Source organism: Leucobacter ruminantium (genome assembly GCF_017565705.1).
Lineage (GTDB): Bacteria > Actinomycetota > Actinomycetes > Actinomycetales > Microbacteriaceae > Leucobacter > Leucobacter ruminantium.
Genome location: NZ_JAGDYL010000012.1, coordinates 1 through 51205, shown reverse-complemented (window position 1 = coordinate 51205; position 51205 = coordinate 1). Strand labels below are relative to the sequence as shown.

Annotated in this window: 40 protein-coding genes, 1 tRNA gene and 1 pseudogene; 32 read left to right on the top strand and 10 right to left on the bottom strand. The window is 70.6% G+C overall.

All coding sequences use genetic code 11. The annotated features are described in order from the left end of the window. Positions 1–231 precede the first annotated feature (231 nt). Together galE and J4H91_RS08485 are read left to right on the top strand one after the other, a co-directional pair. Positions 232–1251, top strand: coding sequence for a UDP-glucose 4-epimerase GalE (galE, locus tag J4H91_RS08490; protein WP_208045829.1), 1020 nt, complete (start codon positions 232–234; stop codon positions 1249–1251). A 9-nt stretch (positions 1252–1260) separates the two neighbouring features. Beyond that, positions 1261–2049 (top strand): NAD-dependent epimerase/dehydratase family protein, encoded by a 789-nt coding sequence (locus J4H91_RS08485; RefSeq protein WP_208045828.1) that lies wholly within the window; start codon positions 1261–1263, stop codon positions 2047–2049. A 43-nt stretch (positions 2050–2092) separates the two neighbouring features. Here the strand turns inward: J4H91_RS08485 and J4H91_RS08480 are convergent, their stop codons facing one another. Further along, positions 2093–2440 carry a hypothetical protein gene (locus tag J4H91_RS08480; protein ID WP_208045835.1) on the bottom strand — a complete coding sequence of 116 codons (348 nt, stop codon included), beginning with the start codon at positions 2438–2440 and terminating at the stop codon, positions 2093–2095. Between the two features lie 58 nt (positions 2441–2498). Continuing rightward, the gene (locus tag J4H91_RS08475; RefSeq protein ID WP_208045827.1) at positions 2499–3863 is read right to left on the bottom strand and encodes an O-antigen ligase family protein; all 1365 of its coding nucleotides are present in this window, start codon (positions 3861–3863) and stop codon (positions 2499–2501) included. Between the two features lie 45 nt (positions 3864–3908). On the opposite strand from J4H91_RS08475, the gene manA reads away from it, so the two are divergent. From manA to J4H91_RS08450, 5 genes are all read left to right on the top strand, one after another. Continuing rightward, on the top strand, positions 3909–5180 hold the full coding sequence (gene manA / locus J4H91_RS08470) for a mannose-6-phosphate isomerase, class I (RefSeq protein WP_208045826.1): 1272 nt from the start codon (positions 3909–3911) through the stop codon (positions 5178–5180). 177 nt (positions 5181–5357) lie between these two features. After that, positions 5358–5642 (top strand): WhiB family transcriptional regulator, encoded by a 285-nt coding sequence (locus J4H91_RS15545; RefSeq protein WP_424960833.1) that lies wholly within the window; start codon positions 5358–5360, stop codon positions 5640–5642. A 177-nt stretch (positions 5643–5819) separates the two neighbouring features. Next, entirely contained in the window at positions 5820–8819 is a 3000-nt protein-coding gene (locus tag J4H91_RS08460) for a glycosyltransferase family 2 protein (RefSeq protein WP_208045824.1), read from the top strand. Continuing rightward, entirely contained in the window at positions 8816–10210 is a 1395-nt protein-coding gene (locus tag J4H91_RS08455; RefSeq protein ID WP_208045823.1) for a DUF5719 family protein, read from the top strand. Before J4H91_RS08460 ends, J4H91_RS08455 begins: the two co-directional genes overlap by 4 nt. 32 nt (positions 10211–10242) lie before the next feature. After that, complete coding sequence (locus J4H91_RS08450) at positions 10243–10686, top strand: metallopeptidase family protein (protein WP_243752807.1); 444 nt, start codon at positions 10243–10245, stop codon at positions 10684–10686. Between the two features lie 13 nt (positions 10687–10699). Here the strand turns inward: J4H91_RS08450 and J4H91_RS08445 are convergent, their stop codons facing one another. Next, on the bottom strand, positions 10700–11890 hold the full coding sequence (locus J4H91_RS08445; RefSeq protein ID WP_243752806.1) for a low temperature requirement protein A: 1191 nt from the start codon (positions 11888–11890) through the stop codon (positions 10700–10702). A gap of 150 nt (positions 11891–12040) precedes the next feature. Next, on the bottom strand, positions 12041–12802 hold the full coding sequence (gene aqpZ / locus J4H91_RS08440) for an aquaporin Z (protein ID WP_208045822.1): 762 nt from the start codon (positions 12800–12802) through the stop codon (positions 12041–12043). A 111-nt stretch (positions 12803–12913) separates the two neighbouring features. Here aqpZ and mtrA point away from each other — a divergent pair, with 111 nt between their 5' ends. The 3 genes from mtrA to J4H91_RS08425 are packed head-to-tail and all read left to right on the top strand — an operon-like array spanning position 12914 to position 17010. Next, positions 12914–13597, top strand: a complete 684-nt coding sequence (gene mtrA, locus J4H91_RS08435; protein ID WP_208045821.1) for an MtrAB system response regulator MtrA — start codon at positions 12914–12916, stop codon at positions 13595–13597. A gap of 12 nt (positions 13598–13609) precedes the next feature. Next, positions 13610–15343 carry an MtrAB system histidine kinase MtrB gene (gene mtrB, locus J4H91_RS08430; RefSeq protein ID WP_208045820.1) on the top strand — a complete coding sequence of 578 codons (1734 nt, stop codon included), beginning with the start codon at positions 13610–13612 and terminating at the stop codon, positions 15341–15343. Continuing rightward, positions 15340–17010: an LpqB family beta-propeller domain-containing protein gene (locus tag J4H91_RS08425; protein WP_208045819.1), complete on the top strand. Its 1671-nt coding sequence runs from the start codon at positions 15340–15342 to the stop codon at positions 17008–17010. Before mtrB ends, J4H91_RS08425 begins: the two co-directional genes overlap by 4 nt. A gap of 164 nt (positions 17011–17174) precedes the next feature. On the opposite strand, the gene J4H91_RS15540 is transcribed toward J4H91_RS08425, so the two are convergent. Further along, the gene (locus tag J4H91_RS15540) at positions 17175–17423 is read right to left on the bottom strand and encodes a hypothetical protein (RefSeq protein WP_243752805.1); all 249 of its coding nucleotides are present in this window, start codon (positions 17421–17423) and stop codon (positions 17175–17177) included. Between the two features lie 156 nt (positions 17424–17579). Between J4H91_RS15540 and J4H91_RS15975 the strand changes: the two are divergent. Then, positions 17580–17804, top strand: a pseudogene (locus tag J4H91_RS15975) (hypothetical protein); the annotation flags it as partial. On the opposite strand, the gene J4H91_RS15535 reads toward J4H91_RS15975, so the two are convergent. Beyond that, on the bottom strand, positions 17724–17993 hold the full coding sequence (locus J4H91_RS15535; RefSeq protein WP_243752804.1) for a hypothetical protein: 270 nt from the start codon (positions 17991–17993) through the stop codon (positions 17724–17726). The pseudogene J4H91_RS15975 and the gene J4H91_RS15535 sit on opposite strands and share 81 nt — an antisense overlap. Between J4H91_RS15535 and hpf the strand changes: the two genes are divergently transcribed. Next, a complete protein-coding gene (gene hpf, locus J4H91_RS08415) occupies positions 17992–18621 on the top strand; it encodes a ribosome hibernation-promoting factor, HPF/YfiA family (protein WP_208045818.1) in 630 nt (209 codons plus the stop codon). The genes J4H91_RS15535 and hpf overlap by 2 nt on opposite strands. A 134-nt stretch (positions 18622–18755) precedes the next feature. Here hpf and J4H91_RS08410 read toward each other — a convergent pair whose 3' ends face one another. Continuing rightward, positions 18756–19580: a polyprenol monophosphomannose synthase gene (locus J4H91_RS08410; protein WP_208045817.1), complete on the bottom strand. Its 825-nt coding sequence runs from the start codon at positions 19578–19580 to the stop codon at positions 18756–18758. Between the two features lie 192 nt (positions 19581–19772). Between J4H91_RS08410 and J4H91_RS08405 the strand changes: the two genes are divergently transcribed. The 6 genes from J4H91_RS08405 to J4H91_RS08380 all read left to right on the top strand — a co-directional run bounded on the left by J4H91_RS08405 (position 19773) and on the right by J4H91_RS08380 (position 27877). Then, on the top strand, positions 19773–20288 hold the full coding sequence (locus J4H91_RS08405; RefSeq protein ID WP_341783487.1) for a Fur family transcriptional regulator: 516 nt from the start codon (positions 19773–19775) through the stop codon (positions 20286–20288). Between the two features lie 84 nt (positions 20289–20372). Then, positions 20373–22598 carry a catalase/peroxidase HPI gene (gene katG, locus J4H91_RS08400; protein WP_208045831.1) on the top strand — a complete coding sequence of 742 codons (2226 nt, stop codon included), beginning with the start codon at positions 20373–20375 and terminating at the stop codon, positions 22596–22598. Between the two features lie 238 nt (positions 22599–22836). Beyond that, positions 22837–25560, top strand: coding sequence for a preprotein translocase subunit SecA (gene secA, locus J4H91_RS08395; RefSeq protein ID WP_208045816.1), 2724 nt, complete (start codon positions 22837–22839; stop codon positions 25558–25560). A gap of 48 nt (positions 25561–25608) precedes the next feature. Further along, entirely contained in the window at positions 25609–26646 is a 1038-nt protein-coding gene (locus J4H91_RS08390; RefSeq protein WP_208045815.1) for a DsbA family protein, read from the top strand. 77 nt (positions 26647–26723) lie between these two features. Beyond that, positions 26724–26796: transfer RNA gene (locus J4H91_RS08385), tRNA-Thr, on the top strand. 127 nt (positions 26797–26923) lie between these two features. Beyond that, positions 26924–27877, top strand: a complete 954-nt coding sequence (locus J4H91_RS08380) for a DMT family transporter (RefSeq protein WP_341783486.1) — start codon at positions 26924–26926, stop codon at positions 27875–27877. A gap of 7 nt (positions 27878–27884) precedes the next feature. On the opposite strand, the gene J4H91_RS08375 is transcribed toward J4H91_RS08380, so the two are convergent. After that, positions 27885–28478 (bottom strand): nitroreductase family protein, encoded by a 594-nt coding sequence (locus J4H91_RS08375; protein ID WP_279543786.1) that lies wholly within the window; start codon positions 28476–28478, stop codon positions 27885–27887. 434 nt (positions 28479–28912) lie between these two features. Between J4H91_RS08375 and J4H91_RS08370 the strand changes: the two genes are divergently transcribed. The 3 genes from J4H91_RS08370 to J4H91_RS08360 all read left to right on the top strand — a co-directional run bounded on the left by J4H91_RS08370 (position 28913) and on the right by J4H91_RS08360 (position 34614). Further along, a complete protein-coding gene (locus J4H91_RS08370) occupies positions 28913–32998 on the top strand; it encodes an HtaA domain-containing protein (RefSeq protein ID WP_208045813.1) in 4086 nt (1361 codons plus the stop codon). A 135-nt stretch (positions 32999–33133) separates the two neighbouring features. After that, complete coding sequence (locus J4H91_RS08365) at positions 33134–34057, top strand: HtaA domain-containing protein (protein ID WP_208045812.1); 924 nt, start codon at positions 33134–33136, stop codon at positions 34055–34057. 245 nt (positions 34058–34302) lie between these two features. Beyond that, positions 34303–34614, top strand: a complete 312-nt coding sequence (locus J4H91_RS08360; protein ID WP_208045811.1) for a hypothetical protein — start codon at positions 34303–34305, stop codon at positions 34612–34614. Between the two features lie 125 nt (positions 34615–34739). On the opposite strand, the gene J4H91_RS08355 is transcribed toward J4H91_RS08360, so the two are convergent. Next, positions 34740–35561, bottom strand: a complete 822-nt coding sequence (locus tag J4H91_RS08355; protein WP_208045810.1) for a heme ABC transporter ATP-binding protein — start codon at positions 35559–35561, stop codon at positions 34740–34742. Next, positions 35561–36628 (bottom strand): FecCD family ABC transporter permease, encoded by a 1068-nt coding sequence (locus J4H91_RS08350; RefSeq protein WP_208045809.1) that lies wholly within the window; start codon positions 36626–36628, stop codon positions 35561–35563. The genes J4H91_RS08355 and J4H91_RS08350 overlap by 1 nt, the downstream gene beginning before the upstream one ends. 145 nt (positions 36629–36773) lie before the next feature. On the opposite strand from J4H91_RS08350, the gene J4H91_RS08345 reads away from it, so the two are divergent. The 11 genes from J4H91_RS08345 to J4H91_RS08295 all read left to right on the top strand — a co-directional run bounded on the left by J4H91_RS08345 (position 36774) and on the right by J4H91_RS08295 (position 51118). Beyond that, positions 36774–37910 carry a heme/hemin ABC transporter substrate-binding protein gene (locus tag J4H91_RS08345; RefSeq protein WP_208045808.1) on the top strand — a complete coding sequence of 379 codons (1137 nt, stop codon included), beginning with the start codon at positions 36774–36776 and terminating at the stop codon, positions 37908–37910. 103 nt (positions 37911–38013) lie between these two features. Beyond that, the gene (locus J4H91_RS08340; protein WP_341783485.1) at positions 38014–38688 is read left to right on the top strand and encodes a LytR C-terminal domain-containing protein; all 675 of its coding nucleotides are present in this window, start codon (positions 38014–38016) and stop codon (positions 38686–38688) included. Positions 38689–38859: 171 nt separating this feature from the next. After that, positions 38860–40479, top strand: coding sequence for a chaperonin GroEL (gene groL / locus J4H91_RS08335; RefSeq protein WP_208045806.1), 1620 nt, complete (start codon positions 38860–38862; stop codon positions 40477–40479). Between the two features lie 155 nt (positions 40480–40634). After that, complete coding sequence (pta, locus tag J4H91_RS08330) at positions 40635–42788, top strand: phosphate acetyltransferase (protein ID WP_208045805.1); 2154 nt, start codon at positions 40635–40637, stop codon at positions 42786–42788. A gap of 8 nt (positions 42789–42796) precedes the next feature. Next, positions 42797–44002: an acetate/propionate family kinase gene (locus tag J4H91_RS08325; protein WP_208045804.1), complete on the top strand. Its 1206-nt coding sequence runs from the start codon at positions 42797–42799 to the stop codon at positions 44000–44002. A gap of 114 nt (positions 44003–44116) precedes the next feature. Further along, positions 44117–47242 carry a DNA polymerase III subunit gamma and tau gene (locus tag J4H91_RS08320; RefSeq protein ID WP_424960834.1) on the top strand — a complete coding sequence of 1042 codons (3126 nt, stop codon included), beginning with the start codon at positions 44117–44119 and terminating at the stop codon, positions 47240–47242. A gap of 3 nt (positions 47243–47245) precedes the next feature. Further along, positions 47246–47854, top strand: coding sequence for a recombination mediator RecR (gene recR / locus J4H91_RS08315; RefSeq protein ID WP_208045802.1), 609 nt, complete (start codon positions 47246–47248; stop codon positions 47852–47854). A 131-nt stretch (positions 47855–47985) separates the two neighbouring features. Beyond that, positions 47986–48231, top strand: coding sequence for a hypothetical protein (locus tag J4H91_RS08310; protein WP_208045801.1), 246 nt, complete (start codon positions 47986–47988; stop codon positions 48229–48231). A gap of 24 nt (positions 48232–48255) precedes the next feature. Further along, a complete protein-coding gene (locus tag J4H91_RS08305) occupies positions 48256–48654 on the top strand; it encodes a hypothetical protein (protein WP_208045800.1) in 399 nt (132 codons plus the stop codon). Positions 48655–48736: 82 nt separating this feature from the next. Next, positions 48737–50014, top strand: a complete 1278-nt coding sequence (locus tag J4H91_RS08300) for an aspartate kinase (protein WP_208045799.1) — start codon at positions 48737–48739, stop codon at positions 50012–50014. 36 nt (positions 50015–50050) lie between these two features. Continuing rightward, the gene (locus tag J4H91_RS08295; RefSeq protein WP_208045798.1) at positions 50051–51118 is read left to right on the top strand and encodes an aspartate-semialdehyde dehydrogenase; all 1068 of its coding nucleotides are present in this window, start codon (positions 50051–50053) and stop codon (positions 51116–51118) included. Positions 51119–51205: the final 87 nt, after the last annotated feature.

The following is a 51205-nucleotide window of genomic DNA, read 5'->3' as shown; positions in this document are numbered from 1 at the left end:
GGCCCGCGGACCCGCCCGCCCGGAACCGATTCCCGGCGCCGCCCGCCGCGCGGCCGCCGCGCCGCCCGTCGCCGCGGGCCGCCCGTCGCCGCGCGGCCCGCGGCCCGGCGCCGGCGTGCGCCTCGCAAGGGGTCGCGTATGGGGGTTCCGAGGCCGCCGAAACCCCCATACGCGACTCCTCGCGCGCCGATGCGCGACCGCCCGCGCGAGCCGACCACTACGATTGACCGCATGCGTGCATTGCTGACCGGTGGCGCCGGGTACATCGGAAGCCATACGGCGCTCGTGCTGCTCGAGCAGGGGCACGAGGTGCTGGTGCTCGACGATCTCTCGAACGGCAGCCGCGAGGCGCTGCGGCGGGTCGAGGAGCTCACCGGCGGGCGCATCGACTTCGTGCGCGCCGACCTCGCCGACGCCGCGGCGACGCGCGCCGCCCTGGCCGACCGGAGCTTCGACGCCGCGATCCACTTCGCCGGGCTGAAGTCGGTGGGGGAGTCCGTCGAGCAGCCCGTCCGCTATTACCGCGTCAACCTCGATTCGACGCTGACCTTGCTCGACGTGATGGGGGAGCGCGGCGTCGATCGGCTCGTCTTCAGCTCCTCCGCGACCGTCTACGGGGAGCCGCGGACCGAGCTCATCGCGGAGGATCACCCCACCGGGGCGGGGCTCAGCAACCCCTACGGCTGGACGAAGGCGATGAACGAGCGGATCATCGCCGACGCCGCGGCCGTCCGGCCCGAGCTGCGCGCGGTGCACCTGCGCTACTTCAACCCCGTGGGAGCGCACCCCTCGGGCCGCATCGGGGAGGACCCGCGCGGCCTTCCGAACAACCTGATGCCCTTCATCGCCCAGGTCGCGGTCGGGCGCCGCGAGCGGCTCTCGGTGTTCGGGGACGACTACCCGACCCCCGACGGCACGGGCGTGCGCGACTACATCCACGTCATGGATCTCGCGGAGGGCCACGTCGCGGCGCTCGTCCGCGCGGAGCCCGGCGTGCAGGCCTACAACCTCGGCTCGGGGCGCGGCACGAGCGTGCTCGAGGCGGTGCGCGCGTTCGAGGCGGTGTCGGGACGGCCGGTGCCCTACGCGATCGAGCCGCGCCGCGCGGGCGACCTCGCGACCGTGGTCGCCGATCCCTCGCTCGCGCTCGATCGGCTCGGCTGGCGCACCCGCCGCGACTTCGCCGAGGCCTGTCGCGACGCCTGGGCCTGGCAGTCGGCGAACCCCGACGGGTATCTCGATTCGCCCTAGGATCGGCACATGGACGTCGCGAGGAGCCACTGGGCGATCACGGGCGCCGCAGGCGGCATCGGCCGGGCGCTGCGGGCGGCGCTGCACGATCGCGGCGTGCGGCTGACGTCGACCGACGCGCGCCGGTTCTCCCCGCTGGGCCCCGACGAGTCGGTCGCGCTCGCCGATCTCGACGATCTCGACGCCCTGACGGAGCTGTTCGCGGGGGCCGACGGGGTCATCCATCTGGGGGCGATCCCCGACGAGGCGGATTTCCACGACCTCGCGACGGTGAACGTCGTCGGCACCTATCACGTGCTGGAGGCGGCGCGGCGCGCCGGCGTGCCGCGCGTGGTGTATGCGAGCAGCAATCGCGTCACCGGCATGTACCCGGCGAGCACCGCCGTCTCGCCCGAGCAGCCGCCCCGACCCGACGGCTTCTACGGCGTCTCGAAGGTCGCCGGCGAGGCCCTGTGCCGGCTCTACTCCGACAAGTTCGGGATCGCGACGGTCGTCGTGCGCATCGGCAGCTACGAGGAAAGGCCCGGTTCGGCCCGCGACCAGCGCACCTGGCTGAGCCCCGGCGACGCCGTCCGGGCCTTCCTCGCCGCCATGACGACGCCGGAGCGCTGGGCGGCGTTCTACGCCGTGTCCCGGAACGAAGGCGGCTGGTGGGATCTCGACCCGGGCGCCGCCATCGGGTTCGAGCCCGAGGACGACGCGGCCTCGCACGGGCCGCCCGAGCCGTTTCCTGCCGAACAGCCGCAGGGCGGTCCGTACGCCGCCGCGTCGTACTCGATCGAGCGCATGCGCCGGTAGACGCGGCCGGTCGCCCGGCCTCGGGTTCGCCCCCGCCTTCGCGTCAGACCTCGAGGCGGGCGGCCGCGGCCCACACGCCGCGCGTGAGCTCCGGCACCTGAGCCGCGATCTCCCGCAGCAGCTCGAACTCGGCGCGGTCGGCGTTGCGGCGGTGCTCGTCGGCGTCGGGGCCGGCCGAGCGCGCCGCGAGGCGGGCGAGCGAGAACTCCGCGAGCTGGCCGCGATCCTCGAGCATCTCGTCGCGCAGCGACAGCACCACCAGCTCGTCGACGTCGGGCACCTCCGAGATCGCGATCGCCGGATCCTGACCGTCCCGCATGCGGTGCTCGAGCAGCACGTCTCGCTCGAGCCTCGCGTTCGCGCGGAGCTGCTGCAGCCGGGCGGTGGTCATCGTGCTCACCGCTTCACCGTACCAGCCGGACCCGGGGGCATCGGCGTCGCGGGCCGGGCTACGCGGCCTGCTCGCGAGGGATCGGCACCCGCCGCCAGGGCTCCTTGCGCGGCTCGGCCTCGAGCGACGGCAGCTCGAAGTCGAACCGCGACTTCACCGCGAGCAGCACGAGCAGCAGCCAGCCCCCCTCGATGAGGATGCGGCTCTCGGTCAGCGACTGGACGATCAGCGCGATCATGACGAGGAGCGGCCACAGCGCGCTCGTCGCGTAGGGGAGCGGGGGCCCGTGGCCGCGCCGCGGCGGGTCGACCGCCCGGAACCACACCCGCCACAGCGTGAGCACCACGAGCGGCGCGAAGACGAGCACGCCGACGATGCCGAGCTGCAGCCAGACGTCGAGCCAGGCGTTGTGCGCGCTCATCACGGGGATGCCGGCCTTCACGTCGAGCGACTTGAACGGTTCGGCCCACGGCGCCCAGTAGCTGACCCAGCCCCAGCCGAACCAGGGCCGCTGCTCGGCGAGGTCGATGACCTTCTGCCAGGTCTCGAGGCGGCCCGTCATGTCGCCGCTCTTGCCGAGCAGGCCGAACACGAAGTCGCGGGCGAAGAGCACGGAGGCGAGCGCGGCGGTGACGAGCGCGACCGCGGTGATGTAGAGGGGTGCGCGTCGCTCGGGGCCGAGTCGGCGCGCGGAGAGGGCGAGCGCGAGGCCGACGATCACGGCGATGAGCGCGACCGTGTTGCCCGCCCCGCGGGTGAGCAGGATGGTCGCCACCGCGACCAGCACCCAGAACCATCCCGTGAAGCGGCGCACGAGGCCGGCCCGCAGCTGGATGCCGAACACGATGAGTCCGAGCAGGCCGAGGAAGCCCAGCAGGATGGAATTGCCCAGAAGCCCCTGGATCGGGCCGCCCGAGAGCAGTTGGTCGCGGCTCCAGAGCAGCAGCTTGGAGTCGTTGCTCGAGAGGTCGTCGGGGAGGAAGTTCTGCGTGACGGGCTGCCGTACGACGAGCGCGACCCACAGCTCGAACACGAACGACAGGCCGATGAGGTAGCGCAGCGCGGTTCCGAGGGTGCGCAGCACCTCGTGCCAGGTGAGCACGAAGGCGAGCACCACGGCGAGCACGGTCGTGGCGAGCTGGGCGAGCACGCCGAGCACGCTCTCGACCCGGTACTGCGACCAGGCGATCGAGAGCACGGCGAGCCCGAGGAACCAGTAGAGGGGAGACGGCAGGCGGTACCAGCGGAAGCGCGCCGGTTTCAGCCGCACGAACAGGACGATGCCGAGCGCGGTCATGCCGACGGCGAGCGCCAGGAAGCCCGGCCAGCCGACGGTGTTGCGCAGTCCGTTGCTGCCGAGGGTGAGGATGAAGACGCAGATCGCATACGCGCTCACACCCAGTCGGGTCCTGCTCTCGGCCATAGTCGGTATGGTAGAGCATCGCATATCCGGGCGAGGCGGGAGACCATGCTGATCTTCATCGAAAACACCCCGCGCGCCTACGCGTGGGGCTCGAGGCGGGCGCTCCCCGAGATGCTGGGCACGCAGCCGACGGGCGAGCCGCAGGCCGAGCTGTGGCTGGGGGCGCACCCGGGAAGCCCGGCCTCGGTCGCGAAGGCGACCCCGCAGAAGCACACGCTCATCGATCTCATCGAGAGTGACCCCGAACTCTACGGCGTGAACGGCGGGCAGCTGCCGTTTCTCCTGAAAGTGCTGGCGATCGGGGCGCCGCTCTCGCTGCAGGTGCATCCCGATCTCGAGCAGGCGCGCGCCGGCTTCGAACGCGAGGAGGTCGCGGGGGTGCCGAGGGATGCGAGGGATCGCAACTACGGCGACCCGAACCACAAGCCCGAGCTGTTGGTGGCGCTCAGCGAGGTCACCGCGCTGAGCGGCTTCCGTCCGCTCGCCGAGGCGCGGGCCGATCTCGCCGGCCTGGCGCGCCTGGCGCGCATGGCGGGTCTCGCGGACGGCGCGGGCGCCCTCGAACGGGTGGCCGAGCGGCTGCAGGGGAGGGATCCCTCATCGCTGCGACCCGACTTCCTGGTGTGGGCGTTCAGCGCCGATCCCGTGGTCGAGGCGGCGGTCGCGGCCATCGCGGGAATCCCGGACGAGCTCGTCGACGAGGGAACGGAACCCGGCCCGCATCGGCGAGCCGCGCTCCGGGAGCTCGTCTCCACCCACCCGGGAGATCCGGGCGTGCTGGTGTCGCTGCTGCTGCACCTCGTGCGCCTCGATCCGGGTGAGGCGATCTACCTGGAGGCTCGGCATCTGCACGCCTATCTGGGCGGCATCGGCGTCGAGGTGATGGCGGCGTCCGACAACGTGCTGCGAGCCGGCCTCACCGAGAAGCACGTCGACATCGGCGAGCTCTGCCGCATCCTCGAACCCGACGAGCTCGCCGAGCCGCGCTTCCCGTGCGCCGAGCTCGCTCCGGGGCTCGTGGCCTGGCGTCCAGACGTGCCCGACTTCCAGCTGCTGCGCGCGCGGCTGCGCGATCCCGAGGCCACGCGCCCGGCGCGCGCGCTGCCGGGCAGCGCCGAGGCGGTCTCGGTTCGCGCCGAGCACCCGCTGGTGCTCATCGTCACCGCGGGGAGGGTGCGGGTCGAGCGGCCCGACGCGGAGTTCGACGAGGTCGCCACCCCGCGGAGAGGGCAGTCGCTCTACGTGTCGGCGGGTTCGCCGATCCGGATCACGGGGGAGGGCGAGGCCTTCATCGCGACCGTCGGCGCGGGCGCCTGATGCGTCGATTGCGACACGCAGGCGTGTCAACGAACTTCAAGCGGGCATTGAGGGTTTAAACTCTCCCGGCTTGACTTGGGCGAATCACACCGGTGTAATTGTCTGTGACGTCCGGCGGCCGCCTGGCGTTTCGGCCAGGAGGGGAGCGCACGAGTGGACGACGCCTCGAACTCCCCGGTGCCTGGCAATTGGTTCGTCGATCCGGTCTTCCTCGGCATTCCGGTCCGCCGCCCAGAAGAAGAGGCCCTCTCGTGGCAGGCCGACGCGCTCTGCGCGCAGACCGACCCCGAGGCCTTCTTCCCCGAGAAGGGCGGCTCGACGCGCGAGGCGAAGCGCATCTGCGAGAGCTGCGAGGTGCGCTCCGAGTGCCTCGACTACGCGCTCGAGAACGATGAGCGCTTCGGCATCTGGGGCGGGCTCTCCGAGCGCGAGCGCCGCAAGCTGCGCCGCGAGGCCGGCTGATCCTTCGCTCCTCCGCCGCTGGTTGAGCGAGGAGCTTGCGACGAGTCGAAACCGTCGGGTCGAATCCGAGGATCGTGATTTCGACTCGGCTGCGCCTCGCCCGCTCGCGACGCAATTGCGGCTTGCCGGGCATGGCTCCAGTGCACACGCATCTTCCGCACCTAGACTGAGCCCGATATGCGCACGAGAGTAACCGCCGTTCTCGTCGCCCAGAGGGGCGGCGACTGGCTCGACGAGACGATAGCGGGGATCGCTGCTCAGACGCACGCTCCCGACACGATCGTGGCCGTGAACAACGGCGGCGGCTCGCGGGTCGGTGACCAGCTGATCGGCAGCGGCGCCGCTCACGTCGTCGGCCTGCCGTCGCGTCTGCCGTTCGGGCAGGCCGTGCAGCACGCGCTCCACGTCGACGCGGTCGCGGGCCGCGACCCCGAGCAGGAGTGGATCTGGCTGCTGACCGAGGATTCGTGCCCCGAGCCCGAGGCGCTCGATCACATCATCAGCAGCGTGCAGCGCGCCCCATCGGTGGTCGTCGCCGGCCCCAAGCTCGTCGACTGGGATCGTCCCGACCGCATCATCGAGCTCGGACAGAGCCTCACTCGCTACGGCTCGCGCTGGCTGCTGCGCAGGCAGGAGCTCGACCAGCAGCAGTACGACCACATGCAGGACGTGCTCGGGGTCGGGCCGGTCGGCATGCTCGTGCGACGCGACATCTGGGAGCAGCTCGGCGGCTTCGATCCCGCGTTCCCCGTCTACGACGACGGACTCGACTTCTGCGTGCGCGCCCGCCTCGCCGGGTACCGCGTCGAGGTCTCGCCGGCCTCCCGCATCCGCTTCGCGCGCAGCGGCGTCGCGGGCCCGCACATCGACCGTCGCCGCTCGCTCATGCGGGTGGCGCACCGGCAGGCGCGCACCGCTCAGCTGCACCGGCGCATCGCCTACGCGCCCGCCGTCGTGGCGTTCTTCGAGTGGCTGGGCCTGCCGCTCTACGGCCTGCTCCGCATGCTGTGGTCGCTCATCCGCGAGCAGCCGGGTCAGATGCTCGGCGAGCTCGCCGCGGCGTTCGCCGTCTTCTTCCGCCCCGACCGGATCCTCGCATCGCGCCGCCGCATCAAGGCGCACTCCTCCGCCGGATGGGCCGCGATCCGACCGCTCCGCATGGATCCGAAGAGCGTGCGCACCGCGCGCATGATCGACCGCGAGGCCATCCTCGCCTCGACGGGACGGCAGAGGCGCGAGCTGCATTTCGTGTCGTCCGGCGGACTCGCCGTGCTCTCCTTCGCCGTGGTCGCCGCCGCTGCGTGCACCTGGTGGGCGCTCGCGGAGACGAGCCTCACGGGAGGCGGCATCGCGCCGCTCAGCCCGCTCGGCGAGCTCTGGCGCAACACGCGGCCCCTCGACGGCGTGCCGGCCGATCCCTTCACCTGGGTGCTCGCGCTGCTGGGATCCCTCACCTTCTGGAACCCCTCGCACGCCCTCGTGCTGCTGCTCGTCGTCGCCATCCCGCTGACGGCGCTCGGCGGCTGGATCTGGGCCGCGCAGATCACCGAGTCGAAGGCGGGCCGCGCACTCGTCGGCGTCGGCTTCGCGCTCAGCCCCATGCTGCTCGACTCGCTCAGCGGGGGCAGGCTGCCCACCCTCATCCTCACGATCGTGCTGCCCTGGCTGCTGCTCGCCGCCACCCGCTGCCGAGAGTCGTGGAGCTGGGCGGGCACGGCGTCGCTGCTCGCCGCTGTCGCCCTCGCGTGCGCTCCCGTGCTGATCCCGGCGGCTCTCGTGCTGCTCGTGGCCGGGCTGTTCACCACCCTGCGAGGCGCAGCCAAGGTGCTCACGACGGCCCTCGCGACGGCGGTGCTCTTCGCGCCCAAGATCGTGACTGCGCTGCTGCAGGGCCGACCGCTCGACATCATCCTCGACCCGGGCCTCACCTCCGCATACGAGCCCGGCAGCATCCGGCACATGCTGCTCGGCTTCCCCGAGTTCGGGCTCGAAGGCTGGGGCGGCATCTTCGACGGGATCGGCCTCGGCGCCCCGCCGGCCACCCTGCTCGTCGGCGCCCTGATGCTGCTGATCGCCCTGCTCGCGCTCGTCGGCCTCTTCACCGGGCGCGTCGCCGTGACCCTGTTCAGCTCGCTGCTCGGTGGCCTCGGCATGCTCACCGCTCTGGTCTCCTCGCAGCTGCACATCGGGCTGCAGGGCAACGAAGCGGTCGCGATCTGGACCGGCTCGGGCCTCGCCGTCTACTGGCTGGCCGTGCTCACCCTGGGGGCGGTTGGCGCAGAAGCCCTCGGCCGCGCCTCGACGCCGGTCGTGGGCGTCGCGCTGCTGACCGCGATGATCGCGGTGGCGCCGATGATCGTGCAGCTGGCGCTCGCTCAGACCCCCTTCGAACCCGGCCGATCGCAGATGCCCGCGCTCGTGCAGGCGGCGGGCGAGACCGACCCGGGCGTGCGCACCCTGATCGTCACGGCCGAGGGATCGCACTCCGTGCGGGTGCGGAGCGTCGTCGGCACCGGGGCGCGCCTCGATCAGGTGCGCACCGCCGACGAGCCGCCGGTGGTGACCGCGGACGATCGCGATCTCGCCGAACTCGTCGGCGGGCTCGCGAGCACGGGCGGCCGCGATATGAGCGAGCAGTTGCGATCGGAACGGATCGCCTTCGTGCTGCTCAGCCCCGACGGCGACGAAACCGAGCGCGCCGAGCTGCAGCGCGTCTTCGACCAGCACGCCTCGCTCTCGAGCGCGGGTGTCACTCAGCGCGGTCTGCTGTGGCGCGTCGCCGACGCACAGCCGGGCTCGGTCGAGCACGGCGACGCCGAGACGCGGCTGCGGGGCACCTCGATCACCGGGCACACCATCTGGACGGTGCAGCTCGTCGTGCTGCTCGGTCTCGTGCTGCTCGCGCTGCCGACCGGCGAGGTCGTGGAGCGCCCGGCGCGCCGCAAGCGCCCCTCGAGGCGCAGGCGGGCGAAGGCCGCTGCCGGTGCGGGACCCGCCGCGGTCGCGGGTGAGGGATCGCCTTCCGCGGCCGTGGTCGATGCCCCGGAGCCCGAGACCTCTGACACCCCGGAAGCCCCCGGCACCTCGGAAGACCCCGGCGTCCCCGATGATCCGGGCTCCCCGGATTCGCCCCCGGCGTCGACGGGCCCCGAGAGCGATGAGGAGGTCGGACGATGAGCGGCACGTCACGCATCCTGCGCGGTACCGGGCGCGCTGCGATCGGCGTCGTCGTGGTCGCCGTCGCGGCGACGGCGGTCGTCGTGCTCGGCGGCGTTCCGCTGCCGGCCGTCGAGCGCACCCCGCCGTCGGTCGAGGTCGACACCATGCAGGACAGCACGCAGCGCCTCGTGTGCGCGGGCGCCTTCTCGGTGCTCGGCGCCGATCCCGCGCGCCCCGAAGCCGCCATCCCGGTCGGCGCCCCCGTCGTCTCGGTCGCGGGCGAAGCCTCCGAGACCGCGTCGCTCGCGCGGCCCGAGGGCGGCGACGGCCCTCCCGAGGTGCTCGCGGCGCCTTCGGGGACCCCGCTCGCCGCGGCCCAGGTCCAGTCCGTGGACGCCGACACCGCGCGCGGTGTCGCCGCGAGCAGCTGTGCCACGCCCCTGAACGAGCAGTGGTTGCTGGGCGGCGACACCATGACCGGTGTCACCACGACCCTCAGTCTCGGCAACCCCGGCGCCGTGCCCGCGACCGTGCAACTGTCGCTCTACGACGAGAACGGGCCCGTGGTCGGCGGCCAGACCGCGGCCGTGCTGGTGCCGCCCGGCTCCGAGCAGACGGTCGCGCTCAACGGCTACGCCCCCGAACGCGGGCGTATCGCGGTGCGAGTGGTCAGCACGGGCGCCCCGGTCACTGCGAGTCTCGGCATCGTGCAGTCGCTCGCCATCGAGCCCTTCGCGCTCGACACGGTCACGCGGCAGAGCGCGCCCGCGGAACGGCTCGTGGTTCCCGGCGTGACGAACATCCACCGCGCGAGCGACCGCGGCCCGAACGATCTCGAGGACACCGAGCCGTTCAAGGTGACCGTTCGGGTGCTCGCCCCCGGCGACGGCGACGGTAAGGCGCGCGTCACGGCGCTCGACGACGGCAAGACGATCGACCTCGGCGAGATCGGCCTGGTCGGCGGGCAGATCTCCGAACTGCAGGTGCCGAGCTGGCCGAAGCAGGCGAACGCCGTGGTGATCGAGGCCGACGTGCCGGTCGTGGGCGGCGTCATGGGTTCGGTCGACACCGACAAGGCGCACGACTTCGCGTGGTTCGCTCCCGCCCCCGAACTCGCAGCCGAGACTCCCGTGGCGGTTCCCGTGGTGAGCGGCGGCAAGCTGGTGCTCGCGAACCCGGGCGAAGGGGAGGCAGAGGTCGAGATCGACCCGATGGGCGAGGGCAAGTCGCGCAAGGTCGAGGTGCCCTCGGGCGCCGCGGTCGTCGTCGATGCTCCGGCGAGCGCGACGCTGACGAGCTCCGCCCCCGTGCACGCGGGCGTGCGATACGCCGAGGGCGCAGACCTCGCCGGGTACCCCGTCCTCGGCGCGCTGGAGCGCGACGGCGTCCTGACCGTCTACACCCGCTGATCCGGTCGTCCGGTCGCGATAGACTGGTGGGCATGTTCGGCCGCCAGCGTAGAACGGAGCGCAGGGCGCCGATCCCTCGCGGCTCCCGTCACGGTCGCCGCCCGATCCGTTCCTCGATCACCGGGCCGAGTCTGCCCGACCCGAGCGCGCGCGTGGTGCGCTTCGAAGTAGAGGCGCGCGCCGCCGTCGAACTGCTGCAGTCGCTGCTGCCCGACGAGCTCCGCGGGGTGCAGTTCGGCTTCCAGACCGTGCCGAACGGTCTCGGCGAGAGCGAGCTGCCGATGCTCTACTCGATCGACCGCGCCTCGCGCACGATCGTGCTCTATCGCATGCCGATCCAGCGGGCGAGGGGCCTGCACGTCGATGACGACGAGCACCGCCGCTACTTCATCGAGCACTGCGCCTACCGCGCGGTCTGCGAGTACCTCGGGCGCGAGCCGTGGGACCTGCTGCCGGGCAGGTTCGACCACTTCTGACCTCGGCGCTCGCTCAAGCGGCGGAGGCCCGCCGACTCCGGCGAATCCGCTGCACCTCGATCGTGGCGACGGCGAGAACCACGCAGAGCGCCGCGCCGACCACCGTGACCACGGGCAGCATCGCGCATGCGACGACCGCGGCGGTGGCGAGGAGGAACACCGCCGACGCGGTGCCGGAGATGCGGGTGCGCAGCAGGATCAGCCAGACGACCGCCATGAACACCGCGACGGGCACGCTCAGCGAGAGCGAGGCCGTTGTCGCCGTGAAATGCTCCGGCTCGCCCGAGAGCAGGTCGAGCTCGACCTCGATGCCCGCGGAGATCGCGCCGACCGCGGCGAAGAGCAGGTAGTGGGCGTAGCCGAAGCCGAAGCCGGTGCGGGTGGAGTCGAGCTGCTCGCCGTACTCGTGCGAGAAGTACATCCACCACACGCCGGCGGCCAGCACGAGGCCCGCCGCTGCGAGGCCCACCACGCCCTCGGCGTGCTCGCCCGAATTCAGCGCATCGATGATCGCATTCGCGGAGGCGAGCAGGCTCTCGCCGAGCAGGATCAGCACGAACAGGCTGTAGCGCTCCGCGATGTGGTGCGGATGCCACGGGGTGGTCCGGGCGCGCTCGGCCCATACGGGCACCAGCACCTCGAGCAGCATCGCGGGCCAGAAGGTCCAGAACTGCACCTCGGCGCTGAAGGCGATGCGCACCACCCACAGGCACTGCACGGAGGCGATGCCGATCGCGTAGCGGAGCGCGACTGCCCTGAGCTCCGGGTCGGATACGGCGAGCCGCATCCACTGCGTCACCATCGCGAGCCGCATGATCACGTAGCCCCAGGTGACGGTAGCCCACTGGCCGTCGGCCATCGCATCGTGCACCCCCGCTGCGAGCACGAGCACTCCGCCCATCTGCACGATCGTGGTGACCCGGTAGAGCCAGTCGTCGGTGTCGAACGCCGAGGCGAACCAGGTGAAGTTCATCCACGCCCACCAGATGGCGAAGAAGATCATGACGTACGAGAGCACCGCGGCCCCCGCGTGGCCCTCGGCGATGCCGTGGTGCAGATTCTGCGATGCCTGCGAGACGGCGATGACGAAGACGAGGTCGAAGAAGAGCTCGAGCGGGCTCGCGACCCGGTGCTGCTGGTGCGGGTCGCGACCCGACATGCGCACGAGGCCGAATCTGCTCAGCACGGTGGTGCTCATGCTCATGTCTGCTCCTGGGAGAAAGGGGTCGAAATGGGATCCTCATGAATAGAGTGCGCCGATCCCTCGAAAAGTGACGCGTGCCCTCCGTCGGAGTTCCGCGCGAGGGGGTCGATCTCGACTCGGCTATGCCTCGCTCGGCCGGCGGCACGTCGTTCAGCTGAGCGGCGGCACCTTTTCGATCGGCTCCCGCAGCCCCGCGAGCAGCGGGCGGAACAGGAACCCGCCGAGCAGGCCGCCGATGATCGGGAACACGATGAACGCCCACACCTGGGCGAGCGCCTCGGGGCCGCCGTAGATCGCCGACGCGATCGAACGGGCCGGGTTGACCGAGGTGTTCGACACCGGGATCGAGATGAGGTGGATGAGCGTCAGCGAGAGGCCGATCGCGAGACCGGCGAAGCCGGGCGCCGCCTTCGGCGAGGTCGCGCCGATGATCACGAGCAGGAAGATCGCGGTCAGGATGATCTCGACGAGCGCTACCGAGAGCAGGCTGTAGCCGCCGGGCGACTGCTCGCCGTAACCGTTCGAGCCGAGCGTGCCCTCGTAGCCGCCGGGCTGCCCGTTCGCGATGAGGAAGAGCAGGGTCGAGGCGACGATGCCGCCGAGGATCTGCGCCACGATGTAGCCCAGCGCATCCTTCCATGCGAAGCGGCCCGCCGCCGCGAGGCCGAGGGTGACGGCCGGGTTGAAGAAGCCGCCCGAGACGGGGCCGAAGGCGTACGCCCCGACGACGACGGTCAGGCCGAAGGCGAGCGCGACGCCGAGGAATCCCACGTTGACGGGGTTGCCCGGGTCGCCCGGGAAGCCCGCGGCGAAGACCGCTGTGCCGACGCCGCCGAACACGAGCACGAAGGTGCCGATGAACTCGGCTCCGAGCCTCGCCGCGGTGGTAGGGGTCTGGTGTGAATCGGTCATGATGCTCCTTCGCGAACCGGCCTGCTGAGAGCCGGGATGGTGCTCCCCGGGTTTTTCACAGGATATCCCTTTCGGCGCGCCGCGGGGCCGGCAGCGGTCATAATGGGACTCATGAGTGCGCGAATCCTGGTCGTGGACGACGATCGAGCTCTGGCGGAGATGCTGGGGATGGTGCTGCAGACCGAGGGCTTCGAGACCCGCCACTCGGCCGACGGCGCGGAGGCCGTCGAGGCCTTTCGCGAGATGCGCCCCGATCTCGTGCTGCTCGACGTGATGCTCCCGAGCCTCGACGGCATCGAGGTCTGCGAGCGCATCCGCGCGGAGTCGGGCACTCCCATCATCATGCTCACGGCGCGCACCGATACGCGCGACGTGGTTCGCGGGCTCGAGGCCGGCGCCGATGACTACGTGGTCAAGCCTTTCAACCCGGCCGAGCTGATCGCGCGCATCCGAGCGCGCCTGCGCGAACCGCAGCAGGACGCGAGCGAGACGCTGCGCGTCGGCGACCTCGAGATCGACGTCTCGGCGCACGAGGTACGGCGCGGCTCCGAGCCGATCCCGCTCACCCCGCTCGAGTTCGATCTGCTCGTCATCCTCGCGCGCAAGCCGCAGCAGGTCTTCACGCGCGAGGTGCTGCTCGAGAAGGTGTGGGGCTACCAGTACAAGGCCGACACCCGGCTCGTGAACGTGCACGTGCAGCGTCTCCGGGCGAAGATCGAGCAGGATCCCGACCGTCCGACCATCGTGACCACGGTGCGAGGGGTGGGCTACCGCGCGGGCGCGCCAGTCGAATAGGTGGACGGGGTCGTGACCCGCGCCGGCCGCTCTCGGCTCTCGCTCGCCCTCCGCAGACTGCGGCTGCGCTGGACGCGCGTCACGCAGCCCGTGCTCGGCCCGTTCCGTGCGCGGTGGCGGCGATCCCTCATGGTCCGAACCATGACGATCACGGGACTCGTCACCGGCTTCGTGGTCCTCGTCTCGGGCGTCTTCATCCTCACGAGCATCGGCGGCGACCTCTACGCGGCGAGGCGCGACCAGTCGCTGCAGGACTCGGCGCGCGCGACCCTCGCGGCGCAGCGCCTCATCGACGCCTCGGACGCCTCCGACCGCAGCGCTCTCTCGACCCTCGTGGGCAACGTACGGCGCACTGTGCAGGACGCCTCGGCGAGCCAGATGGTCTATCTGCGCAGGCAGCCGGGGCAGGCCCCGCTGCCCGAGGCGCCGCCGCCCTCGACGACGAACCCGGTGCTCGTCGACGCCGTGACGCCCGAGCTCTCCCGCGCCCTCGTCACCGATGAGCAGCCGCAGCACTGGCAGGCGGTCACCTTCGTCGCGGAGGACGGCACGCCGTCCGTCGGCATCGTGGTCGCGTCGAGCCTCACCCTGCCGGCGGGCGCGGGCGTCTACGATCTCTTCATCGGCTACAACCTCGACGATACGAGGCAGACGCTCGCGTTCATCCAGCGCACCCTGTTCATCGCCGCCGCCGCGATGATGGCGTTCATCGGCGTGCTCGTGTGGATCATGACGCGAATCGTGTTCCGTCCCATCCGTGCGGCGGCAGCCGCGAGTCGCAGACTCGCGGCGGGCGAATCCGACGCCCGCATGTCGCGGCAGAACGACGAGCACTTCGACATGCTCTCCGACGGCTTCAACGATATGGCCGACACGCTGCACACCCGCATCCAGGAGCTCGACACCCTCTCCGAGATGCAGCAGCGCTTCGTCTCCGACGTCTCCCACGAGTTGCGCACCCCGCTCACCACGATCCGCCTCGCGAGTCAGGTGCTGCAGAGCTCCTCCGGGGGGCTCGAGCCGGGCCAGCAGCGTGCCGTCGAGGTGCTCGGCACCCAGATCGACCGCTTCGAGTCGCTGCTCGCCGACCTGCTGGAGATCTCCCGCTACGACGCGGGCCGCGTCACGCTCGAGACGGAGCCGACGGGCCTCGTCTCCCTCGTGGAGGAGGTCGTCGAGGGCCTGCGCCCGCTCTCCGACAGCGTCATCGAGGTGCGGCCGCTCGGAGGATACGTCACCATCGACGTCGACGCGCGCCGCATCCGCCGCGTCATCTCCAACCTCGTGGGCAACGCGATCGAGCACGGGGAGGGGGAGCCCGTGATCGTGACGATCGACTCCAACGCCTCGGCGGTCGCCGTCACCGTCCGGGATTCGGGCGTGGGCATGCGCGAGGAGGATCTCGAGCACGTCTTCGACCGCTTCTGGCGAGCGGATCCCTCGCGGAAGCGCACCCTCGGTGGAACCGGCCTCGGCCTCGCGATCGCCCGCGAGGATGCGACGGTGCACGGCGGCGTGCTGGAGGCGTGGTCACGGCTCGGCTTCGGCTCCGTGTTCCGGCTGACGCTGCCGCGCGGCGAGGGGGTCAGGAGCTTCGTGTCGCCGCTCACGCTCGTGCCGGAGGAGATCCTCGCCGAGGAGGGCGATCCGAAGGCGACCGGCGGTTGGCTGCGGAGGCCGCGGCTGTGGAGTTCGAGGAGCGAGGGATCCGGGGCGGGACCCCGCCCGAAGGAGGGCAGGCGATGAGCGCGCGACCCAGGGGGATCGCGGTCGCGGCGCTCGCCGCGGTCGTCGCGATCGGTCTCGTCGGCTGCGAGGCGGTGCCGGGTTCGGGGCCGGTGGAGCCGGGGCTCTCCGATCTGCGCCAGGCCGAGCAGTACGTGCAGTTCAATCCGCTCGGCCCCGTCGCGGGATCGAGTCAGGAGGACATCGTGCGCGGCTTCGTGCAGGCCGCCGCGTCGAGCGATGAGGACTACGCGGTGGCGCGCGAGTTCCTGGTACCCGGATACGCCGATCAGTGGGATCCGTCGTACGGCGTGCTCATCGACGACGGCAGCCGCCCGTACACCGCGGAGGGCGAGACGGCGGGCGCGCTCGAGCTCGACGCGATCGCGAAGGTCGATGCCGAGGGCGTGCTGCTGCCCGTCGCTCCAGGACCGAGCACCGATATGCGATTCGAGTTCGAGCAGGTGGCGGGCGAGTGGCGCATCGCCTCGGCGCCCGCGGGCATCATCCTCGACCGCGCGACCTTCACCGCGGTCTGGTCGTCGCACCAGCTCTACTTCGTGGGAGCGGATGGTCGGCTCGTGCCCGAGAGCCGCTGGTTCCTCAGCCGGGCCGCGATCGCGACCGAGATCGTGAACGGCCTGCTCGCCGGCCCCGGCGAGCGCATGGCGAAGGTGGTGCACAGCGGCTTCCCGCCGGGCACCGCGCTCGCGAGCGGCGCCGTCACCGTGGTCGACGGCCGGGCCCGCATCGACCTCACGAGCGAAGTGCTCGACGCGGGCCCCGAGGTGACCGAGGAGATGTACCGGCAGCTGCGGGAGAGCCTGCGCACGGTCTCCGGGGTGAGCGGGGTCGACCTGCTCGCCGACGGCACCGAGGTGCGGTTGCCGGCCGACGTGCGCGAGGAGCAGACGCCGGTGGCGGAGTCGTCGAACCCGTCGGTGCTGCGCGACGGGGCGTTCGGCACCGTGGCTTCCGGGGAGTTCATCGATCTCGGCGGCATCGGGAGGGCCATCGCCGTGGCCGCCCCCAACGCCATCACGCTCGCCCCGGACGGCGGCTCGGCAGCGGTGCGGAGCGCCGACGGTGTGAGCCGCGTCGAGGAGGAATCCCGGACGCCGGTCGATTCGCGGGCAGGGCTGCTGGCGCCGAGCTACGACTCGCTCGGCTACATCTGGACGGTCGACGCGGCGGGCGAGCTGCTGGCGACCGGTACGTCGGGACAGAACCTCCGCGTGGCGGCTCCGTGGCTCGCCGGTTCGAGAGCGGTGGCGGTGCGCGTGTCGCCCGACGGCAGCAGGATCGCGGCCCTCGTCCCCGCGGACGAGGGATCGGGGACGGTGCTCGTGGCGGGCGTGATCCGCGACGCCCAGGGCGTGCCGACCGCCACCACCGAGGCCGCCGACGCGCAGATGTGGGTGACGGGGGATCCCCTCGACCTCGACTGGATCGATCCCCTCCGCTTCGCCGCGCTGAGCGGGGCGGGCGCAGCGGCCAAGATCACGGTCGGCGGGCCCGGTCTCTTCGCCAACGAGCAGGGATCGGTGCCCGAGGGGGTGCAGATCTCGAGCGGGGGCAGTCGCGCGCAGCTGCGCGTGCTCTCGGAGGACGGTGAGCTCTACATGTCGCAGGGCAACGGGTGGCAGAAGTCGCTCGGCGGCGTCGACGTGCTCGCGAAGCGCGGGTAGGCGCCCCGGGGCTTCCTGCCGCCGATCGAGCGCGCGCGGCACCCCCGTTGATCGAGCGAGGCGGAGCCGAGTCGAAATCACCCCGCTTCTCCCTCCACAGGCTCGATTTCGCGAGGGATCGCGTGAAGTTGTTCGAGCCGCCGCCGCGGGCCTTCTCCGCGCACTCACGAGCGGGCAGGATCCCTCGCATGGACCTCTTGCGCATCGCCCGCGATCTCGTGCTCGATCTGCTCGCCCTGCTGTGGCCGACCGCCTGCGTCGCCTGCGGGGCGGTCGACCGCGACTGCTGCGAGGCCTGCCTCGTCGAGGCGCGCACGGTCTCTCCCGTCGTCACGCGCGACATCGGCGTGCCCTGTTTCGCGGCCGGCCCCTATGAGGGCCCGCTGCGCGCGCTGCTCGTGGAGTTCAAGCACGCCGGTCGTATCGGCTTCGCCCGGCCGCTCGGGGAACGCCTGCGCGCGCCGCTCTCCGAGGCTCTGGGACTGTGCGCCGGGCCGTCCGCCCCGCTGATCGTGGCGGCGCCGTCGCGGCGCTCACGGGTGCGGCGGCGGGGGTATCGGCATGTCGAGATGCTCGTGACCGCAGCGCTGCGGGGCCAGCGTCTCCGGGTGCTGCGGGTGCGACCGCTGCGCGCTCGTCGCGGCCGCACCGCGCAGCTCGGCCTCGACGCCGGCGAGAGGGAGCGAAACGCCCGGAGGATCGCCGTACGGGGCTCATGCGGCAAACTCCTGGCAGGCCGCGAGGTGGTGCTCATCGACGACGTCGTGACGACGGGCGCGACCCTGCGCGCGGCAGCGCTGGCGCTGGAATCGGCGGGTGCCTCGGTGGTCGCCGCCGCGGTGCTCTGCGCGGTCGAGCGGCGCGACGGAGGAGCTGCGGAAGCGGGAGGTGGCAGCCGCGAAGGCGAACGCGGTAGAGTTCCGGAAAGGCGTAACGGTGCGCCACACTGGCCCACCCGCCTGAGTCACCTGGGAGGTCACCATGGACGTGAACATCCGCGGCAAGAACGTCGGTATCACCGATCGTTTCGAGAACTACGTCGAAACCAAGACGGAGAAGGTGGCGGGCCTGCTGCCCAAGGCGCAGGCGTTCGAAGTCAGAGTCTCGCGTCAGAGCGACCGCAGTCCGAAGCACGGCGATCGGGTGGAGATCACGCTCATCGGCCCGGGTCCCGTGATCCGCGCCGAATCCGTGGGTGGAGACAAGTATTCGGCCTTCGACATGGCCTACGGCCGGGTGCTCGAGCGCATCCGAAGGTTGAAGGACCGCAAGCAGGATCGCCGCGGCCGGGGCCGCATCTCGCTGGCGGATGCAGCGGCTCACGACTTCGCAGAGGTCGATCTGACGCCGGCTCCCGCGGAGGTGATCGACGCGGTCGCGACGGGCTCGATCCCGGTCGCGAGCCAGGAAGAGGAGGACTACTCGCCGGTGGTCATCCGTGCGAAGGAGTTCCCGGCCGAGAGGCTCTCGGTGGAGGAGGCCGTCGACCAGATGGAGCTCGTGGGCCACGACTTCTTCCTCTTCGTCGAATCCGGTTCCGAGCGGCCGAGCGTCGTCTACCGCCGCAAGGGATGGAACTACGGTGTCATCTCGCTGACCGACGAGAGCTGACGTCGCGCGCGAAGGGGGTGGAGCCGCTTCGGCGACTCCGCCCCCTTCGCCTGCGCGCCGCACTGCGTGCAGGCCGGTGGGTGCGCCCGCTCTCGTCTACGGCGGCACGCTCGCTCGACTCGGCGCACCCCTCCTCAGGCCCTGTCGTCCCCACCGTCTCCTCTGCGCGGGAAGCGGAGCCGCCAGCTCCAGCGGAGCACGCCGAGCAGCGCCTCGCACACGATCGCGTACGACATCTTCGATCGGCCGCCCGCGCGCTCGACGAAGGTGATCGGCACCTCGACGATCGGGCAGCCGAGACGTTCGAGCTCCCACGCGGTCTCGACCTGGAATCCGTAGCCCTCGGACTCGATCCCGTCGAGGTCGAGCTGCGAGAGCCAGCGGGTGTCGAGCACCCGGAACCCGCTCGTGAGATCGTGCAGCCGCGAGCGCAGCGCGATCCGTGCGAAGGCGGTGCCGCCGCGCGAGATCCACCGCCGGTGCCGCGCCCACCCCACGATCTCGCCACCGGGCACCCAGCGGGCGCCGATCACCAGGCCCGCGCCCGTCTGCGGCGAACGCGATCCCTCGCGGACCGCCGGGTCGGGCCCCTCGGCCGATCCCTCGTCCGCGCCTTCGGCGGCGGCGAGCAGGAGCGGCAGATCCTCGACGCGGTGCGAGCCGTCGGAGTCCATCTCGACGGCGTAGCGGTAGCCGTGCTCGATGGCGTGGCGGAACCCCAGCACGTACGCCGTTCCGAGCCCGAGCTTGCCCGGGCGGTGGCGCACCGAGACGCCCGGGTGCCGGCTCGCGAGCCGTTCGGCGATCTCGCCCGTGCCGTCGGGGCTGGCATCGTCGATGATGAGGATCCTCGCCGCCGGCAGCAGTCGCAGCACGCCTTCGACGGTGTCGGGCAGCGTGCGGCGCTCGTCGTAGGTGGGGAGGATGACGAGGGCGCCCTCCCCGCGGCGGCAGCTCATCCCTCCATACTGGCGCATGGGCGCTGAGAGGGATCGGGCGGGCCTCCCCGGCCCAGTCGGCTGAGCGAAGCGGAGCCGAGTCGAAACCGAGGAGACGTCCGTTGCTTTCGACCGGCTGGCGCTCGCTGAATCAGCGTGCATAAGTCCCGATCTCTACTTTTGTATGAATCAAAATAAGGGTAGGATGTGGGTGTGAGCGCTTCGGGATCCCTCCTCGAGTTGGCGACCCCCGCCGACTGGGCAGACGTGCTGCGCGAGCACGGCCTGCGCGCGACCACGGGCCGCCTTGCGGCGCTCGACTACCTCCACACCCACCCGCACAGCTCGGTCGCCGATGTGCACGGCGCGCTCGCCCGGCGGCTGCCGTCGCTCACGCTGCAGTCGGTGCACAACATCGCCCACGACCTCACCGAGTGCGGAATCCTGCGTCGCATCGACCTGCCCGACGCGGGCAGCGCGCGCTACGAGACCCGCACCGGAGACAACCACCATCACGTGCAGTGCGTGGTGTGCCACCGCATCGAGGACGTCGACTGCGTCGTCGGTGCGGCGCCGTGCCTCTCGCCGGACGACGCTCGCGGCATGCGGCTGCTCGAGGCCGCGGTCACCTTCCGCGGCATCTGCGAGGAGTGCGATCGGGAGGGCGGAGCGCGCGAGGGCGCCGTTCCGAGCGCCACCGAATCCCGGCGCTCAGCGGCCGCTCGATGAGCGTCGGCGGTATCCACTATCTTTTGCATCAACCATCACGAACACCCACACCACCCACGAAAGGAACAGGCATTGTCTGAAGACATGAAGTGCCCGGTCGACCACGGCAGCGGCAAGGGGCCGCACCCGACCGAGGGCTCGGCCAAGCCCGAAGCCGGCGCCACCACCAACTCCGATTGGTGGCCGAAGCGTCTGAACCTGAAGGTGCTCGCCAAGAACCCCGAGGTCGCGAACCCCCAGGGTGCCGACTTCGACTACCGCGCCGCCTTCGAAGCGCTCGACCTCGCCGAGGTGAAGGCCGACATCGCGCACGTGCTCACCGACTCGCAGCCCTGGTGGCCCGCCGACTTCGGCAACTACGGCCCCCTCTTCATCCGCATGGCCTGGCACTCGGCGGGCACCTACCGCGTCTTCGACGGCCGCGGTGGCGGCGGCACCGGGCAGCAGCGCTTCGCGCCGCTCAACAGCTGGCCCGACAACGTCGGCCTCGACAAGGCCCGCCGCCTCCTGTGGCCGGTCAAGAAGAAGTACGGCAAGTCGCTCTCCTGGGGCGACCTCATGATCCTCGCGGGCAACGTGGCCCACGAGCAGATGGGCATGCCGACCTTCGGCTTCGGCGGCGGCCGCCCCGAGGCGTGGGAGCCGGACGACGACGTGTACTGGGGCAGTGAGAGCAGCTGGCTCGGCGACGAGGACCGCCTCGGCGAGGACGGCAAGGCGAAGCTCGCGGAGCCCCTGGGCGCGACCATGATGGGTCTCATCTACGTCAACCCCGAGGGGCCGCGTGCGAGCGGTGACCCGCTGGCGGCTGCGCTGCAGATCCGCGAGACCTTCAAGCGCATGGCGATGGACGACGAGGAGACCGTCGCGCTCATCGCGGGCGGCCACACCTTCGGCAAGACCCACGGCGCCGCGCCCGAAGGCGACCACGTCGCCGAGGAGCCCGAGGGCGCCCCCATGGAGCAGATGGGCCTCGGCTGGAAGAGCGACTTCAAGTCGGGCAAGGGCGTGGACGCCATCGGATCGGGCCTCGAGGTCACCTGGACCTACCACCCGACGCGCTGGGACAACGAGTTCTTCCACATCCTCTTCGCCTACGAGTGGGAGCGTGTCGAGGGGCCCGGCGGGCATCACCACTGGCGTCCGAAGGACGGTGCGGGATCCGACATGGTCCCCGAGGCCGACTTCAGCGGCCGCCGCGAGCCCCGCATGCTCACGACCGACATCTCGCTGCGCGAGGATCCGATCTACCGCGAGATCTCGCTGCGCTACCGCGACGACCAGCAGGCCTTCACCGAGGCCTACCGCCGCGCGTGGTTCAAGCTGACGCACCGCGACCTCGGTCCCAAGTCGCGCTACCTCGGCCCCGAGGTGCCGGCCGAGGATCTGGTCTGGCAGGATCCCGTGCCCGCCCGCGACTACGAGCTGATCGACGCCGCGGACATCGCGGCGCTCGAGCAGAAGATCGCCGACTCGGGCCTCACCGTGAGCGAGCTCGTCTCGACCGGTTGGGCGGCTGCGTCGACCTTCCGCGGCAGCGACAAGCGCGGCGGCGCCAACGGCGGCCGCATCCGTCTCGAGCCGCAGCGCGAGTGGGAGGTCAACAACCCGGCCCAGCTGGCCCGCGTGCTCGGCGTGCTCGAGAGCATCAAGGCCGAGTTCGATGCGGCGAACGAGGCGAGCGGCAAGAGGGTCTCGATCGCCGACCTCACGGTGCTCGCCGGCAACGTGGGCGTGAAGCAGGCCGCGGCGGCCGCGGGCCACGCGGTCTCGATCCCCTTCTCGCCCGGACGCACCGACGCGACGCAGGAGCAGACCGACGTCGAGCAGTTCGGCTACCTGAACCCTGCCGCCGACGGCTTCCGCAACTACGAGAGCGATCGGGCCCTCGGCAAGCCGGCCGAGCACCTGCTGATCGACCGCGCCAACCTCCTCACCCTCTCGGCCCCCGAGATGACGGTGCTGCTGGGCGGCATGCGCGTGCTCGGGACGAACTGGGACGGCTCGCAGCACGGTGTGCTCACCGACCGCCCGGGCCAGCTCACGAACGACTTCTTCGTGAACCTGCTCGACCTCGGCATCAACTGGCGCGCCACCGACGCCGAGTCGCGCACCTTCGAGGGCATCGACGAGGAGACCGGCGAGCGCAAGTGGACCGGCACACGAGCCGACCTCGTGTTCGGCTCGAACTCCGAGCTGCGCGCCGTCGCCGAGGTGTACGCGAGCGATGACGCGGCGGAGAAGTTCGTCGAGGACTTCGTGCGGGCCTGGGTCAAGGTCGCGGACCTCGACCGCTTCGACCTGCGCTGATCCTCCGAGGCTCGACCCCGGCGCCCCGAGCGGCGCCGGGGTCGAGCCGTTCCATCCGTGCAACCGGCCGCTTCCGATCCCTCGCCTCTCCCGCCCCTCGAACCCGAGAGCGGTAGCGAATCCACAGGGATCGCATGGAACAGGATTGCTAAGCTGAGTTGTTGTCACATTTTGGCAACGGCGGCGACTCTCGCGAACACGGAGGGCCGGCCGCGCAGAACCGTACAGGAGAGACAACGTGGCGTCAGTTCTCGAGAAACTTCTTCGCGTCGGCGAAGGCCGCACGCTGAAGAAGCTGCAGCGCATCGCGAAGACCGTCGACGGCCTCGAGAGCTCCTTCTCCGAGCTCAGCGATGAGGAGCTGCGCGGCGAGACCGCCGAGTTCCGCGAGCGCCTCGAGAAGGGCGAGACCCTCGACGATCTGCTGCCCGAGGCGTTCGCCGCGGTGCGCGAGGCCGCGAAGCGCACGATCGGGCTGCGCCCCTTCGAGGTGCAGGTCATGGGCGGGGCCAACCTCCACCTCGGCAACATCTCCGAGATGAAGACCGGTGAGGGCAAGACGCTCGTCGCCACCATGCCCGCGTATCTCAACGCGCTGGCGGGCAAGGGCGTTCACATCGTCACGGTCAACGACTACCTCGCGAGCTATCAGAGCGACCTCATGGGCCGCGTCTTCCGCGCGCTCGGCATGACCACCGGCTGCATCGTGGCCGGTCAGGATCCCGCCACGCGCCGCGAGCAGTACAACGCCGACATCACCTACGGCACGAACAACGAGTTCGGCTTCGACTACCTGCGCGACAACATGGCCTCCACCTCGGAGGACCGCGTGCAGCGCGAGCACTTCTTCGCCATCATCGACGAGGTCGACTCGATCCTCATCGACGAGGCCCGTACCCCGCTCATCATCTCCGGCCCCTCCTCGGGCGAGGCCAACCGCTGGTTCGCCGAGTTCGCCCGCATCGCCCGCAAGCTCGAGCCCGGCGTCGATTACGAGGTCGACGAGAAGAAGCGCACGATCGGCGTGCTCGAGCCGGGCATCGAGAAGGTCGAGGATCACCTCGGCATCACCAACCTCTACGAGTCGGTGAACACGCCCCTGATCTCGTTCCTCAACAACTCGATCAAGGCGAAGGCGCTCTTCACCCGCGACAAGGATTACGTCGTGCTGAACGGCGAGGTGCTCATCGTCGACGAGCACACGGGCCGCATCCTCGCAGGCCGTCGCTACAACGAGGGCATGCACCAGGCGATCGAGGCCAAGGAAGGGGTGCAGGTCAAGGCCGAGAACCAGATGCTCGCGACCGTGACCCTGCAGAACTACTTCCGCCTCTACGAGAAGCTGTCGGGCATGACCGGTACCGCCGAGACCGAGGCGAGCGAGTTCATGTCGACCTACAAGCTCGGCGTCGTGCCCATCCCCACGAACAAGCCCATGCAGCGCAAGGACCAGCCCGACCTCGTCTACAAGAACGAAGAGGCGAAGTTCGCGCAGGTCGTCGAGGACATCGTGGAGCGTCACGAGAAGGGCCAGCCCGTGCTCGTCGGTACCACGAGCGTGGAGAAGAGCGAGTACCTCTCGCGGCTGCTCGCCAAGAAGGGCGTGCGCCACGAGGTGCTGAACGCGAAGAACCACGCGCGCGAGGCCGCGATCATCGCGCAGGCCGGCCGTCTCGGCGCCGTCACCGTCGCCACCAACATGGCCGGCCGCGGCACCGACATCATGCTCGGCGGCAACACCGAGTTCCTCGCGGTCCAGGAGATGGCCGCCCGCGGTCTCTCGACCGAGGAGGACCCGGAGGCCTACGAGGCCGCATGGGACGAGGTCTTCGCCGCGGTGAAGGCGACCGTCGCAGAGGAGGCCGAGAAGGTCATCGCCGCGGGCGGTCTCTACGTGCTCGGCACCGAGCGCCACGAGTCGCGCCGCATCGACAACCAGCTGCGAGGCCGTGCCGGACGTCAGGGCGACCCGGGCGAGAGCCGCTTCTACCTGTCGCTCGCAGACGACCTGATGCGCCTGTTCAACTCGGGTGCTGCGGCCTCGCTCATGAACCGCGAGGGATTCCCCGACGATCTCGCGATCGAGTCGAAGATGGTCACCCGAGCGATCCAGAGCGCGCAGAGCCAGGTCGAGCAGCGCAACGCCGAGATCCGCAAGAACGTGCTGAAGTACGACGACGTGCTCGATCGCCAGCGCAAGGCGATCTACGCCGACCGTCAGCAGATCCTGGACGGCGGCACGATCGAGGATCGCATCGACGCCTTCCGCACGCAGACGATCGACGCCATCCTCGACTCGCACGGCACCGACGGAGACTGGGACTTCGACGCGCTCTGGAACGACCTGAAGCAGGTCTACCCGGTGAGCATCACCGTCGACGAGCTGCTGGCCGAGGCCGGCACCTCGCGCGTCGACAAGGCCTTCCTGCGCCGCGAGATCCTCTCCGATGCCGAGGTCGCCTACCAGAAGCGCGAGGAGACCCTCGGCTCCGAGGCGATGCGCGAGCTCGAGCGCCGCGTCGTGCTCACGACGATCGACCGCCGCTGGCGCGACCATCTCTACGAGATGGAATACCTCAAGGAGGGCATCGGCCTGCGCGCGATGGCCCAGCGCGATCCGCTCGTCGAGTACCAGCGCGAGGGCTTCGGCATGTTCGAAGGCATGATGGGGCAGATCAAGGAGGAGTCCATGGGGCTGCTCTACAACCTCGAGGTCAAGGTCCGGCCGGCCGAGGGGCCCCAGGATCATGTGCACCTCGAGGGCGGGGGCCTCGAAGAGGAGAAGCCGACCGATCAGTCGAAGCTCAGCTACAGCGCGCCCGATGAAGACGGCGCACCCGCCGTCAGCGGTGCCGCCGCGAAGGAGAAGCCCAAGGCCAAGGCCGAGCGCGGAGCCTTCGGTCAACAGGTCGCAGGCGAGGGCGCGAACCGCGCCGAGCGTCGGGCGAACAAGAAGAAGTAGCGCCCCGCGCGCACACCCCCGATCCCTACCGAGAGAACCTCAACGCACATGTCGAACGACTCGAACGCTCGCCCGACCAAGAACGAGCGACGCCAGCAGGCCCGCGAGCAGGCCCGCATCGCCCGCGAGAAGGAGCAGAAGCGCGAGAAGCGCAACCGCCTCTTCGTGCAGGGCGGCGTGGTGCTCGGCGTCATCGCGATCCTCGCGATCGTGGGTATCGTGATCGCCCAGTCGATGGCTCCCGCCGGCCCCGGCCCCAAGAACATGGCCTCGGGCGGCGCGATCTTCGGCAAGGACCTCAAGGTCGTCGAGGGGCCGGCGCTCCAGCCCGACGAGACCCGCAAGGCTCCGAAGGTGAACCGCGAGGAACTGCCGCTCGACGTCACGATCTACGCGGACTACATGTGCCCCGCCTGCGGCGCCTTCGAGCAGGAGAACGGCACCATGCTCGAGAACTACGTCGGCAGCGGCGACATCACCCTGCAGGTGTACCCGCTCAACTTCCTCGACGCGGCCTCGCTCGGCACCAAGTACTCGACGCGCGCCGCGAACCTGTTCGGCTGCGTGGTCGAGCAGCAGCCCGACTCCGCCTTCAAGCTGCACAACCTGCTGCTGAGCCCCGAGGTGCAGCCGGCCGAGGGCAGTGAGGGGCTGAGCGACGACGAACTGCTGGAGCAGGCCGAGGCCGCCGGTGCGACCGTCGACGACAAGCTCAAGCAGTGCGTCTCGGATCGCCGCTTCGCCGACTTCGTCGCTGCGAACACCAAGGCTGCGACCGAGACCGGCATCGTGGGTCTCGCGAAGGGCGCGCAGCTGGCCGCCGACCGCACGGGCAGCGAGATGCAGCCGGCCGACGAGCCGCAGCGCCTCATCTCGACGCCCCTCGTCATCGTCAACGGCGAGCAGTGGCTGGCCTCTCGCGACGGCTCGCTCGAGAGCTACCTGCTGAAGGTCAAGGGCGAGATCGAGCAGAAGAACGGCGGCAACGGCAAGAACGCGAAGGCCGACGCCTCTGCGAAGGCCGAGGGGGAGGCCTCCGCCAAGGGAGACGCCTCGGCTGCCGCCGAGGGTGCCGACGGACAGTAAGCATCCCCGCTCCGGCGCCCGAGGGCGCCGGAGCGGACCGCAGTCGTCTAGACTGCACAGGGGCGACAGCCCCACCCGCCTCCTTAGCTCATCTGGTAGAGCAGCAGCCTTGTAAACTGCAGGTGATCGGTTCGAGTCCGATAGGGGGCTCCGATATGTCGGAGACGCATGCGCGTTCCGCCGGGCGTGCGAGGCTCCCTGTCGTCGGTTGAGCGCACTTCGAATCGCCCCGCCGCTCAGCGACGATATGACGTCGACCCGGAGTAAGGTGGTGCGGGTGCAAGAGAAGCTTCGCATCCCCGCAGCGCTCCTGGCATCGGGTGCCTCGGGCATGCTCATGGCGGCGCAGTCGCGCGTCAACGGCGGCCTGAGTCAGGAGATCGGCAACGGCTACCTCGCAGCCCTCGTCTCGTTCGGGTCGGGGCTCGCGATGCTCGCGGTGATCGTGCTGTGCTCGCGTCGGGCGCGCGCCGGGGTGCGGCGGCTGGTGGGCGAGGTGCGCGACGGTCACTACCCGGTGTGGGGCCTCCTGGGGGGATCGTGCGGCGCGTTCTTCGTGCTGAGCCAGGGGCTCGTTGCCTCTGTGATCGGCGTGGCGCTGTTCACCGTGGGAGTCGTCGCCGGGCAGGTGCTGGGCGGGCTGCTCATGGACCGCGTGGGGCTCGGGCCGGGCGGCCGGGTGGATCCCTCGCCGCGGCGCATCATCGGCACCGGCCTCGCGATCGTCGCCGTCGCGATCTCGGTCGCGGGCGGTTTCGGCGGGGGATCGCCGTGGCTCGTCATCGTCCCGTTCATCGCGGGGATCGGCATATCGTGGCAGTCGGCGGTGAACGGACTCGTGCGGGCCGCAGCGCAGAGCGCGGTCACGGCCACCTTCTTGAATTTCGTGGTGGGCACGGCGCTGCTGGCCGTCGTGGCGGCGATCTCGGTCGGTTCGCAGGGATGGCCCCAGCACTGGCCGACGCAGCCCGTCCTCTACCTCGGAGGCGTGTCGGGCGTGATCTTCATCGCGGTCGCCTCGATGATCGTGCGCATCGCAGGCGTGCTGCTGCTCAGCATGTCGAACGTGGCCGGTCAGCTGATCGCCTCGGTGCTGCTCGAAGCGGGCGTGCCCCTCGCCGGCGGTGTGAGCACCGGCCTGCTGATCGGGGCCGCCGTGGCGCTCGCGGCAGTGGCGATCGCGGCGGCGCCCGGCCGGGCCGGGGGAGCGGGTCGGCGCGGGAGGCTCTGACGGTGCGCTACAGCGCGCTGAGGTGCTTCGAGAGGTCGAGGGGTTTGCGCGGCTTCGGCTTGCGGTCGCGCTCGGGCACGCCGCCGACGTAGAGCCAGCCGAGCAGGTATTCGTGCGGCTCGAGTCCGTGCGCCCGGTGCACGGGTCGTGTGCGGGTGAGGGATCCGGTGCGCCAGATCGAGCCCCAGCCGGCCTCGTCGAGCAGCAGGCCGAGGAAGTGCGCGACGCCGCTCGCGACCGCCTCCTGCTCCCAGAGGGGGATCTTGTCCTTCTTCGGGCTCACCACGATGGCGAGGAGGAGGGGCGCGCGCTTCGCCTTCGCGATGTACTTCTTCTTGTCGCCGTCGCAGGCCTTCGCGAGCGCCTTGCCGAGCTTCTTGCGGGCCTTGCCGCGCAGCTCGATGATGCGCCAGGGGCGCAGGCTCGAGTGATCGGCGACCGAGTTCATCGCGGAAAGCAGCCGTTCCAGCTCCTTGCGATCCGGCGCCTCCTCCGTGACCTTCGAGTGGGAGCGCCGATCCCGGAGCGCGTCGAACGCGGACTGCCGCCGGTCTCTCCCGAGGTGCGCGGGGGCTCGGCGGTCGGGCCGCGATGGCGCCAGGCGCGCGGCCGGCTCGGGCACGGCGGCGGGGCTGGTCTCGGGCTCGGCGGTTCTCTTGCTCTCGGGGTCGATCGGACTGCTCATGTCTCTCCTCGTGCTCCCTCCGCAGGGTTCGCTGCTAGTGTACGGGTGGCTCCCGAAGGGGGCGATGGCTCCCCGACTGCGTCGTGGGGCGTGTTCGTGCTCGTGGGGCGCCGTATAAGGCGTAACAACGTGCCCCGCGGTAGCCATCGTGCCCCACGGACCGGTGCTGTTCGGGTTAGGGATCTCTCGCGGGTCGCTCCCTCGGCGGGGCGGACTTGCAAGATCTGATGATATTCGTCAGACTTTACGAAGGGTCTTGAGGATAGGTAAGCCTAACTTCGATCCGATCTGCGCCCGCGACAGAGCTGCGGGGTCGCACTTTTCATCCCCTGACAAGGAGTAGCTTGCGCATGTTTGCACGCCGGGGTACACGCGGAACGATAGCCGCACTGCTGGTATCGGCTCTGGTCGCGGGAGGTGCGTTCCTCGGCGGAAGCGCCGCCTCCGCCGAGGAGCTGCCCGCCGCTCCGGCTGCGTCGGACGCCGAGCCGACCGCGCCCGCTCCGGCTCAGGAGGCTCCCGCGCCCGCTCCTGCCGAGGAGGCCCCCGCGCCCGTCGCGGAGACCCCGGCGCCTGCCGAGGCCCCCGCGGATGCGCCCGCAGAGTCGGCGCCGACCGCCCCGCAGGCAGCAGAAGCTCCCGCGGTGGAGGTTACTGAGACCTCTGCTCAGGCCGCGACGATCACGAGTGAGGTGACGGGTGCCTCGGAGACCGGGCTGACCGTCTCGGTGCGGCTCGACGGCGTGACGATCCCCGCCGGGAAGTTCGGCGCGTATCTGGGTGTGATCGAGAGGGACCGCGTCGGCGAGTACGGAACCGATTCCGGCGCGGGCATGGTGGAGGTGTACTTCCGCCCCGGGGACTTCGTGAACGGTTCGGTGACGCGGGAGATCACGGTGCCGAAAGACAAGCTCGACAGTAGCGGCAACACGATTCGTTCGCTGGACCGCTCGAAGGAGTACGTGCTGGTCTCCTGGTTCGCGCACGGGTTCCTGACCGACGAGGTGAAGATCGGTCAGCAGGATCTCGCGGTGTCGTCGGCGCAGTGGGATCTCGTGTTCCCTCCGGCGGTGCCGGTGGCGTCGGTCGCCGGTGAGGTGACGGGTGCCTCGGAGACCGGGTTGACCGTCTCGGTGCGGCTCGACGGCGTGACGATCCCCGCCGGGAAGTTCGGCGCGTATCTGGGCGTCATCGAGAAGGATCGTGTCGGCGAGTACGGCTCTGACGCGGGTGCCGGCATGGTGGAGGCGTATCTGCGGCCGTCTGATTTCGTGAATGGGTCGGTGGCGCGTGAGATCACGGTTCCGCGGGAGAAGCTCGACAGGACCAGCGGGGCGGTGATCCGCTCGTTGGACCCGACGAAGGAGTACGTGCTGGTCTCCTGGTTCGCGCACGGGTTCCTGACCGACGAGGTGAAGGTCGGTCAGCAGGATCTCGCGGTGTCGTCGGCGCAGTGGGATCTCGTGTTCCCTCCGGCGACCCCGACACCCGCGGTTTCGGTCGCGGTGAAGTCTGCGAGCGAGACCGGCCTGGTGGTGACGGCCGATGTCTCGGGATTGGACCGGGAGTCGTTGCCGAACGGCGTGCACGTGGGCGTGCTGCCGGCGTCGGTGAATCCGGAGGCGGCGATCGCGTCTGACTTCCTGGCGACGGGCACGATGACGAAGACGAACATGCCGGAGAGCGGCGCGTTCACGCTGGATGTGTTTGTTCCGGTGGCGAAGCTGACGAAGGGTCAGGAACTGCAGGTGCTGGTGTGGAAGCGCCACACCAATCCCGCCGCTGACACGAATCTTGCCGATAGTGCGCTGGTGGTGTCGTCGGCTCAATGGGATCAGGTGTTCCCGCCGACGGAGCCCGCCACGCCGTCGGTGGCGGTGTCGAAGACCGCCGGTGTGGACCCAGGGGGTGAGACGATCACGGTGATCGGTTCGGGGTTCACCCCGAATCCGCCGGCCACGGACGGCACGCGGATGCCCTTGAAGGGGAAGTTCGGCGGCGCTTATGTGCAGTTCGGTTATTACGACGGCGCGACCTGGAAGGGCGGGTCGACGTCGAGCCCCGAGCTGACGAGGTGGGCGGTCTCACCGGAGGACGTGGCCGCACTGGGCGCGGCCGCCATACCCGTGGTCGACGGTGCGTTCGAAGCTGAGCTGAAGCCCGTGCCGGTCGCGGGCGCCCCCGAAGGCGCGGTGTACGGCATTCGCACCTACGGCGGGTCCGGGTCGACGTACGCACCGTTCAGCACGTTCACCGCGATCACGTTCGCGGAGCCCGAGCCCGCCGGGGCCCAGCTGAACGTTTCGAAGTCGAGCGGCCTGGATCCCGAGGGTGAAGAGATCACGGTGACCGGTTCGGGGTACGAGATCAACCCGAGCGGTGTGTACGTCCAGATCGGTTGGATCATCGAAGGCGAGTGGACTCCGGTCTCCGATGCCGACACGCGATCGTCGAAGCGCGCGAGCGCCTATTCCTCCTGGATCGGTTCTGGGTTCCCCGGTCAGCCCGGATGGACGAAGGCCGACGACGGTACGGGGTCCTTCTCGTGGACGGTGACGGTCGACAAGGCCGCGCTGGATGCGAAGAAACTCGAGGGCGGCACGCTCGCGGTGTTCACGTTGGGCGCGCACGGCAACTGGGTGCAGCCGGCGAACGAGCGGTTCGTGCCGATCAGCTTCACCCAGAAGGCCGCGGCCGTCTCCGGAACTGTGATCGCCGCGGATTCGACAGGCCTGGACGTGCGCGTTGCGGGCGCCGATCTGCTCGACGCGCAGGTCGAGGACGGACTTACCGTCGCGATCGTGGAGAAGGGCAAGTCCATCTCGGGCGATGCCGACGCCGTCCGCTACGTCTTCCTTCCCAAGGGGGCGGTGGTCGCCGGAAAGTTCGAGACCGAACTGAAGGCGGCACCGTCGAAGCTCGACCGGAACAAGCAGTACGAGGTGCTGGCATTCGGCGGGGCCGACTGGAGCAGGATCGCCGACCGCAAGATCGCTTCCTCGACCATCCAGGTCTCCGCCCAGAACTGGGAGGCCGTCTTCGGCCAGGTGAAGCCGTCGGTGAACGCTGTGGCCTCCGTCTCCGCCTCAGGGCTCGAGGTGAAGGTCACCGCGAAGAACCTGCCGACGGACGGCGAGGTCTACGGGGCGTTGATCGAGCGCGGAACCGAGAACGGCCTCAGCATGGACGGCGGCTACGCCGCCTTCGCTCTGCCATTCCCGGTCGTCAAGAACGGAGCGTCGACCTTCACGTTGCTCGCGACGAAGGACAAGCTCGACCCGAAGAAGCAGTACGAGGTGATCATCTGGCGACAGCACTCGACACCTGACGCGAGCACCATCTACACGCGCGGCGACGTGAGCATCACGCAGGAGCAGTGGAACAAGCTCGCGGGCACCACAGCCCCGGACAAGCCGACTCCGCCCGCCCCCGCTCCGCCGGTCGCGGATGCGAGCGGCAAGCGGGCCGGATCCCTCTCCTGGGGAGTCTCCTCGGCGTTCGCGAGCTACGTGACCGGGCGCATCGCGAAGGGCTCGGTCTCGGCTCAGGGCGTCTGCGGGGCGTACGTCTTCGGGCAGTCGAGCAGCTGGGACAGCTACGCGCAGACCGGTATCGTCAGCTACTCGGGCGTGGTGAGCTACCGCGGCCACGGTGGCCTCCTGAGCGAGACCTTCTCCAATCCCGTGATCAACACGCGCGCCGGGACCATCTCGGCGGGCGGGCATACCTTCGGCCTCAGCCTGGGAGCCCCGGTGACCAACGCGGACGGCTCCGTGACCTGGAGCGGCGTTCCCGTGGCCGGCGGAATCTCCGGGGGCGGCAACGGCGGCGGAGGGACACTAGGCATGGACTCCCTCTCGTTCACCGTGGGCGCCGCGGGCGCGGTCAATTGCGGAGGTTCGTCCGTGACGTCGGCGTTCGCGCCGCAGAACCGGAAGGCGGCCTCCAAGCCCCCGACGACCAGCGGAATCACGGTGCTCACCGATGCCGAGGATCTCGTGCCCGGCGGTGAGATCGAGATCGAGGCCTCTGGCTTCGAGCCCGACGAGCGCGACATCCTCGTCGTCATGTACTCCGACCCCATCGTTCTCGACGAGCATGCCGGCGCCAACAAGTCGGGCATCGTGCGCTGGATCGGCACGATCCCGGAGGACATCGAGCCCGGTGAGCACACGATCACCCTGCAGGGCAGCATCGATGTCGGCCAGGTGATCACCGTGCTCGACAAGAAGAAGGCCGCTGAAGCGGACAAGGCCTCGAAGAAGATCTCGGGCGATACCGCGAGGATCGACGCGACGCAGGCGATGTCCGCTGGCCTGGGCGACACCGGCGCTCCCCTCTGGGTCTGGTGGAGCGCTGCCATCGCCCTGCTCCTGATCGCGGGCGCGACGTCCGGTCTGGTCATCGCGCAGCGACGAAAAGCGAGCGGCGAGTGAGGTCGAGCGGGCGGGCGCGACGCACCAAGCGCACCGCCCGCGCGAACCCGCCCGCGGAGGCAGGATCGGGCACATTCGTGCCGGTCTCCGCGCGCCCGATAGTGTAGGCCTGATTCTCCCCAGGAAGGACCCCAGATGCGCATCACCCAGCCCAGGACCGAGGTTGAGACTCGGGCCGAGAGCGAGGCAGAGATCCGACGCACGCTGACCGTCTGGAAGGGTCTGATCGCGGCGGGATCCCTCGCGGTCGCCCTCCTCGCCGCCCCGGCCGCGGCCTCGGCGGCGCCGCTCCCCGCCGAGGGCTCGGGCGACTGCAGCGTGGACTCCGCCGAGCTGCGCTGGGGTGTGAAGGAGAGCTTCCGCTCCTACATCAGCGGCAGCATCGCGAACGGCGAGTGGACCGTGAGCGATGACATGCGCTACGAGACGCCCGAGTTCATCTGGGATCAGAGCCGGGGCGAGGTCGAGGGATCCCTCGACTCCGGTGCGATCTCCTTCACCGGAGCGGTGCACTTCACGGGTCACGACGGCGCGCTGCAGTTCGACCTGAGGGATCCGGTGATCGAGTTCGAGGGCGTCGACACGGCGTACCTCGCGCTCACCGTCGGGGCCACGGATCAGGGCGACGCGGCCGCGGTTCAGGCCGCATCGGTGCGAGTCGCGAAGATGGACCTCGAGGGATCCCTGTCGACCGCGGGCTCCGAACTGGAGATCGCCGGGGCGGTGCCGCGGCTGACCTCCGAGGGCGCCGCCGCCTTCAACGGCGACTACGGCAGCTACGTCGCGGGCGACGAGCTCGACCCCGTCACGCTCACAGCGACGGTGTCGGGCTGCGAGCTCGGCGAGTCCGCCGCTGCGACGGCCGAGACCGAGGAGCCGACCGCCGGACCCGCCGCTCCCGCGGAAGAGGGATCCGCGCAGATCCCGTGGCTCCCGATCGTCGTCGGCGCCGTCGCGCTCGTCGTGATCGGTATCACCGTCGGCATGCTGATCGGCGGGCGTAAGCGGCCCGCCCCGCACGCGCCCCAGGCCGAGGACGGCGAGACCCCCGCGGAGTAGCCGGCCGATGCCGTCCTCTGCGGGCTCCTCGCGGTGTCCGCACCGCGAGGGAAGTGCCCGGCCGACGGGGTGAGGATTCCTGCCGTCGATCCGAGAGTCCGTCGACTCGCCTCCTTGTCCGTCCACAGTTGGCGAAAAGACAAGATTCGCGACGACTTTTCCACATTGGCCGCAGCGGGATCTCGGGTTGCGACGACGACTGCCAGAATGGCCGCACAGGATGGCACAATAAGAAGGTGATCGCGATGTCCGAGCCCCAGGTGTGGACCCTGATCAGCGTGTTCTCGGCGACGCTGATCGGCATGATCGCGCTGATCTCTCAGCTGTTCGTGCGCACGATGAACACGCAGTTCGAAGCGCTGCGCGGCGAGATCGCCTCCTTCCGTGCCGAGACCGGCGCACGCTTCGAAGCCGTCGACGCGAGCTTCGGGGCGATGGACGCGAAGATCGGGGCGATGGACGCGAAATTCGACGCGAAACTCGACACCGTCAGCAGCCGACTCGACCACATCGATCGCGACGTGCAGGCGGTCTCCGCCCGAGTATTCCCCCGCTGAGCGTCACGGTTGCTCTCCGCGGCTCGACCGGCACTCTGCGTCACGCGGTGCCTCTCAGCGCAGTCGGTGAGGCGACGGTGCGAAGGATCCCTCGCACCCGCAGCATCGTCCGGCGGCGGGATCCTTCAGGCGAGGGATCGCAGCGGCAGCACGATGCCCCTGCCCGTCTCCGGGTGGGGGATCACCTCGACCGGCGTGCGGTAGACCTCCGACACGATCTCCGAGGTGAGCACCTGCTCGGGGGCGTCGCACGCCGCGATCCGCCCGTCGCGCAGCAGCGCGATGCGGTCGGCGTACGCGCTCGCCAGATTGAGGTCGTGCAGTACCACGAGCACGGCGTCGCCCGAGCGGGCGCGATCCCTCGCGAGCCCCAGCACCGACTCCTGATGCCCGAGATCGAGGGCGGCGGTCGGCTCGTCGAGCATGAGCACGCCCGTGCGCCCCGCCATCACGCGCGCGAACGCGGCGCGCGCCCGCTCGCCGCCCGACAGCGACGGCACGCGCCGAGTGCCGAGGTGGGCGATGTCGGCCGAGGAGATGGCTTCGGAGATGGCCTCGTTGTCCTCGTCCTCGAGGGGAGTGCGCCGCCACGGCGCGCGCCCCATCTCGACCACCTGCAGCACGGTGAACGGGAAGAGCAACTGGTTGTCCTGCAGCAGCACGCTGCGGCGGCGGGCCAGATCGGAGAGCGACCACTCGTCGATGTCGCGCCCGCCGAAGCGCACCGATCCCTCGTCGGGCGCCACATCGCCCGAGAGCAGGCTCAGCAGCGTCGACTTGCCCGCGCCGTTCGGCCCGAGCAGCGCGAGCACCTCGCCTGCGCGCAGTTCGATCGACACCGAGTCGAGCAGCACCCTGCCGCCGCGCGACAGCGTCACGGCCTCGGCGGCGCAGACGACGTCGCCCGACTCGGGGCGCTCGGGCAGAGCGAAGTGGCGGGCGGCCATCAGCCCCACCCCCCGCTTCGCTTGCGGGTGCGTCGCAGCAGCCAGAAGAAGAACGGGCCGCCGACGAGCGCCGTGAGCATGCCGATCGGCATGTCGGCGTTCGGCACGATCGTGCGCGCCCCGAGGTCGGCGAGCGTCAGCAGCAGTGCGCCGCCGAGGGCCGACGCGGTGACGAGCGGCAGGTGCGCGGGACCGAGGATCATGCGCATGAGGTGAGGGATCACGAGGCCGACGAACGAGATGATGCCGGCGAAGGCGACGGCTGCGCCGGTGAGCAGCGCGACCACGAAGATCATCACGATGCGGAGCGCCTCGACGTTGACGCCGAGGTGGCGGGCGTTGCGCTCGCCGAGCGCGAGGAGGTCGAGCTTGCGCGCCGCGGCGTAGGCGGCGATGAGCCCGACCGCGACGACGGGGGCGACGATGAGCGCCTGCGACCAGCGGCTGCCCGCGAGACTGCCGAGCTGCCAGAACACGATCTGCTCGCGCGACTGCGTGTCGCCGAGGAAGGTGAGCAGCGCGATGGCGGCCCCGGCGATCGCGTTGACCGCGATGCCCGTGAGCACGAGTGTGACGACCTCGGTGCGACCCTCCGCGCGGCTCATGGCGTAGACGAGCAGCGTGGCGCCGAGACCGAACGCGAAGGCGAAGACGGCGGTCGTCCACTCTCCGAAGAAGGTGAGGCCGAAGACGATGCAGAGGCCCGCGCCGACGGCGGCGCCCGATGACACGCCGATCACGCCGGGTTCGGCGAGCGGGTTGCCGAAGATGGCCTGCATGAGCAGACCCGACACCGCGAGCGCGGCGCCGACGAGGGCGGCCATGGCGACTCGGGGGAAGCGGATGGCCCACAGCGTCGCGTCACCGGTCGGATGCGTCGGCACGGGCAGCCAGCCGATGCCGACCTTGTGCAGCAGCGAGCCGAGCACCTCCTGGGGAGGGATCGGGAGCTGACCGGTGCCAGCCGACACGAGCACCGAGACGATGAGCGCCGCGATGAGCGCCGAGAAGAGTGCGACTTTTGCGGTGGCGCGACGGGTCGTCGGGGAGGACGAGGGTGAGGTCATACGCGCTTGAGCTGCCTTCGTGAACACGCGCCCGCGGGGATCGGCCCGCCGGCGCGGCGATGTGCTGGATCTTCGAAGTCCGCAGTTCATCTTACCTTTGTTGGGATAGGCTAAGCGCGGCGATTCGGCGGATGGAGGAAGCTCGATGGGGTTGGGACGCATGCGCAAGGGCCTCGCGGTCGCGGTGCTCGCCCTGGCGGGTCTCGGCCTGGCCGGCTGCCAGACCGGCGCGCCCGTCGGCGACGGCGCAGCGGAGCAGCAGGTCGACCTCCCGCCGCTCGGCGAGCTCGACCCGATCGCCGATCCCACAGCGCACGAGGGGCCGACGCACGCGGTCGTGGGCGGTCCGAGCATTCCGCCGCTCGCGGAGGCGCCGGAGAGCGAGCTGCCGGTCACGGTGGTCTCGCGCGACGGCACGGGCGACGCGGAGGTCACGGTCGAGGATGTGTCGCGCATCGTGCCGCTCTCACTGAGCGGGTCGGTCGGCGAGCTCGTCGTCTCCTTCGGCTTCGCCGATTCCATCGCGGGCCGCGACGTCTCGACCGTCTTCCCCGGATCCGAGGACGTGCCCGTCATCACGAAGGACGGGCACTCGATCGATGCCGAGGGCGTGCTCGCCCTCGACCCGACGCTCATCATCACGGACGGCTCGATCGGCCCGACCGACGTCGTGCTCCAGCTGCGCGACGCAGGAGTTCCCGTCGTGACCGTGGACCGCGCGGTCGACGCCGAGACGAGCTACGCGACGGCGCAGCAGGTGGCCGATGCGCTCGGCGTGGGTCACGCGGCTCCGACCGTGATCGAGACGCTGCGGCAGGCCATCTCCGACAAGGAGGCCGAGGTGCGCGGCCTGCTGCCGAGCGATCCAGGGAAGCTGCCGCGCGTCGCGTTCCTCTACGTGCGGGGAACGGCGGGCGTCTTCTACCTCTTCGGCGAGGGATCGGGCATCGACAGCCTCATCCGCTCGGTCGGCGCGATCGACGTGGCCGAGGAGATCGGTCTCGTCGGCGAGAAGCCGATGACCGAGGAGGCGCTGATCGGCATGGATCCCGACATCATCATCGTGATGACGAAGGGCCTCGAGAGCGCGGGCGGCGTCGACGGGCTTCTCTCGGCGCAGCCGAGCATCGCACTCACCTCCGCGGGCGAGCACCGCCGCATCATCGACGTAGACGACTCGGTGCTCTTCGCGGGGGGTACGCGCATCCCCGACGTGATCGACGGCCTCGCCCGTGCGATCTACGCGCCCGAGTCGCTCGAGGCCTACCAGGCGCAGGGCTAGGGATCCCTCGCCTCGGCTTCAGGGAGCCCCGGGGGAGTCGGGGTACGCTGGTACGGTGCCGCGAATGCGGCGGTCCACGGTCGGTAGGAACATAGGGGATAGCGTGGCGCAGAGCAACGTCGACGCCGAGACGCGTCGCAGCGGTCGTCAGGAGTACCCCGAGGATCGCTTCGACCGGATCCCGCGCAGCGGTCGCGTCGGCGTGCACCGGGTGACGGCGCGCCCGCGCCATATCTGGCAGTACCTGATCGTCGGCCTGCTCGGTTTCGCGCTGCTCACGACGATCGGCGTGATCATCGTGCAGGGCGGCGGCGGGAGCGGCGGGCCGATCAAGAGCACGAGCACAGCTTCGCAGCCCAGGGCGTCCGAGACGCCCGCCGTGCTCGACCCGGCGGCGACGGTCGCCGTGCTCGACGGCACCCAGATCCCCAATCTCGGTGCGAGCGTCGACCAGACCATCACCGCGGAGGGCTGGGGACAGATCCTCTTCTCGGAGAAGATCGCCGACTCGAACGTCGAGATCTCGGCGGTGTTCTACCGCGATCCGGCCGACGAGGCGGCGGCGCGAGGTCTCGCGGAGAAGCTCGGCGGCGTATCCACCTACGCGACCGAGGAGTACGCGGAGCTCGGCGCCCGTCTCATCGTGCTGCTGGGCGCCGATTACGCCGGCCCCGGCGCCGACGCGGCCGCTCAGGCAGAGGCTCCCGCACCCGAGGAGGCCGCCGCGGACGGGGCTGCGGGCGAGGCCGATCCCTCGACCGACGCCCCCGTCGAATAGGCCTCTCCACCTGTTCGCTGTCCGCGAGCGCGATTTCTTGCACTCTCGGTGTCTGAGTGCCAAGATTGGTTTTAGCAGTCGAACCGACTGAGTGCTAAACAGCCGCGCACCGGAGCTCACTCCGGCCGCGCGGTGCCCACCACCACTGATACGCCGGGAGGGGCGAATTACATGGCAAAGATGATTGCGTTTGATGAGGAAGCGCGTCGCGGGCTCGAGCGGGGTCTCAACACCCTCGCCGACGCCGTGAAGGTGACGCTCGGCCCGCGCGGCCGCAACGTCGTGCTGGAGAAGAAGTGGGGCGCTCCCACCATCACCAACGACGGCGTCTCCATCGCCAAGGAGATCGAGCTCGAGGATCCCTACGAGAAGATCGGCGCGGAGCTCGTCAAGGAGGTCGCGAAGAAGACCGACGACGTCGCGGGCGACGGCACCACCACCGCTACCGTGCTCGCACAGGCGCTCGTGCGCGAGGGCCTGCGCAACGTCGCAGCGGGCAGCGACCCCATCGCGATCAAGAAGGGCATCGAGAAGGCCGTCGCAGCCGTCTCGGCTCAGCTTCTCGAGAACGCCAACGAGATCGAGACCACCGACCAGATCGCCGCCACCGCGTCGATCTCGGCCGCCGACGAGCAGATCGGCGCGCTCATCGCCGAGGCCATCGACAAGGTCGGCAAGGAGGGCGTCGTCACCGTCGAGGAGTCGAACACCTTCGGCACCGAGCTCGAGCTCACCGAGGGCATGCGCTTCGACAAGGGCTACCTCTCGGCCTACTTCGTCACCGACGCCGATCGCCAGGAGGCGGTCTTCGAGGATCCCTACATCCTCATCGTCAACAGCAAGGTCTCGAACATCAAGGACCTGCTCCCCGTCGTCGATCCCGTGATCCAGTCGGGCAAGCAGCTCCTCATCATCGCCGAGGACGTCGAGGGAGAGGCGCTCGCCACCCTCGTGCTCAACAAGATCCGCGGCATCTTCAAGTCGGCCGCCGTCAAGGCACCGGGCTTCGGCGACCGCCGCAAGGCCATGCTGCAGGACATCGCGATCCTCACCGGCGGCACCGTGATCTCCGAGGAGGTCGGCCTCAAGCTCGAGAACGCGACCCTCGACATGCTCGGCACCGCGCGCAAGGTCATCATCACCAAGGATGAGACGACCATCGTGCAGGGCGGCGGCGAGGAGGAGCAGATCCAGGGCCGTGTGCAGCAGATCCGCCGCGAGATCGAGTCGACCGACTCCGACTACGACCGCGAGAAGCTGCAGGAGCGCCTCGCTAAGCTCGCCGGCGGCGTCGCCGTCATCAAGGCGGGCGCGGCCACCGAGGTCGAGCTCAAGGAGCGCAAGCACCGCATCGAGGACGCCGTGCGCAACGCGAAGGCGGCCGTCGAGGAGGGCGTGCTGCCCGGTGGCGGCGTCGCCCTGATCCAGGCCGGTGCCTCCGTCTTCGAGTCGCTCGAGCTCTCGGGCGATGAGGCCGTCGGCGCCAAGATCGTCAGGACCGCCATCGAGGCGCCGCTGCGCCAGATCGCGCAGAACGCCGGCCTCGAGCCGGGCGTCGTCGCCGATCGTGTCGCGAACCTCCCGGTCGGCCACGGCCTGAACGCCGCGACCGGCGAGTACGGCGACCTGGTCGCGCAGGGCATCCTCGATCCCGCGAAGGTGACCCGCTCGGCGCTGCAGAACGCCGCGTCGATCGCCGGCCTCTTCCTCACCACCGAGGCCGTCGTCGCCGACAAGCCGGAGCCCGCAGCGGCTCCCGCCGGCGATCCGACCGGTGGTATGGACTTCTAAGCAGAGTCCTCCTCCTCGAGCAGGGGTCCCGCTACGGCGGGGCCCCTGCTCGCGTTTGCGGGCGCGAGGGATCCTGTCCGAACACCCGACCGGGCGGGCCTGCCGCGCGGGCGAGGGGATCGCCGACGCTCAGGTGAGCGCCATAGGCTGGAGTGGTGACAGCCAGCATCTACCTGACTTCGGCCGAGGGGCGCACGGGCAAGAGCGCTGTCGCCCTCGGCGTGCTCGACGCGCTGCTGCTCGACGCCCCGCGCGTGGGGGTCTTCAGGCCGCTCATCCGCTCGGCCGAGCAGCGAGACCGCGTGCTCGAGCTGCTGCGGGCACGTGCTACGGCCGACGCTCCCTATGAGGCCTGCGTGGGCGTCACCTACGAGGAGGCCCACGCCGACCCCGACGGTGCCATGACGCGGATCGTCGCGCAGTACCACGCGCTCAGGGCGCGCTGCGACGCGGTCGTGGTGGTGGGCTCCGACTTCACCGACGTCGCAGCGCCGACCGAGCTGTCGTACAACGCGCGCATCGCTGCGAACCTCGATGCCCCGGTCATGCTCGTGCTGAGCGGCCGCGCGGGTGGGGAGCCCGAGATGCTCGGGCAATTGCCGGCGCGCACGCCCCACCAGATCGCGCAGATCGCCGAGCTCGGCGCCGCGGAGCTGCGGGCCGAGCACGCGACGGTCGTCGCCGTGCTCGTGAACCGGGCCGATCCCTCGCGAGCGGAGGAGATCGAGACCGAGGTCTCGAAGGTCGCCGCCGGCAAGATCTCGGGCGATGCGCCCGTGTGGGTGCTGCCCGAGGAGCTGCTGCTCGTCGCGCCGCCCGTCTCGGCGGTGGTCGAGGCGGTCGAGGGCGAGCTCGTGCGCGGCAGCGTCGAACTGCTGGCGCGCGAGGTGCGCGGCGTCGTGGTCGCGGGCATGTCCATGGAGCACGTGCTGCCCCGCCTGATCGAGGGATCGGTCGTCGTGATCGCGGCCGACCGCGCCGAGACCCTGCTCGCCGTCACGATGGCGCACGAGGCTCCGACGTTCCCGACAATCGGCGCCGTAGTGCTGAACGGCGACTTCGCGCTGCCGGCCGACGTGGGACGGCTGCTCGACGGCGTCTCCTCGACGCTGCCGGTGGTGCGCACGCGCTTCGGCACCTTCGAGACGGCGCAGCGCATCACGCAGGCGCGCGGGTTGCTCACCGAGGAATCGCCGGCCAAGTTCGATACGGCCCTCGCGCTGTTCGAGCAGCATGTCGACACGGCCCTGCTGCGCGAGCGGCTGCGGCTGCACCGCGGCGGGATCCGCACGCCCGTGATGTTCGCCTACGAGCTGTTCGAGCGGGCCGCCGAGACGAACGCGCACATCGTGCTGCCCGAGGGCGACGACGATCGCATCCTGCGCGCGGCGAGCACGTTGCTCGCGCGAGGCACCGCTCGACTCACCATCCTCGGCGACGAGGCCGCGGTGCGCAAGCGCGGCGGCGAGCTCGGCCTGGCGATCGACGCCGCGGAGGTCGTCGATCCGCAGACGTCGTCGCTGCGAGAGGGCTTCGCGGACGAGTACGCGCGACTGCGTGCGCACAAGGGCGTGACGCTCGAGCAGGCGCGCGACACGATGGCCGACGGCAGCTACTTCGGCACGATGATGGTGCAGCTGGGGTACGCCGACGGGATGGTGTCGGGCGCCGCGAACACCACGGCTCACACGATAAGACCGGCGCTCGAGTTCGTGAAGACGAAGCCGGGGGTCTCGGTCGTGTCGAGCGTCTTCTTCATGGCGCTCGCGGATCGTGTGCTCGTCTACGGCGACTGCGCCGTGAACCCCGACCCGACCGCGGCGCAGCTCGCCGACATCGCGATCTCCAGCGCCGAGACCGCCGCGCAGTTCGGCGTCGAGCCCCGCATCGCGATGCTGTCGTACTCGACGGGGGATTCGGGGTCGGGGGCCGACGTCGACAAGGTGCGCGAGGCGACCGCGATCGCGCGAGCAGCCCGCCCCGACCTGCCCATCGAGGGACCGATCCAGTACGACGCCGCGAGCGACCCGGCGACCGGCGCCTCCAAGATGCCCGGCTCGCAGGTGGCGGGGCGCGCGACCGTCTTCATATTCCCCGACCTGAATACCGGCAACAACACCTACAAGGCCGTGCAGCGCTCGGCGGGGGCGGTCGCGGTCGGACCGGTGCTGCAGGGTCTCAACAAACCGGTCAACGACCTTTCCCGCGGCGCGACCGTCGAGGACATCCTCAACACCGTGGCGATCACCGCGGTGCAGGCCGGTCGCTCCGCGTCCGATGGCGCCCCCGCCCGCGAATCCAGGGAGTAGGAACCGGCATGAGCAACGTCCTCGTCATCAACGCGGGCTCGTCGTCGATCAAGTATCAGCTCGTCGACGCCGAGACGGGTGAGCGGTCGGCCGCCGGCCTCGTGGAGCGCATCGGGCAGCGCGGGTCCGAAGGCCGCATCGTGCACCGGTCGGAGGGCGAGGGATCGGCGGGCGCGCGCTTCGAGCGCGAGCTGCCGGTGCCCGACCACACGGCGGGCTTCTCGGCGATGGTGGAGGCCTTCGCCGCGTGCGGCACACCCGTCGAAGGCCTCGACATCCGCGCGGTGGGCCACCGCGTCGTGCAGGGCGGCAGCGAGTTCTTCGAACCGACCCTGATCGACGACCGCGTCGCCGATCGCATCCTCGAGCTGGGGGCGCTCGCCCCGCTGCACAACCCCGGCCAGTACCAGGCCATCATGGCCGCACGCGCGCGCTTCGACGTGCCGCACGTCGCGGTGTTCGACACCGCGTTCCACCAGACCATTCCTCAGCGTGCATACACTTACGCCATAGACCGGGATGTTGCGGATCGGCACGGCGTGAGGCGCTACGGATTCCACGGGGTCTCGCACCAGGTCGTGTCGCGCAGGGCCGCCGCGTTTCTCGGGCGTCCCATCGAGTCGCTGCGGCAGATCGTGCTGCATCTCGGCAACGGGGCCTCGGCCTGCGCGATCGACGGGGGCCGCTCGGTCGACACCTCGATGGGCTTCACGCCGCTCGAAGGGCTCGTGATGGGCACGCGCGGCGGCGATGTCGATCCCGGGGCGCTGCTCCATCTGCTGCGAGCCGGGCTCGAAACCGACGAACTGGACGCGCTGCTCAACCGAGGTTCGGGCCTCGCGGGTCTGGCCGGGTCGAACGACTTCCGAGACGTGTGGGCGGCCGCCGAAGCGGGAGACGGGGCCGCACGTCTCGCGCTCGACGTCTACGCCCACCGCGCGCGCCACTACATCGGCGCCTACCTCGCGGTGCTGGGCGGCGCCGACGCGCTCGTGTTCACCGCCGGTGTGGGCGAGAACCACGCCGGAATCCGGGCGCGGATCTGCGGTGGCCTCGAGTGGCTCGGCGTGGAGATCGATCCCTCGCGCAACGAGGCTGCGGCCGCGGGCCCCAGGCGGATCGGCACCGATGCCTCCCGCGTCGAGGTGCTCGTGGTGCCGACCGACGAGGAGGCGGAGATCGCCCGACAGTCGTGGCGGCTCGTGGCGGGCTGAGGGATCCTTCCCGCCGAGGGCGAACGCCCCGGGAGAATGTCGGAGGCCGCCGGTAGCATGGACTCCGTGGTTGCCGCACTGTATCGCCGATATCGGCCCGAGAGCTTCGCCGAGATGATTGGCCAGTCCCAGGTGACAGAACCGTTGATGACGGCTCTGCGCACCGGCCGCATCGGGCACGCATACCTCTTCAGCGGCCCGCGCGGCTGCGGCAAAACCACGTCGGCGCGCATCCTCGCGCGCTGCCTGAACTGCGCCGAGGGGCCGACCGATCACCCGTGCGGGGTGTGCCCGAGCTGCGTCGAACTGAGCCGCGACGGCGGCGGATCCCTCGACGTCGTCGAGATCGACGCGGCCAGCCACGGCGGTGTCGACGATGCGCGCGACCTGCGCGAGCGGGCCGTGTTCGCCCCCGCGAGGGATCGTTTCAAGATCTTCATCATCGACGAGGCGCACATGGTCACGGCCGGCGGCTTCAACGCGCTGTTGAAGATCGTGGAGGAGCCGCCGCCCCACGTGAAGTTCGTCTTCGCGACGACCGAGCCCGACAAGGTCATCGGCACGATCCGCTCGCGCACGCACCACTACCCGTTCCGGCTCATCGCGCCGGCGACGCTCATCGACTACGTGCAGTCGCTCTGCGACAGCGAGGGCGTCGGGGTCGAGCCCGGCGTGCTGCCCCTCGTGGTGCGGGCGGGCGGGGGTTCGGTGCGAGACACACTCTCGATCCTCGACCAGCTCATCGCCGGTTCGGAGGGCGACACGGTCACCGCGGAGCGTGCGGCGGGCCTGCTCGGCTTCACCCACACCGAGCTCATCGACGACGTGGTGATCGCCCTCGGCACGCACGACCCCGCTGCCGCGTTCCGAGCGACCGACCGTGTCGTGCAGACCGGGCAGGATCCGAGGCGCTTCGTCGAGGATCTGCTCGAACGGCTGCGCGACCTGATCGTCGTGGGCGCGACCACCGTCGACGGTGCGGCCGCCGTGTTCCGGGGTGTGCCGCAGGATCAGCTCACCCGCATGTTCGAGCAGGCGCAGGCCTTCGGTCGCGGCGAGCTGTCGCGCATCGCCGACACCGTCAGCGCGGCTCTCGACAAGATGGCCGGCGCGACGGCGCCGCGTCTGCAACTCGAACTGATGATCGCGCGCGCGCTGCTGCAGGGCCCGGTCGAGGGGGTCGCGGCGCTCGGGGGGGCTGCCCCTGCTGCTGCCTCTGCCGCTGCGCAGGGCGGCCCTGCGGCTGCGGCCGGCTCCGCTCCCGCCGCGCACCGCGGCGGTCCCCAGCAGGCTGCCCCTCCGGGGTCGCCCGCGTCCGCGTCCTCGCGCAGCGCCGCTCCAGCTGCACCGACGGGTGGCGGGGTCTCTTCTCAGAGCGCGCAGAGCGATCCTCGCCCCGATCCGCTCGCGGCGCTTGCCGCGGCTCGCGGTGCCGTGACGAATCCCGGCGCGCCCGCGCAGCCCGAGCTGGGGTTCGCGGGAGGAACCGGGCCGTCGGCCGCGCCGAATGCTGCCGAGACGGCCGCATCGATCCGCGATTTCCTTCGGGAGGATCCGGCGGGCGCTTCCGCAGGCACTCCTTCGAGCGCGGGTAGCGATGCCGACGGCGACACCGGTTCTCGGAGCGGGGCGGCGGCAGGCGCCGAAGGCGACGACGTCGTTCCCGGGGCGGGAGCGAAGCGGGCTGTCGCGAGCAGAGCCGCTGCGAGCGGCGAGCCGACCGGGCCGGACGCTCAGCAGCGCCAGGCGAACCGGACCGAAGGCGATCACCACCCCAACGCGGGCGCCGCGTCGTTCGGCCGACCCATCTCCGACGTGCTGAGCAGCACGCAGATCGAGGGGATCGGCCGCGAGACGGCCTTCCAAGCGTCTGCCGCTCAGGCCGCCCCGGCCGCGCCTCAGGCTCCGACCGCCCCGGCCGCGCCTCAGGCTCCGGCCGGCGGCGCAGATTCGCCGTCGGTCTCCGCCGGTGCGGGCGACGAGCTCGAGACGGCACCGGGCGGCTTCGACGACCTGGTCGAGCTGTGGCCCGAGCTGCTGGAGGAGATCCTGCAGAACGACCGCGATGCCTGGAACGCCGTGCGAGTCGTGCAGCCGCTCGGCCTCGACGGCGAGGTGCTGACCATCGGCCTGGCATCGCAGTCCGACCTCGCCGCGTTCAAGGCGAAGGGTGCGGATCCGTTGCGTGAGACGATCAGCGCGGCGATCGGCCTGAACGTCAAATACGTGCCGCAGCGCGTGACCGCGACGAACGCGACGAGAGAGTCCGAGGGCGCGCAGCGCCCACCGCAGCGCGATGCCGGGTCCGCGGGCGCCGACGCCGAGGAGCCCCATCGAGCCGGGTCCCAGCAGCCCCCCGCCCCGCAGAGCATTCGCACCGCGCCCCCTGAGCCGGGGCCGACGCCCGACGCGAGCGACCCCGAGCAGCGCGCCGCGGCGCGGCTGAGCGCACTCGGCCCGGCCATCGCGGCACCCGCCTGGGCAGACCCGATGCCGGGGGAGGCGACCGGCCCAGGCGGAGATGCCGGATCGCGCAGGGAAGGCGATTCCCACGGCGAGGGATCAGGCTCCAGCGAGGGATCCGGCACCGGCGAGGGATCGGGCTCCGGGGACGGAGCCGGTTCCCACGGGGGAGGCGGTGCGGTTCAGGCCGAGCCCGTCCGCGAAACCGGAGCCCGCTCGACGGTGCAGTCCCCGAGCGCTCCGGCGACCAGGGCGCCCGCGCAGGCCCCGGTCGCCCCGGCACCCGGTCCGGCCGCTCAGAGCGTCGGCGGGGCGCGCGTCGACGAGGCGTACGATCCCGGCGATTACGGCGACGGCCCTTCGAACGACCTCTACGGCGACGGTGATCCCTACGGCGAAGACGACCCCTACGCCGGAGGGGATCCCTACGACTCAGGCGGCGGTGGCGCCGGCGCGCAGACCGGCGGAGTCGCCGCCGCGGCCGAGCAGGTGGCCGAGGCCGCGGTGAAGGTCGCGCAAGCCGAGGCACGGGTCGCCGAGGAGACGCCCACCTCCGCCACGGGGGCTGCCTCCGCGCCGGGCGCCGTCGCCTCCGCAACACCGCAGGCGAGCGGTGCGGTCTCGAGCGGTGAAGCCCCGAAAGCCGAAACCTCGAACGGTGAGGCGAAGCCCGCGAAGCGGCCCGCCTTCACCCGGTACGGCGAGGCCGTGGTGCGCGAGGTGCTCGGCGCACGATTCATCGAGGAGCGCCCGCTCCCGCCCCGACTGGAGGCCTGACCCGTGTACGACGGCATCGTCCAAGACCTGATCGACGAGTTCGGCAGGCTGCCCGGCATCGGCCCGAAGTCGGCGCAGCGCATCGCCTTCCACATTCTGCAGACCCAGAACTTCGACGTCACGCGCCTCGCAGAGCTGCTCACCGAGGTGCGCGAGAAGGTGCGCTTCTGCGAGGTGTGCGGCAACATCACCGAGCAGGAGCGCTGCTCCATCTGCAGGGATCCCCGCCGCGACCAGAGCCTCATCTGCGTCGTCGAGGAGCCCAAGGACGTGGTCGCCATCGAGCGCACCCGCCAATACCGCGGGCTCTACCATGTGCTCGGCGGGGCGATCAGCCCCATCGACGGCATCGGCCCCGACGACCTCAGCATCCCCTCGCTCATGCGCCGCCTCGGCACGGGAGCGGGCGAGGTCGAGGTGCGCGAGGTCATCATCGCGACCGACCCCAATCTGGAGGGCGAGGCTACCGCGGCATACCTCTCGCGGCTGCTCACGAGCATCGAGGTGCCCGTCTCGCGCCTCGCCTCGGGGCTGCCGGTCGGTGGCGACCTCGAGTTCGCCGACGAGGTGACGCTCGGCCGCGCCTTCGAGGGGCGCCGCAAGGTCGAGTAGCGCGCGAGGCCGGGCGGGCGGCAGCGCGAGGATACGCCCACTCGGACGGAGTATCCACCCCCTTGGCGGGGCATCGTCGTCGGAGCGAAGCTGGAATCGTTCGACACCGATCTCCGAGAAAGGAGCGAACGATGGCCACCTGCGATACCTGCGGCAACGAGTACGACAAGACCTTCACCGTGCAGAGGGGCGACACCACCGGCACCTTCGACAGCTTCGAATGCGCCGTTCACCTCATCGCGCCCGCCTGCTCCCACTGCGGCTGCCGCATTCTGGGCCACGGCGTCGAGGTCGAGGGCGCGATCTACTGCTGCGCCAACTGCGCCCGCATGACGGCCGACGGCGGAGCCGAGCACGAGCTCGTCGACCGAGCCTGAGGAGCCCGAGGAGAAGAGGCGGACATGAGCGCGGGATCCGGGCCGGCCGGGGAACCCGGCAAGGATGTCGATAGGGATCCCGCGGGCGATCTCGCGAGGGATCCGAGCAGGGACCCCACGAGGATGATCAACCAGCCGTCGCTGCAGACCTCGAGCGGCCGCATCTGGCTGATCATGAGCGGCCTGCTGGCGGCGGCCAGCCTCGTCCCGCTCGTGATGCTCGCGGCCTCGGGCGGCCCCTCGGTGCCCGTGGCGCTGACGACCGCCGTCGCGGTGGTCGTGCTCTACGGCGTGATCCTCGTGCTGCGGTTCGCGATCCCTCACCGCCGGAGGCGCCTGTGGTGGCTCGCGGCCTGCACATTGATGATGGCCGCGACAGCCCTCATCGGCGTCTGGGTGTGCGCTCTGGTCGAGGCCGCGTGACGTCGGCAGCCACGAGGCGCGGGGCTCCCGGCGCGGTCCGATAGACTGGACTTTCGGTGAAGAAACTTCGAGGAGGACCCGCGTGGCGTTGATCGTGCAGAAATTCGGGGGGTCGTCCGTCGCCGATGCCGAGAGCATCAAGCGAGTCGCCAAGCGCATCGTCGAGACGAGGCGTGGGGGCAACGAGGTCGTCGTGGCCGTGAGCGCCATGGGCGACACCACGGACGAACTGCTCGACCTCGCATCTGAGTGCACGCCGATCCCCGCCCCGCGCGAGCTCGACATGCTGCTCACCGCGGGCGAGCGCATCTCGATGGCGCTGCTCGCCATGACGATCAAGGGCATGGGCATCGAGGCGCTCTCCTTCACGGGCAGCCAGGCCGGCATGATCACGACCGCCGAGCACGGCTCCGCCAAGATCGTCGACGTCACCCCGGGTCGCGTGCGCGAGGCGCTCGACCAGGGCGCGGTGGCGATCGTCGCCGGATTCCAGGGCTTCAGCCGTGACTCCCGCGACATCACCACCCTCGGACGGGGCGGCTCGGACACCACGGCCGTCGCGCTCGCCGCGGCGCTCGGAGCCGACGTCTGCGAGATCTACACCGACGTCGACGGCGTCTTCACGACCGACCCGCGTGTCGTGCCGCTCGCTCGCAAGATCGACGCGATCACCGCGGAGGAGATGCTGGAGCTCGCAGCGGCGGGCGCCAAGGTGCTCCACCTCCGAGCCGTCGAATACGCCCGCCGCCACGGCGTCGCCCTGCACGTCCGCTCGTCGTTCTCCGGCGAGGAGGGCACCATCGTCTACGACCCCGCCAAGGGGCACCCGAAGGGGGAGCACATGGAAGAACCGATCATCACCGGCATCGCCTTCGAGAAGAGCGAGGCGAAGGTCACCGTCGGCGGCGTGCCCGACGTGCCGGGCAAGGCTGCGCAGATCTTCGAGATCGTCGCGAAGACGAACGCGAACATCGACATGATCGTGCAGAACGTCTCCGCCGCCGACACCAACCGCACCGACATCTCCTTCACCATTCCCCTGGGCGACGGCCGCCGCGTGATCGAGGCGCTCGAGGCCGAGCGCGCCCTGCTCGAGTTCGAGAGCCTGCAGTACGATGATCAGATCGCCAAGGTCGCCGTCGTCGGCGCGGGCATGCGCACCAGCACGGGTGTCTCCGCCCAGCTCTTCCGGGCGCTCTTCGAGGCGGGCATCAACATCGAGATGATCTCCACCTCCGAGATCCGCATCTCGGTGGTCACCCGCGCCGACCTCATGGAGAAGGCCGTGCGTGTGCTTCACACCGCCTTCGGTCTCGACGCCGACACCGAGGCGACCGTCTACGCAGGCACCGGCCGCTGAGACTTCAGACTCCGACAGAACAGGATCCACACCCACATGGCTGATCAGCAGGGCTTCAACGTCGCCGTCGTCGGCGCAACCGGCCAGGTCGGGGCGGTCATGCGCCGCCTCCTCGACGAGCGCGACTTCCCGATCAAGAGCCTCCGCTTCATCTCGAGCGCGCGTTCCGCAGGCTCGAAGCTCGAGTTCCGCGGCGAGCAGATCACGGTCGAAGACGTTGCGACCGCCGACAAGAGCGGCATCGACATCGCGCTCTTCTCGGCGGGCGGCGCCGCCTCGAAGCAGTACGCCCCCGAGTTCGCCGAGGCCGGTGCGATCGTCATCGACAACTCGAGCGCCTGGCGCCTCGATCCCTCGATCCCGCTCGTCGTGAGCGAGGTCAACCCGCACGCCATCGACGGGGTCGTGAGCGCAGGCAAGGGCATCATCGCGAACCCGAACTGCACCACGATGGCGGCGATGCCCGCCATGAAGGCGCTCGACGCGGAGGCGGGTCTCGAGCGCCTCGTCGTCACGACCTTCCAAGCGGTCTCCGGCTCCGGCCTCGCCGGCGCGCGCGAGCTCTCGGGCCAGGCGATCGCCGCGGTGGAGTCGGGCAAGCTCGAGCAGCTCGTGCACGACGGCTCGGCCGTCGACTTCCCGGCCCCCGAGGTCTACACCAAGACCATCGCGTTCGACGTGCTGCCGCTCGCCGGCTCCATCGTCGACGACGGCGAGGGGGAGACCGACGAGGAGAAGAAGCTCCGCAACGAGAGCCGCAAGATCCTCGAGCTGCCCGAGCTGCGCGTCGCGGGCACCTGCGTGCGCGTGCCGGTCTTCAGCGGGCACTCGCTCTCCATCAACGCCGAGTTCGCCCGGTCCATCACCGCCGACCGCGCCCGCGAGGTGCTCGCCGAGGCCCCGGGCGTCGAGCTGAGCGACGTGCCGACCCCGCTCGAGGCGGCTGGCCAGGATCCCTCATTCGTGGGCCGCATCCGCGAGGATCAGTCGGCCCCCGAGGGGCGCGGGCTCGTGCTGTTCATCTCGAACGACAACCTGCGCAAGGGCGCCGCGCTCAACGCCGTGCAGATCGCCGAGCTCGTGGCGCAGAGGCTCGCCGCGTAGCCGGTCCCCGATACGGGAAGAGGGGCGGGGGGTGCAGCCCGGTGCCCCGCCCCCCGGCGGTTGGTGGGGGGCGGGGCGCGGCGGGTA

Bases quoted from the DNA above. Each gene is read 5' to 3' on its own strand.
- galE (WP_208045829.1), top strand. From the start codon at position 232: ATGCGTGCATTGCTGACCGGTGGCGCCGGGTACATCGGAAGCCATACG.
- J4H91_RS08485 (WP_208045828.1), top strand. From the start codon at position 1,261: ATGGACGTCGCGAGGAGCCACTGGGCGATCACGGGCGCCGCAGGCGGC.
- J4H91_RS08480 (WP_208045835.1), bottom strand. From the start codon at position 2,440: ATGACCACCGCCCGGCTGCAGCAGCTCCGCGCGAACGCGAGGCTCGAG.
- J4H91_RS08475 (WP_208045827.1), bottom strand. From the start codon at position 3,863: ATGGCCGAGAGCAGGACCCGACTGGGTGTGAGCGCGTATGCGATCTGC.
- manA (WP_208045826.1), top strand. From the start codon at position 3,909: ATGCTGATCTTCATCGAAAACACCCCGCGCGCCTACGCGTGGGGCTCG.
- J4H91_RS08460 (WP_208045824.1), top strand. From the start codon at position 5,820: ATGCGCACGAGAGTAACCGCCGTTCTCGTCGCCCAGAGGGGCGGCGAC.
- J4H91_RS08455 (WP_208045823.1), top strand. From the start codon at position 8,816: ATGAGCGGCACGTCACGCATCCTGCGCGGTACCGGGCGCGCTGCGATC.
- J4H91_RS08450 (WP_243752807.1), top strand. From the start codon at position 10,243: ATGTTCGGCCGCCAGCGTAGAACGGAGCGCAGGGCGCCGATCCCTCGC.
- J4H91_RS08445 (WP_243752806.1), bottom strand. From the start codon at position 11,890: ATGAGCATGAGCACCACCGTGCTGAGCAGATTCGGCCTCGTGCGCATG.
- aqpZ (WP_208045822.1), bottom strand. From the start codon at position 12,802: ATGACCGATTCACACCAGACCCCTACCACCGCGGCGAGGCTCGGAGCC.
- mtrA (WP_208045821.1), top strand. From the start codon at position 12,914: ATGAGTGCGCGAATCCTGGTCGTGGACGACGATCGAGCTCTGGCGGAG.
- J4H91_RS08425 (WP_208045819.1), top strand. From the start codon at position 15,340: ATGAGCGCGCGACCCAGGGGGATCGCGGTCGCGGCGCTCGCCGCGGTC.
- hpf (WP_208045818.1), top strand. From the start codon at position 17,992: ATGGACGTGAACATCCGCGGCAAGAACGTCGGTATCACCGATCGTTTC.
- J4H91_RS15535 (WP_243752804.1), bottom strand. From the start codon at position 17,993: ATGGTGACCTCCCAGGTGACTCAGGCGGGTGGGCCAGTGTGGCGCACC.
- J4H91_RS08410 (WP_208045817.1), bottom strand. From the start codon at position 19,580: ATGAGCTGCCGCCGCGGGGAGGGCGCCCTCGTCATCCTCCCCACCTAC.
- katG (WP_208045831.1), top strand. From the start codon at position 20,373: ATGAAGTGCCCGGTCGACCACGGCAGCGGCAAGGGGCCGCACCCGACC.
- J4H91_RS08390 (WP_208045815.1), top strand. From the start codon at position 25,609: ATGTCGAACGACTCGAACGCTCGCCCGACCAAGAACGAGCGACGCCAG.
- J4H91_RS08370 (WP_208045813.1), top strand. From the start codon at position 28,913: ATGTTTGCACGCCGGGGTACACGCGGAACGATAGCCGCACTGCTGGTA.
- J4H91_RS08365 (WP_208045812.1), top strand. From the start codon at position 33,134: ATGCGCATCACCCAGCCCAGGACCGAGGTTGAGACTCGGGCCGAGAGC.
- J4H91_RS08360 (WP_208045811.1), top strand. From the start codon at position 34,303: ATGTCCGAGCCCCAGGTGTGGACCCTGATCAGCGTGTTCTCGGCGACG.
- J4H91_RS08355 (WP_208045810.1), bottom strand. From the start codon at position 35,561: ATGGCCGCCCGCCACTTCGCTCTGCCCGAGCGCCCCGAGTCGGGCGAC.
- J4H91_RS08350 (WP_208045809.1), bottom strand. From the start codon at position 36,628: ATGACCTCACCCTCGTCCTCCCCGACGACCCGTCGCGCCACCGCAAAA.
- J4H91_RS08345 (WP_208045808.1), top strand. From the start codon at position 36,774: ATGGGGTTGGGACGCATGCGCAAGGGCCTCGCGGTCGCGGTGCTCGCC.
- groL (WP_208045806.1), top strand. From the start codon at position 38,860: ATGGCAAAGATGATTGCGTTTGATGAGGAAGCGCGTCGCGGGCTCGAG.
- J4H91_RS08325 (WP_208045804.1), top strand. From the start codon at position 42,797: ATGAGCAACGTCCTCGTCATCAACGCGGGCTCGTCGTCGATCAAGTAT.
- J4H91_RS08320 (WP_424960834.1), top strand. From the start codon at position 44,117: ATGATTGGCCAGTCCCAGGTGACAGAACCGTTGATGACGGCTCTGCGC.
- J4H91_RS08310 (WP_208045801.1), top strand. From the start codon at position 47,986: ATGGCCACCTGCGATACCTGCGGCAACGAGTACGACAAGACCTTCACC.
- J4H91_RS08305 (WP_208045800.1), top strand. From the start codon at position 48,256: ATGAGCGCGGGATCCGGGCCGGCCGGGGAACCCGGCAAGGATGTCGAT.
- J4H91_RS08295 (WP_208045798.1), top strand. From the start codon at position 50,051: ATGGCTGATCAGCAGGGCTTCAACGTCGCCGTCGTCGGCGCAACCGGC.